We start from the raw sequence: 54,790 nt of genomic DNA on the forward strand, positions 1-54,790 counted from the left end.
GGCGAGTCGGCCCCGGGTCTGGGTGATGGCGAGGGCGGTGTCGTAGGTGCCGGTGCTCGTGGTGGCGATCGGCAGGGGGCTGTCGAGCCCCTCGAGCAGGCGCTCGACCTGGGGGGCGATGGCGAACCCGCCGTTGAGCACGATGCCGGCGAGCGACGGGAACGTCTCGGAGGCGTGCGCGAGCACGGTGGCGACGAGCACGTCCGAGCGGTCGCCCGGCACGACGACGACGGCTCCCTCGGTCAGGCGCGGCAGCACGTTCTCCATGGACATCGCGGCCACGACGACCCCGAGCGCCTCGCGGTCGAGCAGGGCGTCGTCGCCGCGCAGCAGGGTCGCGCCGGTGGCCTGCAGCACGGCGCGGATCGTCGGGGCGACGAGCACCCGGTCTTCGGGCAGCGTCCAGATCGGCACGCGACCGGTCGGCGACGCCTCGAGGGCGTGCCCGATGCCGTCCACGACCTCGTCGAGGTGGTCGGGGTCGACCCGGTTCGCGACGACGGCCAGCAGGCTCGCGTGCTCGGAGCGCAGTTCGGCGGTGGTCAGCTCGGCGACCTGGCGCATGTCGGCACCCGACCGCCGGGTCTGGCCGTCGGCGCTGCGGCCGCCGAGCACGAGCAGCACGGGCGCGCCGAGGTTGGCGGCGATGCGGGCGTTGTACGAGAGCTCGGTGGGGCTGCCGACGTCGGTGTAGTCGGAGCCGATCACGACGACCGCGTCGCACTGCCGCTCGACGGCGGCGAAGCGGCTGACGATCGTGGCGAGCGCCGCGTCGGGGTCGGCGTGGACGGCGTCGTAGCTGACGCCGACGCACTCGTCGTAGGCGAGGTCGACGCTGTCGTGCGAGAGCAGCAGCTCGAGCACGTAGTCGCGCTCGTCGGTCGACCGGGCGACGGGTCGGAACACCCCCACGCGGCCCACCTCGTGACTGAGCGTGTCGAGCACGCCCAGCGCGATCGTGGACTTGCCCGTGTGGCCTTCGGCAGAGGTGATGTAGATGCGTGTCGACACGCCCGCCAGCCTAGGGCGACCGCCTTCGAGCCGCCGGGGAAGCGCGCTGGCGGAGGCCGCGGCCCCTCTCCTAGGCTCGTGGGCATGCCGATCCGCACCGCGACCGAAGCCGACCTGCCCGGCGTCCTCGAGATCCACGCCGACGCCGTCGCGCACTCGAAGGCCATCTGGACCGACGTCACCCCGACCCTCGAGGGTCGACGCGAGTGGCTGACCAGCCATCAGGAGGCGCGGCGCAGCGCGATCGTCGCGGTGGACGGCGACGAGGTGGTCGGCTACGGCAGCTACGGGCCGTTCCACGCGAAGGACGGCTACCGGCACACCTGCGAGAACTCGGTCTACGTCCGGCCGGGGCAGCAGGGCAAGGGCCTCGGACGAGCGCTGATGACCGAGCTGATCGAGCGCGCGACGCGGGACGACCTGCACGTCATGGTGGCGCTGATCGAGGCGGGCAACGAGGCGTCGGTGCGGTTGCACGCGTCGCTCGGCTTCGAGGACGCCGGCGTGCTGCGCGAGGTCGGCACGAAGTTCGGCGAGTGGCTCGACCTCCGGTACATGACCCGCCGCCTCGCCTGAGGGCCGTCCGACCGCGTGGGGCAGGAACGATCCCGCCGCGTGCTGCCGGCGGCGGCGCGGGGGACGAAGGAGGCGCTGGTTCGGTGATCAGGGCGTCGTCACGGTCGACGAAGCTCGCGAGCGAGACGGCGAACCGATCGTGGACCTCCCGCCGAGCTGTACCCGAAGTGGACGGAGAGCGCCCCGTCGGCCTGAGTCCACTCGCCCAGTTCTCCCAGCGGCTGCGAGAGTTGCCGCGCGCCCGGCGTCACGATCCGTCGACCCCATGGTCGCTGGACACAGACCGCCGTTATGATCCCGGAACGCTCCGAGCCCTCGGGGGCCAGCAACCAGAACGTCCAGGCGCTGCCGACCATCCGCGGAAGGTAGCGGCCCTCGACGGCCCGAACGAGGACGTCGCCGAGCAACGCGTCGGCGGGGAGGCGCCATTCGAGCGTGTGGTCGTCGACGTCCTCGCTCAGTGACACCGCTTGACGACTGAGCCGGATGATCTGCACGCCCACAGCGTCCCACTCCAGGCCGCTGGTCGCATCGATCCCCGACGTCGCGCATCGGCCCGACACGAAGACGTCTGGTGCCGACGAGACGGAGGAGGCGCTGGTCGGGTGACCAGCGCCTCCTTCGTCTCGTCACGGTCCGGTCAGGCCATCGCGTCGCGGACGAGTGCGGTGTCGACGAACTGTTCGAACCGGACGATGAGGCCGCCACGGACGACGAAGGCGTGGGCGACGCGGGCGTCGAGCGTCTTGCCCGTCGTGCCGTGGGTGGCGGTGTAGCGCGCCAGGACGACGACGTTCTCTCCGTCGACGACGTAGGTGTCGTCGTGAGCGGTCCAGTCGACCCAGTCGGCGCCGAGCTTCTCCATCACGGCTGCGGTGACGCCCTCGGGGGTGCGGTACGTGCCGGCCAACGGGAACCCGGCCATCTCGGTCCACTCGACGTCGGGTGCGAGCGTCGCCCGCAAGGCATCGAGGTCGCCGGCGGCCGAGGCGAGGTACTGGCGTCGGACGACGGCGCGAGGCGAGTCGTCGAGTTCGGTCAGCCCCATGTCATCTCTCCCTTGGCGACGCGCGTGCCGAGGTGCGCTGCGACACCCAGGCCGGCTCCGGGGTACTGCACCTGCAGGGCCTTCTCGGCCTCCTCGGCGGTGTCGTGGTCGGCGACGGCCGCGTCGAAGGCGGCGAGGTAGTCGCGGGTGTGGCGGATCGCGGTGACGTCGGCGGGGAACGCCGGGTCGCGGTGGCCTGCCACGACGAGGGTCGGGTCGAGGGCCTCGAACTCGTCCAACGCGGCCGTCCACAGAGCGCGCTGCTGGACGGTCGCGGTGTCGGCGGTCCAGACGTGCAGGCCACCGAAGACGAGGATGCCGCCGAGCAGGCTGCGGCTATCGGCGTCGAAGAGGTACCAGCCGCGGTCGGCGGGGTCGACGTCGGCATGGCGGACCTCGAGGGTGGCGTCGTCGACGGCGATGTGGTCGCCCTCGAACGCGGTGAGCTCGACCTTGCGGGTCGGCAGGTTCTCGCCGAGGCTCGCCCAGGCCTCGAGCTTGCCCTCGTAGCTGTGCTCGATGTGCTCGATCACCGCGGCGGGCGCGACGAAGCGGGCGGACGGGAACGCGTCTTGCACGACCTCGGCGCCGAAGTAGAAGTCGGGGTCGCCGGCACCGATGAACACGGTGGTCAGGGTCTTGCCCGAGTCGAGGATCGCGGCCACGGCACGGTGACCGGCGGAGCGGGTGAACCCGGCGTCGACGAGGACGGCCTCGGTGTCGCCGGTGACGAGGGTGAGGGTCTTCTCGAGGGCCGTGTCGCCCGAGTCGAGGACGGTGTAGTCGAGGGTGGTCATGTGGTTCCTCTCGGTTGTGCTGATGGGTCAAGTCTTGGTCGGGCGAGGCCTACTGTCACGGTGTCTGTCGGTGTCACACTGGTGGATATGGGACAAGACGAACCGCGTGGAGTGCGTTTCTCGCTGCCGGTCCCGGGGCCGTCGATCGAGCTGACCGGACTGCGCGACATCATCCGGCGGGGTGGTCGGCGTGAGTTCCTGTCGACGCAGCGCCTCGAGTTCGAGCTGCTCTACCTGGTCGAGGCGGGCAGCACCGTCCACGAGGTCGACTTCGTCTCGCACCGGCTCGGCCCCGGTGATGCGCTCTGGGTGCGACCCGGCCAGGTGCACCGCTGGGGCGACATCTCGACCCTGTCCGGCCGGGTCGCGCTGTTCCCCTCGCACGCCATCCCACCCGAGGTGCAGGAGGCGCTGGTCGAGTCGGGCTACGCCGGCTCGACCTCGCGACTCACCGCGTGGACGGCGCCGACGCTCGAGCGCGCCGGGGTCACGGCGGCCTGGCGAGCCCTCCACGCCGGTGACGCCCCCGGCGACCATCGGGCCGTGCGGTCGCTGCTGCGCGAGGTCGCGTTGTCGGCGGTGCTTCTGCGACTGGCGACCGCGGTGTCCGACGGTGCCCGGACACCGCCGGGTGCGATCGACGATCGCGAGGGTGTCCATGCCGCCTTCGTCGCCGAGGTCGAGGCGCACCACCGCGACCTGCACCTGGTGTCGGACTACGCCCGCCGCCTGGGCTGGTCGGCGAAGACCCTCGGACGCGCCACCGCCCCGCACGGCGTCACGCCCAAGCAGGTCATCGACGCCCGTCTCGTGCTCGAGGCCAAGCGGCTGCTCGTCCACACGACCCAGTCGGTCGGCGAGGTCGGCGCGCATCTGGGCTTCGCGGACGCCTCGAACTTCTCGAGCTTCTTCCGGCTCCGCACCGGGTCGACACCCGGAGCCGTCCGAGGACGGCAGAGGGTGCCGCACGACGTGGAATCGACCGAGGGGACGTCGTGAGATGAGGTCGCGCGTGCACCAAGCCAGGAGCACGACGGGTGCCGCCGACGCCACCTCCACACCCTCGAGAAAGACACCGGCATGATCTCGCTGACCGCCGCCTCCGCCATGGCCCTCGTCGCCCTGGGCATGTGTTCCTCGTGGCGCCCTGGCTCTACACGGCACTGAAGGTCGCCGGCGCCGCCTACCTGCTCTGGCTGGCCTACGAGACGCTGCGACCCGGAGGCGCCTCCGTCTTCGACACTCGCGACCTGCCCCGCGACTCCACGGCCGAGCTCTTCCGCATGGGGCTCGTGACGAACCTGCTGAACCCGAAGGCGGCGATCATGTACCTCGCCCTCATCCCCCAGTTCGTCGACCAGAGCGCCGGTGGTGTCGTCGCCCAGGGCTTCCAGCTCGGCGCAGTCCAGATCGCCGTGAGTCTCGCCGTCAACGCACCCGCCCCGGCCACGGCCGGATAGCGATCGCCCGTCGGGCAGTCATCAGGAACCGTCGTCGAGTCCAGGTGCCGCTTCCGCACCCTCGATGACGGCAAGCAGCAGTCCATTGAGCTGTGCGCTCCGCGACGCGTCCAGCCCGAGCGAACTGAGGTCGTTCGTCGCCAGGGCCACCTTCTGCACCGCGTCGAGCACGGCCTGGCCGGCTGGCGTGATCGCGGCTGGGTTCCTCCGGCCGCGGGCGCGAACGCCCACCCGGCGGACGAGACCGCGACGCTCCATCCCGTCGAGCACGTCCGACATGCTCTGCGGGCGAACGAAGACGGCCCGAGCGATCTCCGCCGACGTGAGCTCAGCACCGTCCGCCAGGCACGACAGCACGCAGGCAGGCGTGTCGGAGCTCGATACTGATTTCATGGCATCACCGCTCATCTCTGACATCGCTCACTCCGGTCTCACCGTGGCCGACCTCGACGACGCGTTGGTGCTGTGGTGCTCCGGTCTCGGGTTCGTGCTCGAGCGCACCTTCACGCTGGACGTGGAAGTCACGGCGGCGACCACCGGCGTCCGTGGAGCCGTCATCCGCGCAGCGACGGTGACACTCGGCCCCCACCGGGTAGAGCTGCTGCAGTACGACCCGCCCCGACTGCTCGAGTCTGCCGGCTCGCCCGCACAGGTCGGCATGATGCACATCGCGCTCACGGTCTCAGACCTCGATCGTGTGCTCGAGCTCTGCGCCAGACACGGCTGGAGACCAGTCGGGACACCTCACCGGATGACCGGTGGCGTTCGAGCCGGCACACGCATCATCTACCTCGAGGGCGCCCTCGGTGGATTCCTCGAACTGATCGCGCCCCCACAGCTCCCGTAGTCCGCGTCGGCTGTCGGATTTCGTCTGGTTCTCGATGTCTCGACTACCGATCGGTCACCGACCACCGGCGGAGGCTAGCCGCTCACCCGCAGGTACGGCACACCGGCTGTCTCGATAGGTCAATCCGAAACTGATCTGAATGAACGATCCCCTATCGGACGGGTAGACCCTGCGGCGCCTCCGGAGTTGTACCTAAGCGGGCCGGCGCGCCTTGAGTTCTCGACGCAGGTTGAATGCGGAGAAAAAATAGGCGACAGCAACCAAGACGTAGAACGGGCCTACGACTGCTGCGGACAGACCCAGCGGCCCCGAGGGCGCCGAGAACATCAGTGCCAACGCATAGAACACCGCGATGACACCCATCACGAGGCTGGACACGATGCCACCAGACAACTTCCACGCCGGCCGCCGTTGCTGCACCGGCTCGCCCTCACCTCTGAACGTCCGGCCGCAGAAGACAACGAGCGCAACCGTGACGACGAGCGCAGCAGTCACAGCCCCGACCTCGCCGGCTATGAAGACAGCCCCGAAGCCGAAAAAGACGCTGAGAACCATTCCGGACACGACGACACCAGCTTTCGTCGATGCCGACGTGATGCGGATTGCCACAATCTCGTTCCTGCCCACGGTTGACTAACTATCCGGTAAGTGGACCGACCGCTGCGCGATCGACTATCGGGTGGAATCGCGAGGCGCATCAAACGCCTCATTCACTTGCCGCTGGCGTGAACGCGCTACGAGCGAGTCGGCCGCGACAGCAGCAACACCGAAAAGTGCTCCGAGGGCTCCCACGACCCATCCGTTCCATCCCAGCCCGACGCCAGCGATGCCGACGAAGAGCACCACCGGGACGATGGCTATGCGCGAGACCATGAGCAGATCCTGGCAGAAGAATGTCCTGGCAGATGAGCGATGATCGATCGGCTAGGGCACATTTTCGCGTTCCCTGATGTGTCCACGTCGGGTAAGAAGAGCCATGCGTCTTCAGCCTGTCCAGCGCAACCTGGACCTCACGACTAGCCTCCCGCCTCACGAAGTGGCCGGCCGTGTCGCTGACTTCCTTCACGAGCTGACTCACCGGCCCACGACGACCGCTCGCACGGGCATCGTGAAGGCGGGCTCTCGACTCGCCTACCGAATATTTGGCGGCGTAATGAATGCCGGCAAGAAGCAACTTCCCATGATCGTCAGCTGGTCGATCACGGAGAACGGGAGTGGCAGTGGTATCCACCTCGAGATGAAGAGCGACGAAGGCACTTACGGATTTGCCACCAGGTGGCACTATCAGGCCTACGAACAGCGTTTCACTCAGCTCGAGAGGGACCTTCAAAGCCGCTTCGCCTGACCTCACCGGCCCTGTCCGGAACCCGATCGCCTATCGAGACAACGACACTCTGCGGAAGCCGAGGCGCTCCTCCTCCATCTACGAAGATGTGCAAACACCTCCCTGCAGCATTAGGCAGCGTTGCCTCAACACCTGTAGACCAAGGAGATGCGTATAGATGACGGGCGGCCTGTCCGGGTCGATCTTGGCCCTCGCCCCCGCTTCATCTGGTGGGGACAGGACGTCGACGACGAGACACGAGATGCCATCGCAACCCAAGCCGCCCTCGTCGAGACCTTCCCCACTGAAGACGCGGCACGTCGCCATGCGGAGCAGCAGTCCTGGCCGAGCGGCCCGCCGGAGGCCCTCAGCATCGTCGACGTGCGTGGGGTCAAGGACTACCTCGATCGCAAGGTGAACAAGCTCAACGAGGCGGCGGCCCTCACCTGCATCAACTTGGCCGACGATGTCCGCTACTCACTGCACCTCCCCCGGTCGCGATCCAGGGCCGCGCAAGCCGTCTACGACAAACTGGTCGAACGACAGTTCCCGTACCTCACCGATGACAGCCGCTCGAAAGCGCTGCACAGATGGAGCTCGCAGGAACTAGGCCAGCTCCAGAAGATGCTGAGTTCTTCGCTGCGCTGCTTGGAAACAGGCCTCGCTGAGCCCTGGAAAGCCATCCCCTACCGGGCACCCTCCTGTTGATGCGCCACGGAAGTGGTGACGGCTTCCCAGAGGATCTCGCCGTCGATGAGCGTCGACGTGGGTACGAGCCCGAGCCGATCGGCTGTTCGCGCGGACGCCGTGTGGTCGGGGTGGACGTAGGCCTGCAGACGCCCGACCCCCATCGAAGTCAGCCACGACACGACGGCGGAGGCTGCCTCCCCTGCGAGACCTCGGCCCTGTTCCGACGCCGTGACCAGCCACGCCATGTCAGCGACGAGGTCAGCGCCCTCGCATGTGAGCGTCGCCTGGACGAAACCGACGGCCGGCCCGCCCCCAGCAGATCGGATGATCCAGTTCAACCACGCCGCACGTCCATCCTCGGACTGACCTCGCAACTGGCGGCGGTAGCGCTTGTCGAGCTCCTCGAGCGTCGGAGGCTCCCCGCCCGTGAACTGGTACAGGTTCTGAGGTGCCAGCGCGACCACCATCTCGCCCGCATGCTCCACGGCGAGCGGCTCCAGAGAGAGACGATCCGTTCGGAGGGCATCAGCTCTGGGCCACGACGTGCTCCGAGCTTTGCAGGTCGACCGGACACCCATCGCCTAGCGAGACACGGGGCAGGGCTCATAATCAGTGCATGAGTAGACGCTGGTCCTTCATCGTGGTGGTGAGCGCCCTAGTCACCCTCTTCGCCGGCTTGGGGGTCGTGGCCACTGGCCAGGCCTACGGTTGGCTTCTTGTTGCTACAGGTCTGGTCAATACGGTGTTGGGCGTCGTTAGCTACAAGAAAGCTGTCCGGCAAGAACCTGAACTGCAGTAGCCGATCAACCATCGGACGCTGCCGCACGTCGACCGTTTTCTCGAGCTGCGCTGACCTGACCGTCTTGATGGGTCAGTCCGAAACGCATCTCGGTGAAGCATCGTCTATCGGGCGGTTTCATCCATGTCGCCAGAGGGCGATCTGCGTTTTCTACTCAGGATGAACGTCGCGAGCCCGAGTAGACCTGACGCGGCGGCGAGCACGCCGGTGAAAATAACGGCCCCGTCGCCGTCCGCTAACGCAAAGCACAACATTGCCAAAACCAGGCTTAGAACCGACACAACGACCCCGAGCCATTTCAACCTGCCGACACTTCTCATGCGCTCAGGCTAGTTAAGGGACCTTGCCCCGGCAGACGATCCCCTATCGGGCGCTCTCGAGAACATCGGTCGTCTGCCAAGATCACGACGTGGATGCACTCGACCCAGCTGAACGCGCCGCAGTGAAGCGTGTTCGAGGCCAGCTACGGCAGCGGCTGCACCGTGACCCCGGCAACCTCCCTGCCCGCGCGGAACTCGCGAGCCTACACAGGGCTATGGGACAGCTGGACCAGGCAGGACGGTGGGGGCTTCTCGTGCCCGGCCTTGCCACCTCAGCAGAGAAACAAGCCTTCGCCGTCTGGATGGCCCGGACCCAAAAGCCGGGCGAACCAGAGCATGACCGGTTGCTCAGGCTCCTGTTCGTTCCAAAGACCTTTTCAGCCTCCCTGATCGACCCCGCCGACGCGATCCTGCAGTTTGAGGCACAGCTCCAACGCGAGATACGACGACACGGGCGAGCATCGACCACGAACCTCGCCACCTGGTTCGGCAACACCCTCGTGGGTATCATCGGCGCGATACTTATCGGCACGCTCCTAGGCAGCGCCTTGGCTGCGACTCACGCACTCGGGATCGCAACCGAATCACCCCTACTCCGCATGAGCTTCTGGCCCATGACTTGGACAGAACTGTGGGTCAAGACGACCTTCCTCACCCTCGGTCTGATCGCGATGGTGATCGTCGGTTCAATGATCACGCTGACAGTCCGGCTCCCCAGCGTGATCCGGTATCGCGCACGGCAAGCGCAGCGCCTGAAGAAAAGGAACGAGCGCCTCGACCGCGTGGCCTGATGACGATCCCCTATCGGGCGCCGTCCACAAGTCCGTTCAAGCGAAGAATCAGTTGCGCCATTCGCTATTACATCGCGACGCTCATTGAAAGGGCGCGCAATGGCGGCACCTGATGCGCTCCAGCGGGCCTCCGGCAGACAGCCCACGGTCGTAGCCTTCGCCAGTTTCAACGTCCCAAGCGCGACGCTCGGCGCAGTGGCGGTCCAGTGCGCGCCATACGCCGAGTCGAGCGTTGCTCGATAGGCTCCGAGCACCAGTACCCGTCGGGAGGACCCGGATATGCCCCGCACCAAAGGCGCGCTCAACCGCACACCGCGTGAGAAGGCGAAGGACAGCAAAAACGCCGACCAGAAGCGCAAGCTCCGCGAGCAGAAGAAGCGGCTGAAGGAACAGAACGCGAAGCTGAAGGCGCGGCTCAGGGCTCAGCGCAAGGCGAAGTAGCCACGAGCGCGGCCGCTAATGTCAGGGCATGGCGAAGCAGAACGAGGAGTACGTGCTGGGGCTGTGCGACGAGGTGCTCGGAAGCACGGGCCGTCGGCAGCATCGGTTCGAGTGGCTCGAAGGAGACCCTTCGCCTAGCACCGGGCGACGGATGACCCTGCCCGTCGATGCGTACTGGCCCGACCGTGCGCTCGTGGTGGAGTTCCACGAAAGGCAGCACACCGAGCAGGTGCGGCACTTCGACAAGCCAGACGTGATGACCGTCTCGGGTATTCACCGGGGCATGCAGCGGAAGCGTTACGACGACCGTCGACGCGAGCTGATTCCAGCGCACGGGATCAGGCTCGTAATTATTTCGATGAGCGACTTCGAGGTGCGCCGGTCGAACATTGTGCAGCGTCACGGCGAGGACCTCGCCGTGGTGCGATACGCCCTCCAGAAGGGCAGCGATTAGCGCGCCGTAAGGCTGTTCGGTAGCCGATGGTCTGCAGGTCTTACTCGGTCGAGCAAGACGGCCTAACGTCGGGCCACCAGACCTGCGAGCACTGCGTCCAAGTGGAGGTTTTGCGGACTGACTTCGCTAGCGAACGTCTTTCCGTCCGCCCCGACGAGTCCATGCTGCCAACATCTGTAGAGGGTGTGCCACCAGCGCATGACGCTGTGCAGAACGAGACGTCTGCTGGCAGTCAGCGCCTCCTCCGACAAGTTTCCCCATCCTTCCCCTTCCGCTATCGCTCGGTGCTCCGCTTCTTCCCACGGTGCCCAAGCTGGATCTACCTGGGACGCTTTCCCACGAAGTGCGTCGAGATCGCCGTAGCGGCCGGAGGTCGCGGCCCACGCGTCCAATGCGGTGACGACGTCACGCCAGAACGGGTCGTTCATCGTATCTGCGAGTAGTTCGCGTAGGTACGGAGCGGCCGACTCGGACGCGGCGGCGAGAGTCGACAGGACTCGGGTATTTAGGGCGCTGATGGCATGCCCTCCGGCTCCGGCGCCGAACTTCGGATCGACTGCGCGCCCAGCGCTCTCCTCGCTGAGTAAATAGGTGACCTTGAGTAATCGCTCGACACCTTGCGATAGCTGCGTGAACACCGCACCCGGCTGGCGCGCTTGCCAGGCAGGGTTCGCTGCTTGATTCAGTCCGAGGGCGAGATGCTCGGTGGCGGTGGATGTCTCGCTCGCCAAGTGCATGGCTCGTACGATGCGCTCGTTTGGACTATTGGCCATAAAGGAAGCGTATGACTCGCTCTCGCGGACGAAGTGCCTCACCCCTGCAATTCGCCCCGATAGCCGAGGTCACCGCACAACCGACAAGCCTCCCTGGCGCATCTCGCAACCCTACGGATACGAGACGTCTCGACGGCCGGCCACTCCCCCGCAGTATTTCAAGATGAGCACGTGACGCAGCCATGTCTCCCAAGCAGCAGCCACGACAAGCATCTCCGAGGTTGGTTGCGAGATCGACACTGGCTGCCCGCAGACCGATCGTCGAACGGCACCTTCTTGTGAGGCTCTGCGGGGCTGTCGGCGACATTGACGAGCCGTCTAGTCTCGGGTCATGAGCACCGCCGAGCCGCTGGCGCCGCCGCGACTCTCAGCCAGGGTCGACGCGGGAGCGATCATGGTCCTGATCGTCGGCTTTGCAGCGACCTTGGTGGTCATCGTCGTCGCAGTTCTCTGGCGCGACATCATGGGCGACGTCTTCCTGTGGGCTAGGCCAATTCTGGTAGGCGTGCATTTGTCGCTATGGCTCCTGGCGTCCGCACTTTCTGGGCGCCGCATGCTGCGTGGCCACCGCGCACTTGTTCCGGCGCTCTGGCTGACTGGCGCTGCCGCTGTGGCCTTCCACGCGAGCATGTTCCTGCTCACAGCCAGCCTCCCCTGCCCGTCTCTCTGTTAGGGGCCTGAGCCGAAGGGACGATCCGCGGGACGGGCCCCTCGGGCACCGACCGCTGACCGATCGCCAAGTGATACGCCGAAGCTGATAAGGCGAGTCCCTAACGTGGGTCCCAGTGCATCGACCAGAACGCGTCGATCCGTTCCCGGTCGGTCCACCAGGTGACATCGACCTCACGGGTCAGCGCGTCGATGAGGCCACCCTCTTCGCCGGGCACTCGATCGTCGGTAACCCAATCGCTCATGACGAACCGACCGGCCGCATCGAAGACCTGGTCGGGGCCGTCCCAGAACTCCAACTCGTAGAAGTCGAGGCCACCGGTCTCTGTCCTATAGCTGTGGGCGACCACGGTCGTTCCCTCAGCAGGTCCAGAACCAACTGTGCCGACGATGCCGTGCTGATCCCAGTCCACAAGCTTCGGAACCCTAGGATCGACTTCCTCGCGCGGAGGTGTGATTCGAGAGCGCTTAGGCCAGAGCCGCATGAACGAATGTTGTCACGGACAGTCGCGCCGGGTTGCCCAAGAGCACTACCAGCCAACGTCAGCCAGCGTTTCCTCGCGGTCGACCGATCACCGATGACCGATCCCCTATCGGACGATGACGCGCCACGCGCCCTTCTCGGTGCTCGCCACTGAGGAGAAGCTGACTTTCGTCACGCCCTCGCGGGACGACTCCGGGATGTCCAGCTCGAGCACGCCCTCGGCGCAACTCGCACGGGCGGGCGTCGTGTCGACCGCACCCGCAGCCGACGTCAGACCGAACAGCCCCTCGACGGATCCGTCGCCAAAACACTCGAGTTCAACTCGCCTGATCATCACGGGCTCCTCGAAGGTCGCCGAGATCTCGCTGCCGCCTGCTTCCTCGCCGCGATCGACGACCGCTGCCAAGACGGCCAGCTCGTCGCCGTCGTCCTGCACCGCTGACGGCTCCTGTTCAAGCCACAGAGCGATGTCGCCGGCCTGCTCACCGGGATCGACCTCGGAGCACCCGACGAGGCTGACAGCACAGAGGGTCACGACGAGTAGGCAGAGCGATCGAGGGCGCACGATCGAAGGATGGCATGAAGCGCACTTCGTCGCGACTCCCACTGCGAGGGCCCGGCTAGCGATCGTCTATCGGTCACGGGGTGGAGACGCTTGCTATGACTTTCCGCTACCAAGACGAACTGGCCATCCAGGCTCACCTCGGCGACGCGCATGGTCCTTGCCCCAGCCCCAAGCCCGTTCGTCGAAACAACCGCGGTCGGCTGCTACGACACTGAGGTGTCGGGTGCGTCGGCGCAGGGCTCAGCGAGCGTGGCATGTAAGAGCCCGGAGGCCTCGATCGGCCACTGATCACCGGCCAGGATGCCGAACACGAACGCAGCCGCGACGAGCGCTGCACGATTGGGTACCCGGAACTTCGCCTGCAACTTGGCGACGTGGTACGCGACCGTGGCTGGTGCAAGGTAAAGCCGCCGACCGATGGAGTCGTAGCCCTGGCCACGCGACAGTTCGACCAGGATCTGAGCCTGGGTGGGGGTCACGCAGTGCGCGCAGCGGGACTTGTGTGCCACGAGGCCCCTTCCGACCGGTCTGTCGGTCACTATACCGATCGCTAGTCCTCAGGAGAACAAGCCGTTTCGCCTTGCGACCTGAGTGCCGGCTGGTCTTTCATGAGCGTCATTGCAGCACCTGGCGAAGGAGGAATGATGGCCACGAAGACCACCTGGACGGGCGCCGTTGCCGCGGTCGTCTGCCTCGCCGGCCTGACGGCGTGCGTCGGCACGACATCGTCAACTGATCCAGTGTCGAGCGACCCGGCACCGACTAGTCCGACGTCGTCTTCTGAAAGCGGCGGCACGCTCGTCGACCCCTTGACACGGCTCGAGGACCCCGACTCGGAAGACTTCATCGCCACGACGGTCTCGCCGTCGCTGCACGAACACGGCACCGGTGGGGCCACCTTCAAGATCGCCCGGCCCGACCCGTCCTTGACGCAACTGCGTTTCTACGTCGCCTGCTCAGCCGGTGATTTCACGGTCACTCTCGGCACGTTCTACTCGGGCGACTGCACACCTGACTTCACCAGCAGCGGAAGCATCCCGCTGCCATCGGGGGAAGACCCTCTGAGCGTCCGCCTGGACGTCTCGGCGGGGACCGATTACTGGATCACCGCCATCCCGGTGCCGTGACCAGCCGACGCGAGTCGGACCAGACGACAAAAGGGTACTCATGAAGAAAAGCCTTGCCACCGTCGCCGTCACGGCCCTGCTCGTCCTGGCGGGTGGCACAAGCGCGATGGCAGCCGAGGGGCCCACCGCGGGTGCCCAGAGTGCACCGACAACGACCAATGGGACAGACTCCACCGACGGCACCGACTCTCTCTGCTCGGGAAGCCGGGTTGTCTACAAGTCATCAAGCTCGGCCGGGTCCTTCACCCAGGCGTCCGGGGCGAACAGCTCTGTCACGGGTGGCCCGGGCGTGACCCTCGCCATCAGCACCTCCACCACGTTCACTGTCTCGGGCAGCATCACCGCCACCACGGGAGTCACCGTGAGCAACGTCGTCGCCAGTGTCAAGGCTGATGTGGGCGTGACCATCGGTGCCAGCAAGAGCGGCACGACAACGAACTCGGGGTCATGGACCGTGCCGTCCAGCTACGGATCGGGACGCCTCGCGATCGGCTCGATGAAGTACAGCGGAACGACCACGAAATACATCGAGAACTCCGGCTGCACCCTCGTGAAGCAGGGCTCCTCCGCGACCTTCAACGCCCCGCAGCAGGAGTGGCACTTCCAAACATCGCGAGTGTCTTAAGGCCGAACGGATCACCACTAGACACCTCCGATCCCCGTCGACCACTCAAGTCGGCGGGGATCGGTCTCCCGAGAGTCGCCGCGACACCCGCCTCACCGAGGCCCAATCGCCACCGGGCAAAACCGCAGCTCGAACCGGTAACCGATCCCCTAGTGCGACGCCCGGCCGTGGCGAGAGACCCACATTTCGCAACCTGCCCTGGAACGAAACTGAATAGGCTATGAGCCTCGACGACATGCGTTGCCTATCGAAGAGGTAAGTGATATGCCCCAAGAAACTTCCGACCGTCTCAGCCGTTACGCGGTGGCATCCGTCGCTGTAGGCGTCCTGGCGCTGGTCTTGCTCTGGGCGTTTGGTGCGCCAACCCTTGTGACCGCATTTGGTGCCGGGCTGGGACACCTGGCATTGCAGGACATCAAGCGAACGAGATCCCGCGGCATCGCCCTGGCCTCGGTGGGCCTGACACTTGCGTACGGCCTGACGCTCAGCTCGGTCATCCGGTTCATTCCATCGGCGATCAACGGACTCAACTAGGCAGCTCCTCCTTCGCAGCGAGTTCAACAATCGCGCCCCTTCCAGGGTCCACGGCACCGACCCGACAGACACTCAACACCCCTGCGACGGATGAGCTCACGGCGGGTAGTGGCGATCGTCACCTCTACCCGACGCAGACTCTGGCAGAAGATCCAGTCCGATGATCGATCCCCTATCGGACACAGCTCGATCGCTCCGACCCAGCCCCCAGTGGTACGAGTGGGTCACTGCTAGACGCGTGAGTCGCAGCCATGCCCGCCGGCTCTTACTGGCAGTCGCGTGGCGGTTGGAAACAAACACTCCTTCTACCGAGACTGCACACCAATAACAACGATGAACACCAAGACACCGGCTACGCCCACCCACACGCACCACTTGAAAACCTGACGGCCACGTTCGGTGTTTGGCAACTATTTTCCTTCGCTAGTCCACACGCACCAGACAGTATCCGGCTTCAGCCCAGATGCTGCGGCCGGGTCGCGCCGAGCAACTGGGTGCGGTGACCGATCGTCTAGTGAGACGGGTGCCCGGTCTCAATAGCGCGGCCGGGCACGTAAGGGAGAAAGTACAGCTGACGGGGACGCAGCCGATGTACTCCGTCCCGATACGAGCCGCCGACGACAGCGCCGTCGACGTCCAGCAGGTCACACGTACGCCACGTGCTTCGAACGGTGCCGCCTCTGACCACGAACTGCGTCACGACGCGGAGCGCCTCGACCAGGCCGTCATCGCCGTCGCCGCCTAGATCCCACCAGCCGAAGTCGTCACCGCTGACGACGACCGAGTCGTCCTTGATCACCAGGACCTCGAAAGGCAGGGCTCCGTGTCGGTGCGGGGTCACGGTCACTACACGGTCGAACTCGGCCTGAACGGTGGAGACCTTGACGTCGCCAGCCTGGCCGACCATGGCGATGACCCGGGCGACGAATGCGTCGAGACTGCCAGGCTCGGGGCGCCCGGTCAGGAGATGGTCCGTGAGCAGGAACCACGCCTCAGCGAAATCGGACTCATCCCAGCCCAGCTCCCACCGCCGGGCGGGCATGCCTGAGGTCGGGGCGATGTCGATCACCAGCCCATCAGCCGCGACGACCGAGAACTGGCCTACTTGAAGCAGCGGCAGCCTTGAGCTGCCGGAACCGAGGGATCTTGACCGGACGGCGCTACCGAACTCCTCGCCGGCGCGAGTGGCGAACAACTCGAACCGCTCGATGACGTCGTCGGGGACCGGTGCCATGACTTCATCCTGCGGCATCGAGACCCAGCCCGGCCATCACGAGTCAGGCTGAGGCCTGATCGGTAAGCGATCGTCTACCGGGACACGCTCATGACTCGAGTCGTTGATGATGCAAGGCAAATTCGAGGGTGCTAGCGCGGCCGGCGGCCACGCCGGCGCTAGGGTCAGGGCATGAACGAGGCCGACCGCGAACTGCTCCGCCGGGCTGAGGCGGAGGTGGCAGCGCTGCCCCACCGTGACTCCCTCGCGAACCCGTCTGCCTGGTCGAGTCAAGGCCCCGCCGCCGATACCGAGCCGACCGGTCGGGCTCGATTGCTCGCCCCGATGACCCTCTTCGTCTGCTTCGTCACCGCCTGCGCCGAGGGTTCGTGGCTCTGGTTCTCCGCCGCAGAATGGACCTCTATCTTGTGGTTTGCCGTGCCATTCCTCCTGATCGCCTCCGTAGTGCTCGCACTCATCGCCGGAGCGCTAGGCGGCCACGCCGGCCGGTGGGCCGCCGTCTGTGGCGGCATCGCGATCGTGCCGCCCTTCTGTTTCGTGGTGTCGCTGCCCCTCGCGCTTTTCACGTAGGCCGCTGCGACTTGCGCCGCGGCAGCCCGGCGGCCTCCCGGTAGCCGATCCCCTACTGGGGTTAGGCCGTCCAGCTAGGTACGGCATAGGCGTTGATGAGGCGGACTTGAAGGCCGCGGAGGGTGCGGAGGGTTTCGCCATCGTCCAAGCCGGTGACCGTCTCCCACTCGTAGCCGGCGCCCACGACATCAGACATGAACACGATCTCTGTGGCGAGGAGAACCCGTTTCCAGTCAATCCGGCGCAATGGAGCCTGCTGCTCCAGACGAGCCTCTAGCTCCTTGGCTACAGCCAAGAAGTCGGCCTTGCTCGCGAAACCCATCGCGATGGCCATCGCGTCTTTCAGACTCGCAGGACCACCCCATTGGAAGAGCCTTTGCTTCAGCACTCGCCGCTCGTAGTCCGTCAGCTCGACATGCACTAAGTCGGAATCAGCCCGGCCTCGATACTCATTCATGATTGCTCCCCTCGTTGGATCGCACGGTAGACCGTCGACCGGGCGACGCCGAACAGCTCGGCGATCTCGCTCGTGGTGTGGGCACCGGTGCGGTGCAGTTGCACGAGGCGCTTCTCCTGCGAGGGGGTGAGCTTGGGCTTTCTACCTCGGAGCTTGCCGGCGGCCTTGGCGATCGTCATGCCCTCCCGGGTGCGGGCACGGATGAGGTCGGCCTCGAACTCGGCGACCATGCCGAGGACGTTGAACAGCAGCCGGCCGACCGGGTCGGTGGGGTCGTAGACCGCTCCCCCAAGATTGAGCGCGACACCCTTCTTGGTCAGCTCGTCCGCGATGTCGGTCGCGTCCCGCAGCGATCGAGCAAGGCGGTCGAGCTTCGTGACGACGAGTACGTCACCCGTGCGGCACGCCGCTAGGGCCTCGCGAAGGCCGGGCCGGGCTCGAGTCGTGCCCGATAGGCCGTGGTCAACATGAACGTGTTGATCGTCAACACCGAGCGCTGCAAGACCGTCACGCTGTGCTGCGAGATCCTGCCCGGAAGTTGAGACGCGGGCGTATCCGATGAGCATCTGATGACTGTAGCGTTCAGACCCCCTTTACCGGGCATTTTTGCGGGACAGGCCTACGCGAATCCGCAGGCCAGACACCACTTGGCCTCGACGGACCGAACCGGGCCCGAGTAAGTGTCCCGATGAACGACCGGCTGTCGGGCCACCTTCTGGTCTCGAGAACGTGAGAGGCATTCCCCTGACGAAGGGGCTCGTGGACATGTCTCCAGGTGGCGCCTCCGTCAGCACGGGAAGGCGCCGTGGGCTCGCTCGAACGACGTCGAGCGCCTCGCCGTCTGATCGGCCGCGGTCACGGTCGGGGTGGCCGCGCGTCGGTCGTGTTCGACGCCGGACAGCTCACCAGCGGCACTCTGCGCCGGCGAGCGCCGCCCTCATCGGCGAGCGACGCCCTCATCGGCGAGCGACGCCGTGTCGGGCCGCTGCCGAGGCTGCGGCCGTATCGACGTCGACGATCCACCGCGCCCGAAGTCACTCCTGCCGCCCGCGGCGACGCCGCACGCACCCGGAAGGCGCCAGAAGAACACAGAGCGAGAAATGGCCCTTCCCGAAGGGAAGAGCCATTTCGATGCGGAGGATAGGGGATTCGAACCCCTGAGGGCTTGCACCCAACACGCTTTCCAAGCGTGCGCCATAGGCCACTAGGCGAATCCTCCAGGGCGGGCACACGGTGAACCGGCGCCCGACCTAGACCAGCGTACCGGACTCCGCGGGGCCCGGCGGACGCCCCGTGTCGCTGCTGAGCTTGAGACTCCCTCATGGCTACCGTCGGGGGCATGACCGACGCGCACCGCCCCTCCTCGGAGCACCTCGACGCCGCCGCCCTGCCGCCGCGCGCCCGCACCGTCGTCGCCGCCCTCCGTGCCGCCGGAGCCGAGGGCGAGGTCCGCGAGTTCGACGAGTCCACGCACACCGCCGCCCAGGCCGCCGCCGCCCTCGGCTGCGAGGTGGGCGCCATCGCCAGCAGCCTGGTGTTCCGCACCGGCGACGAAGCCCTCCTCGTGCTCACCAGCGGCGCCCACCGCGTCGACACCGACCTCGTGGCGTCGACGCTCGGCCGCGGCCCGATCATGCGGGCGAACGCCGACCAGGTGAAGCGCGCCACCGGCCAGGTGATCGGCGGCGTCGCCCCGGTCGGCCACCCCAGCCCGGTGCGGACCCTCGTCGACACCGCACTGCAGGCACACGACGTGCTCTGGGCGAGCGCCGGCACGGCCAACACGGTCTTCGCCACGACGTTCGACGAACTCGTACGCGTGACCGGTGGCACCCCGGTGCGCGTGGCCACCGACGAACTCTGAGACCGACCTCCGCGGTCGTCGACGTCGGCGGCCACCCGTAGCATCGACGCATGCCGCCCCTCACGTCCGCCCGCGTCGACGCCTGGCTCTGGGCCGTCCGGCTCTACAAGACCCGCTCGGCCGCCAACGCCGCCTGCCGCGCCGGTCACGTGCGAGTCAACGGCGAGCGCGTCAAGGCCGCCCAGGCCGTCCGGCCCGGCGACGAGGTCCGGGCACGCATCGCGGGCTTCGAGCGCATCGTCGTCGTCAAGACCTGCCTCGTGAAACGCGTCGGCGCACCGGCCGCGGCCGAGGCCCTGACCGACCTGACTCCCCCACCACCGCCGCGTGAAGAGGTCGCCGCCGTGCCGGTCCGCGACCGCGGCGCCGGCCGGCCGACCAAGCGCGATCGCCGCGAGATCGAGCGCCTCCGGGACCGCGCCGAGAGCTGACACCTGCTCGACTCCCCCGATCGCGGGCTCCCCGCACTGGGGTGGACCGGTCCGGTATCTGTGCGAACGCATCGTCTACGCTGAGGGCACGGCGCTGCCCCGACAGCAGCAGCCTCGGGTCGGGGGACTCGGGGTCACGCCGAACCCTGGGGGACGACATGAGCACGACCGACGCGGCGATGCCCACCGAGCGTGGCACCGTCACCGTGCGGCCGCGGCGAGAACTCGCCCGGGGCGCCACGCTCACCGGCGTCTTCAGCCTGTCCCCCGTGCTGGTCGCGGTGCTCTGGCTGACCCTGCCGACCGGCCACCAGGGCGGCGTGCTGGCCGTCACCTGCGGCGTCGTGGTCATGGGACTGCTCATGTACTGGCGCTACCGCCTGTCGTACGCGGCCGTCACGCGCACCGAGTTCGTCAAGCGCGGCTGGCTGCCCGGCTTCGTGCGGCTGCGGCGCGACGAGATCGACTCGCTCGTGCTCGTCCGCACCTACCGTGACCACTCGACCGAGACCGCCGCGCAGCTGCTCGCCCTCGACGACGAGGGACGCCGCCTGTTCCGCATGCGGGGCACCTACTGGTCCGAGGCGTCGGTGGACGCCGTCGTCGACGCGCTCGGCATCCCGACGACCGTCCTGCCCCGCCCGCTGACCCGCCGCGAGTTCTTCGCGGCCTACCCCGACAGCCCCTACTGGTACGAGAGCCGCCCGTGGATCGGCACCACCGTCGCGGGAAGCCTGTTCGCGCTGGCGACCGGCACCCTCGTGCTGCTCTTCCAGGCCTTCGGCAGCGGCGCCTGACCCCGTCCGCCGGATGCGGGCCGGGCCGGCTCGGGGATCAGCGCCGGCGCAGCGTGCCGAAGATGCCCTTGACGACCTCGCGCACGACCGCCTTGCCGGCGCTCGATCCGAGGACCTCGCCGAGCAACCCCCCGGTCGACCCGGCCCGCGACGAGCGGGACCCCGAGGAGGCGCGGGTCGTCGCCCCACGCCCGGCACGGGCCTTCGCGGCCGCCCGCTCGGCCCGCTCGAACTCCTTCTGCTGACGTTCGTACTCGGCCTGGGCGGCCTTCCGCTCGCGTTCGGCGGCGGTGACCGCCTTCGCGTCCGCCCTCTCGCGGGCCGCGGCCTCCTTCAGCTGGGCGTCGATCGTGGCCTGACGAGCCGCGGCGTCGGTCCGCTCGCGCTGGTCGAGCGCAGCGGCCTCGAGCTTGCGGGCCAGGATCTCGCGGGCCGAGTCGCGGTCGATCGACGCCCCGTAGGCGGCGATCAGGGGTGACGCCGCGACGGCGGCCGTCATGACGTCGGCGGGGGTCGGCGACATCGAGCCGCGCGGGGCGCGGAGGCGCGTCCACGCGACCGGGCTGGGAGCCCCCTTCTCGTTCATGACCGTGACCACCGCCTCCCCGGTGGCCAGGGTGGTGAGCACCTCGGCGAGGTCGTAGTCGCTCGTCGGGTACGTCGACACCGTCGCCCGGAGGGCCTTCGCGTCGTCGGGCGTGAAGGCGCGCAGCTGGTGCTGGACACGCGAGCCGAGCTGGGCGAGCACCTCGCCGGGGACGTCCTTGGGGGTCTGCGTCACGAAGACGATGCCGACGCCCTTCGACCGGATGAGCCGCACGGTCTGCGTGATCTGGGCCAGGAACTCCTTCGACGCGTCCTTGAACAGCAGGTGCGCCTCGTCGAAGAAGAAGACGAGCTTCGGCTTGTCGAGGTCGCCCACCTCCGGCAGGTCGTTGTAGAGGTCGGCGAGCAGCCACATCAGGAAGGTCGAGAACAGCGTCGGCTGGTCGTGCACGCCTGGCACCTCGAGCAAGCTGACGATGCCCCGGCCGTCCTCGGCCGTGCGGAGGAACTCGGCCGTGTCGATCTCGGGCTCGCCGAAGAACGCATCGGCCCCGCGGTCGGCGAAGGTGATCAGCTCGCGCAGGATGACCCCGACGGTCTGCTTGCTCAGCCCGCCGAGACCCTCGAGCTCGCGCTTGCCCTCGTCGCTGGTCAACCAGGTCAGCACGGCCCGCAGGTCGGCGAGGTCGAGCAGCGGCAGACCGGCCTGCTCGGCGTAGTGGAACACCAGGCCGAGGCTGCTCTCCTGCGTGTCGTTGAGGCCGAGAACCTTGCTGAGCAGCAGCGACCCGAAACCGCTGACCGTGGCGCGGACCGGCACGCCGGTGCCCTTGCCGCCCAGGGCGAAGTACTCCGTCGGTGCGGCCTGCGGAGACCAGTCCTGGCCGATCCCCCGCGTGCGGGCGAGCAGCTTCTCGCTCGCTTCGCCCGGCGTCGCGATGCCCGAGAGGTCGCCCTTGACGTCGGCCGCGAACACCGGCACCCCGGCCGCCGAGAGCTGCTCGGCGAGCACCTGCAGGGTCTTGGTCTTGCCCGTACCGGTCGCCCCGGCCACGAGGCCGTGCCGGTTGAGCATCGCCAAGGGGATGCGCACGGGCACGTCGACCCGCGCCTCGCCGTTCACGAGGGCGCCGAGCTCGAGGGCGGGACCGTCGAAGCCGTAACCCGCTCGGATCACGTCGACCGCGACCTCGTCGAGCGGCCCACCGGGTGGGGTGGGGAGACCCTCGACCGGGGTGCCCGCGACCGGCTCGGGTTCGGTGAGCCCGGCATCGGCCGCGGCGTCGGCCACGTCCGCCTCCGCGGCGGCCTGCTCGGCGTCCGCCTGCCCGGCCCCGGCCTGCTCGGCCCCGGCCTGCTCGGCCCCGGCCTGCTCGGCCTCCGCCTGCTCGGCCCCTGCCTGCTCGGCCTCCGCCTGCTCGGCCCCGGACGCAGCCGCCTCGGTCGCGAGCCGCTCTGCCCGCGCGAGTGCCGCCTCCGCGTCCTGCTTCGCCTTCTCGGCGGCGGCGACCGCAGCCGCGGCCTCCGCCCTGGCCTGCTCGAGCGCGTCCGTCATGCGGCCAGCCTAGGCATCCTGAGCGCCGCGGTCCGGGCGAGTTCGGCGACTTTGGGCGGTGCCGCGCGCCCGTCTCGCCGGGACTCGCCCGTGATCGACCGCTCGACCGGCAGCGTCAGGCGGGACGACCCTGCCAGATCCAACCGCGACCGCGCACGCGCTCCTGCTCGTCGAGCAGCCGGTGCGCGACCGGGGCCCAGAGCACCACCGCGACCCCGGCGCCGATGAGCAGTCCGCCGATCGTGTCGGTCAGCCAGTGCGCCCCGAGGTACGTGCGGCTGAGCAGCATCAGCACCGTGTAGACGACACCGGCGACCCACACCCAGACGCGTCGCAGGATCACCCCGAGCACGACGGCCAGCGTCGCGGCGTTGGACGTGTGCCCCGATGGGAACGAGCCGTAGTCGCTCACGACGAGGATGTCCTCGGGGCGGGCCCGGCCGAAGGTGTGCTTGACGACCTGGACGACCCCGGCGCTGACCGCGCAGGCGGCGATCCAGTAGAGCGCGGCCCACGGGCGACGGCGCAACAGGAACACCGCGGTGACGCCCAGCGGCACGACGAAGACGCCGACCACCCCGGCGCCGATCGAGTTGAAGATCAACGAGGGGACGTCCCAGAACGGGCTGCGGTGCTCGACCAGTTCGCCCATGAAGCGCTCGTCGACGCCGATGACGCCCGCCCGGGCCGTGATCACGACGCCCAGCAGCAGCACGACGCCGATGGCGCCGAGCGCACTGAACACCCACCACCGTCGCTGCACACGGCGGGCCACCCGTTCTTCGGACGGGGAGGCGGGCTTCGGGGCGAGCGGGTCGGTGCGCATCCCCAGACGGTACCGGGAGGCGCGGGTCGGCGACCGACGACCGCGACGCGCGGGTCGGCGACCGACGAGCAGGAGGCGCGGGTCAGCGACCGAGCGCCGGCACCGTCCGCGGGCGCACCAGCAGCCACAGGCTCGCGATGGCCACGCACGAGGTGGCGACCATGACGCTGCCCATCGGGACGGCCGAGCCGATGCCGAGGAACCCGACCACCGGCGAGATGAGTCCCGCCAGGCCGAAGTTCAGCGCGCCGAGCAGCGAGGCCGCCGTGCCCGCCTCTTTCCCGTGGTTGGCGAGGCCGAGCACCTGGACCTGCGGGAACGAGAACCCGCAGGCCGCGATGAAGAACCACAGCGGCACGAGGATGCCCACGAGCCCGGCACCGAGCGAGTCGAGCACGACGATCGCCGCGGCCGCGAGCAGCAGCACGACGGTCGAGCAGGCGAGGATCCACTGCGGCCCGAACCGGCGCGCCAGCCGCGAGCTGATCTGGACGCCGGCGACGATCCCGAGCGAGTTGATCGCGAACAGGTAGCCGTACTGCTGGGCGTTCAACCCGTACACCTCTTGGAAGAGGAACGACGACGCCGAGAGGTACGAGAACAGGCCCGAGAAGACCATCGCCCCGATCAGGGCGACTCCGACGAAGATCCGGTCGCTGAAGAGCACCTTGTAGCGCTGCCCGAGGGTCGTGTGCCCGGCCTCGTGCCGGCGCGCGGGCGGCAGGGTCTCGACGATCAGGAAGATCGCGGCGATGATCACGAACGCGCCGTAGGCCACCAGGAACACGAAGATGCCACGCCAGCTGGTGAAGGCCAGCAGCTGCGAGCCGATCACGGGCGCGACGATGGGGGCGAGCCCGTTCACCAGGGCGAGGCGCGACAGCATGCGCACGAGCGGCAGGCCGCCGAACAGGTCGCGCACCGTCGCCATGGCGACGACGCCACCGGCGGCGGCCCCCATGCCCTGCAGCACCCGGAACACCGCGAGCAGCTCGATGGTCGGCGCGCTGGCGGCACCGATGCTGGCGAGGATGTGCACGGCGGTCGCCACGATCAACGGCGTGCGGCGTCCGACCTTGTCGCTCCACGGGCCGACCAGCAACTGCCCGACGCCGAACCCGATGGTCGTCGCCGTCAGGGTCAGCTGGATGACCCCGCTGTCGACCGAGAAGTCGCGGCTGAGCTGGGGGAAGGCCGGCAGGTAGAGGTCGATCGTGAACGGCCCGAGCGCGGTGAGCGCGCCGAGCACGACGACGTAGACGAGCCGCTGGCGGCGGGTCAGGGAGTCACCCGGGTGGACGACGGTGGTCACGAGGCAGGTCCTGTCTGAGGGGTGGTCACGGTGGGGTGGTCACGGTCGACGCCCACGAGGAGGCGCGGCCCCGACGAGAGGGACGGCTCGCGGATCGAATCGATGCGACCGCGCCGACGCGCACGACCACCACGTGGTTCGAGGGGGGTGGGAGGACGGCGCCGGTGCACGACACCCGTCGCTTCCCAGCCTATCCCGGTCGTGCATCGGGGCGACAGCCCCCGCGCCTTGCCGTCGCGGCACCCCGGCCCGGTCTAGGCTCGACCGAGCCCGGGACGCGATGGTCCCGTGCGGGCACTCGAGGAGGAACGTCCATGGTCGACGCGCGCATCGTCCAGACCACCAAGGCGCTGCACACCGCGATCGTCGAGCTCGCCTCGACCCGCGCCGTGTCGAGCATCTCCGTCGCCGACGTCACCCGGGCCGCGGGCATCAACCGCGCCACGTTCTACAGTCATGCGACCTCGCCCGGCAGCTTGCTCACCGCGGTCCTCACCCCCGAGCTCGACGCCATTCGCGACGAGGACCACGCGCTGCGCCTCGAGGGCCGGGCGGACGGCTCCGATGCGACGCGTCGCGCGATGGAGAAGGTCGTCGACCACGTCGTGCGCTACCGCGAGATCTACCGCCTCGCCCTGCCCGACCCGCTCGACGCCTCGATCCACCAAGCGCTGGCCCGCCACTTCGAGGAGTCCAGCGTGCAGCACCTCGGCACCCTGCCCGCCGGCAGCCTGCCCGAGGGGCTCGCGGTGCACATCGCCGCCGGTCACCTGGCACACGGGCTCGTGGGCGCCGTCGAGGCCTGGCTCGGCGGCAAGCGCACGAGCCGGCGCGCCCTGCTCGACACCATGAACCTCATGCTGCCCACCTGGTGGGGCTGACCCGACGCGGTCCCGGCTCCGCCGAGCCGGTCGGACGCCGAGACGCCTAGGAGGCGCGGAGCAGCCCCGGCCCCACGCGCAGCACCCCGTCGGTGAGCGGTTCGCACCGGACTCCGCCACGCCCTCGCATGGCGCGGAACGCCCCCGCGCCGAAGACGACGTCCATCCAGGCGCACGGGTTCGCCGCCCGGTTCGCCCGGAACGACACCGGGCCGTCGCCCGTGTCGAGGTCGAACTCGTGCCCCACGAGGGCATCGACGTCGACGCCGCGCACGACCACGTTGCGCCGCGTCAGGGCGGCGTCGAGCACGGTCCCCGCGGGCAGGCCGAGCTCGCGGGCGACGTGCTCGAGCTGCTCAGCCGCGAACAGCGTGACCGAGGCCAGGCGGTGCGCCGGGGCGTTGAAGTAACGATCGCCCACGATGCCGAGGTGGGCGCGCACGGTGACGGCGTCGTGCGACTCGGGCCCCGTGGTCGGGGCCGGGGCCGGGCCGTCGGCGGGTCGGCCGACGTAGCGGGACCGGGGCGACGCGAGCAGCAGCTCGACCGTGACCGGCGTCGCGGACGCGGCCCGCGCCTCCTGCGCTCGTCGGTCGGTGTCCACGGACGCACGATACCGCCCACCGACGACGACGGCCGGGCACCCCGTGCGGGGTGCCCGGCCGATGCCGGTGCTGCCGGACGGCAGCGAGGGTGCTACTTGGTGAGCGGCTCGAGCGTCGTGTCGTTGGCGTACGCCTCGGCGGCGTTCTCCTTGGTCACGATCTGCGGAGGCAGCAGGTAGGCCGGGACGACCTTGCTGCCGTTGTCGTACGACTTGTCGTCGTTCGTCTCGGCCTTGTCGCCCTTGCTGAGCGAGCTGACCATCGCGACGGCCTGCTTCACGAGGTTGCGGGTGTCCTTGTTGATGGTGGAGTACTGCTCGCCGGCCATGATCGACTTGACCGACTCGACCTCGGAGTCCTGACCGGTGACGACCGGGATGTCCTTGCCGGCCTGCTTCACCGAGGTGATGATGGCGCGGGCCAGGGTGTCGTTCGGGCTCAGGACGCCGTCGAGCTCGGTGGAGCCGTAGGTGCTGGTGAGCAGCGAGTCCATGCGGCGCTGGGCGTTCTCGGGCTTCCAGCCGTCGGTCGCCGTCTGCTTGATGTCGGTCTGACCCGAGGCGACGACGAGGGTGCCGTCGTCGATCTTCGGCTGCAGGACGCTCATCGCGCCGTCGAAGAAGACCTTCGAGTTGGCGTCGTCCGACGAGCCGGAGAACAGCTCGATGTTGTACGGGCCCTCGGCCTTCTTGGCGGCCATGCCGTCGAGCAGGGCCTGACCCTGGAGCTCGCCGACCTTGAAGTTGTCGTACGCGACGTAGTAGTCGACGTCCTCGGTGTTGAGGATCAGGCGGTCGTAGGCGATGACCACGGCGCCGGCGTCGTGGGCGGCCTTCACCTGGGTGCCGAGCTGGCCACCGTCGGCGGCACCGATGATGATGACCTTGGCGCCCTTGGTGACCATGGACTGGATCTCGTCCTGCTGGTTCGCGACGGTGCCGCTGGCGGCCGCGTACTGCACGTCGGGCTTGAAGCCGGCGTCGGTGAGGTCCTTGGTGAACAGGTCACCGGCGAGGACCCAGTTCTCGCTCGTCTTGGCGGGCAGGGCCACGCCGATGGTCGAGCCGGACTCGAAGCCCGAGGCCGCGTCGCCCGAACCCGCGTCGGTGCGGGCCGAGTTCGAGCAGCCGCTCAGGATCAGCGTCGTTGCTGCGGCGACCGCGAAGGTCGTCAGCGCGAGTTTGCGCATGCTGTGTCTACTTTCTCGTTGTGAGGGTGGTGCCGTGTGGTCGCCCGCGGTGCGGACTCCCGGTGGAGGCGCGCCCGGCCGTCGATGGACGGGCGCGCGGGTGGTGGGTCTAGTTGGGCGTGGTGGCCTTGGGACGCTGCACGTCCGAGATGTCGCCGTTCGGGGTGAGGGCGGGCTCGGTCGTGTCGGCGTCTCGGCCGACACCGCTCTGGGCGCCCGGGGGCAGGTCGGAGGCGGCGATGCCGTTCTTGTCGCGGCGCAGGCCCCGGGTGAGGAAGCCGGTGATGGACGGACGGCCCTGGCTCTTGTTGTAGACGTCGACGGCGACGGCGATCAGCAGCACGAGGCCCTTGATCATCTGCACCTTGTCGGAACCGACGCCCATGAGCTGCAGGCCGTTGTTGAGCACGGCGATGACGAAACCACCGACGATCGAACCGGTCACGGTGCCGATGCCGCCGGCGACGGCAGCGCCACCGATGAAGACCGAGGCGATGGCGTCGAGCTCCCAGTTCAGGCCGTCCTGCGGGCCGGAGGCACCGGCACGGGCGACGTAGATCATGCCGGCCAGGGCCGCGAGCACGGACATGTTCATCATGACGAAGAAGTTGATGCGCTTCGCCTTGACGCCCGAGAGCTCGGCGGCGTGCGAGTTGCCACCGACCGCGTAGATGTGGCGACCGAAGATCGTGTTCTGCGTCACGAAGCCGTAGACCAGGACGAGCACGCCGAGGATGATGCCCGAGATCGGGAAGGACGTGCCGACGCGACCCCCGGCGAACAGCGTGGCCGCGTAGGCGATGATCGCGACCAGCACGACGAGCTTGACGGCGCTGACCCAGAGGGGCGCCCGCTCGGAGCCCATCTTCTGCTGGATGCGGCGCAGGCGGAACTCGTTGTAGACCACGGCGACGATGATGACGAGGCCGAGCAACAGGGTGGCGTTGTTGTAGCCGGTGTTCGGACCGAACTCGGGCAGGTAACCGGCACCGATGACGGTGAAGCCCTCGGGCACGGGGATGGTGTCGGCGTTGCCCACGAATTGATTGGCACCGCGGAAGAGCAGCATGCCGGCCAGCGTCACGATGAAGGCGGGGACGCCGACGTAGGCGACCCAGAAGCCCTGCCAGGCGCCGATGACGACACCGACGACGAGGCCGAGCAGGATCGCGGCCCCCCAGGGCAGGCCCCAGCTGTCCATCGCCTTGGCGACGACGATGCCGCTGAAGGCGGCGACCGAACCGACCGAGAGGTCGATGTGGCCGGCCACGATGACCATGACCATGCCGATGGCGAGGATCAGGATGTACGAGTACTGGCTGACCAGGGCGATGAGGTTCGTGGGCTGCAGGGTGAGCCCGTCGGTCAGCACCTGGAAGATCAGGATGGCCACGACGAGCGTCGCGATCATGCCGAACTGGCGCGCGTTCGACGTGTTGCCGCCGAACACCTTCTTCAGGTCTTTGATGCCACTCATGCGGCTTGCTCCTTCTTCTTCGAGGTCATGGTTCGCATGAGCGTCTCGGCGTCGGCCTCGGAGGCCTCGATCTCGTTCGTGACGGTGCCCTCGAAGATCGTGTAGATGCGATCGGAGAGCCCCAGCAGCTCGGGCAGCTCGGACGAGATGACGATCACGCCTTTGCCCTGCGCCGCGAGCTGGTTGATGATGTTGTAGATCTCGAACTTGGCGCCCACGTCGATGCCTCGCGTGGGCTCGTCGAGGATGAGCAGGTCGGGGTCGGTGAACATCCACTTCGCCAGGACGACCTTCTGCTGGTTGCCGCCCGACAGCTTGGCGACGCCCTCGTCGACCGTGGGGGTCTTGACGCGCAGGCTCTTGCGGTAGTCCTCGGCGATCGAGTGCTCTTCGTACGTGTTGACCACGGACGCCTTCGAGATCTTGGTCAGCTTGGCCGCGACCGTCGAGCGCTTGATGTCGTCGAGCAGGTTGAGCCCGAGCACCTTGCGGTCTTCGGACACGTAGGCGAGGCCGTTGTCGATCGCGTCCGAGACGTTCTTGATCTCGATCTTCTTGCCGTCCTTGACGATCTCGCCCGAGACGAACTGACCGTACGAGCGACCGAAGATGCTCATCGCGAGCTCGGTGCGACCGGCGCCCATCAGGCCGGCCAGGCCGACGATCTCGCCCTTGCGGACGGTGATGTTGGAGCCCTTGCAGACGAAGCGTTCGGCGGTCTGCGGGTGGCGCACCCACCAGTCCTTCACCTCGAAGAAGACCTCGCCGATCTTCGGCGTGCGGTCGGGGAACCGGCTGGCCAGGTTGCGGCCAACCATGCCGCGGATGATGCGGTCCTCGTTGACGCCGTCCTCTTTCACGTCGAGCGTCTCGATGGTCTTGCCGTCGCGGATGATCGTGATCGAGTCGGCGATGGCCTCGATCTCGTTGAGCTTGTGGCTGATCATGATCGACGAGATGCCACGACCCTTGAGGCCGCGGATCAGGTCGAGCAGGTGCTGCGAGTCGGCCTCGTTCAGGGCGGCGGTCGGCTCGTCGAGGATCAGCAGCTTGACGTTCTTGTTCAGCGCCTTGGCGATCTCGACGAGCTGCTGCTTGCCGACGCCGAGGTTCTTGATGGCGGTGTCGGGGTCGTCCTTGAGGCCCACGCGGGCGAGCAGGTCGATCGCCTTCGTCTTGGCCGCGCGCCAGTCGATGGCCCCGAAGCGGGTCGGCTCGTTGCCGAGGAAGATGTTCTCGGTGATCGAGAGCTCGGGGATCAGCGCCAGCTCTTGGTGGATGATCACGATGCCCTGCGACTCGCTCGAGCGGATGTCGCGGAAGCGCATCTCGGCGCCCTGGTAGACGATGTCGCCCGTGTAGGTGCCGAAGGGGTAGACGCCCGACAGGACCTTCATCAGCGTCGACTTGCCGGCGCCGTTCTCGCCGCAGATGGCGTGCACCTCACCGGCGCGGACCTGCATCGACACGTCGTCGAGCGCCTTGACGCCCGGGAACTCCTTCGTGATGGAGCGCATCTCGAGGATGACGGGAGAGTCAACGCCCATGCGGGGCACCCCCGGGGATGTGGCTGCTCGCGAGCTGCTCGCTCTGCGTCACGGCACTGGGCACGTCGTCCTCGACCTTCGACCTCGTCGTCGTCCGCCGGTGATGTGCACCGACGGGCTTCCTGTGATTCGTCGCCGCCGTGCCGGGCCGTTCGTCGAGCCTGGCGAAAGGGGCCGGACCCGCCGAATGTGACCGTTCACACTGCGACTGGAGCAAAGCTAATCCCGAGAGGGGGTGCTGTCAAATGCCGATGCCGATCCGTTATCGAACCCGGCCGGACCGACGCTCGCCGCGCCTCCTGACGGCCCGTCTCGCCGTGTGGCGCGGGGCCGGTCAGAGGAACCAGGGACGCGAGGTCGACCCGCGCACCACGAGTTCCGGGGGGATCAACGTGCGGTCGACGACCGTGCCGCCCTCGAGCTCGGCGACGACCAGCTCGACGGCGCGCCGACCGATCAGGGCGAAGTCCTGACGCACGGTCGTGAGCGGCGGCCAGAGGTGCGGCGCGGTCGGTGAGTCGTCGAAGCCCACGACGCTGACCTCGCGCGGCACGTCGACGTCGGCCTCGCGGAAGGCGTGCAGCAGCCCCACCGCCATCAGGTCGTTGGCCGAGAACACGGCGGTGAAGTCGCGGCGACGCAAGAGCTCTTGCCCGGCCGTGTAGCCGAAGTCGGCGGTCAGGTCGCCGAGGATCGGCGGCTCGATCGACAGCTCGGCCTCGCCCATCTCGAAGAGGAAGCCCTGCATGCGCTCGTCGGCCTCGATCCAGTCCTGCGGACCGGCGACGTGCACGATGTGCCGGTGGCCGAGGTCGATCAGGTGCCGGGTGGCGAGACGCGCCCCCTCGAACTGGTCGACCGAGAGGCTGTGCGCCCGGGCTCGCTGCGTCGAGTCGAGCGCGACGATGGGCACGTCGAGGTCGAGCTCGTCGATCACGTCGAAGAACTTGCGTTGCGGCGCGATGACGATGATGGCCTCGACCGCCTGGTTGGTCAGCAGCTGCAGGCTGGCGCGGACGTCGTCGGACGCCGTGGTCGTGCTGGCGATGCTCAACCGGTAGCCGGCTGTCCGGGCCTCTCCCTCGATGGCGTTGACGATCGTCTGCGGCCCGAAGTGGACGTTCTGCAGGGTGAGCACGCCGATGGCCTTCGACCGGCTGGTGACCAGGGCCCGAGCGGCCTGGTTCGGCCGGTAGCCGATCTCGTCGATGACGTCGAGCACCTTCTGCCGGGTGCTCGGCCGGATGCTCGGGCTGTCGTTGAGCACGCGCGAGACGGTCTGGTACGAGACCCCTGCGAGGGCGGCCACGTCGCGGATGTTGGGAGCACGCACCTTGTCGATGTCAGGCTTCACCGTCGCTCCATCGCTTCGTGACCGGGTGATGTGACCGTACACATCGTCGTCCGGAGACCATTATGCATTCCCCGGAGGCCGCCGACGTCCCGTCCGGGGGTCACCGACGCGTCATGACGAGCGACCGTCGGCGGAGCGCCGACGCGATCGGCGGGCAGGAGGCGCGGTCACCGACCCCGGGGCACCGCACGACCGCTGAGGGCGAGCGCGAGCACCGCCACGCCCGTGCCGACCGCGAAGCAGGCCACGAAGGCGATCGGGCTGGACGCCCCGCCGAGCAGCCCGAAGGCGGCCCCGGTCAGGGCCAGCGCGACGGCCGAGCCGGTGGAGTCGGCGATCGTCAGCGCCGAGCTGTTGAACCCGCGCTCGGAGTCGGTCGACAGGGCGAGGACGAGCACCGAGAAGCGCGGGTACATGAACCCCATGCCGAACCCGGCGACGGCCCAGGTCGCGATGAGGAAGACCGGTGGCAGGTGGAACAGGGGGGTCAACGCGGCGACGACGACGCCGAGCAGCACCAGGACGATGCCGATGCGGATGCCGTCGCGCTGGGCCACCCGGTCGCCGAGCCGTCCCTGCACCCAGCTGGCGAACGCCCAGCCGAGCGCCCCGAGGGTCAGGGTGACGCCCGAGGCCGAGGCGCTGAAGTCGTATTCGGCCGAGAGCATGTACGGGATGTAGACCTCGCTGCCGAGGAACGCCGCACCGACGAGACCGCGCAGCAACACGAGGGTCGGCAGCCCGGGGGCGGCCGTCAGGGTGCCTCGCGGCAGCAACGGTCGCAGGGCGACGGCGAGCACAACGACCGCCACGACGATGACGACGACGGTGAGCCATGTCGGTAACTCGGACACCAGGTTGAGGGCCAGCACGCCGAGGGCGGCGCCGACCGACCACGCGATGCGCCCGATGCTCCAGGCGACGCGCTGCCCGCCGTCGGCCACCTCGGGCGGGGGCACCCGACGAAGGCTCGGCAGGATCATGACGAAGGCGGGCACGGCCAGCACGAACGCCCCGAGGAAGACCCAGTGCCAGCCCACCGTCTCGGCCACGACGCCGGCGACGAGCGGCCCGACGAGCCCCGGCACGACCCAGGCCGCGGCGAAGCCCGCGAAGATCGACGGGTGCAGGCCCGGCGGGTAGAGCCGGGCGACCATGACGTAGAGGCCGACGATGACCGCGCCCGAGCCGACGCCCTGCACCAGGCGGCCGAGCAGGAGCACGACCATGTCGGGCGCGGTGCCGACGACGAGCAGCCCGACGGCGAACAGCAACATCGACGCGATGACGACGACCCGGGGCCCGCTGCGGTCGGCCCAGTTGCCGGCCACCACCATGCCGACCAGCCCCGAGGCGAGGGGCGCGGCGAAGCTGAGCGAGTAGAGCGCCTCGCCGTCGAGCTCGCGGCTGATGATCGGCATGATCGTCGTGACCGCGAGCGACTCGAACGCCGCGATGCCGATCAAGGCGCACATGCCCAGCGTGGCGAGCCGGTACCGACCGCTGAGCACGCCCTCGGGGCGGGTGCTCACGGCGGCGTCGGTCATGCGACGAGCCTAGGCCGAGCCGCCGACACGGCGCGACGGCGCAGGACCGGACGGGACGAGGAGGCGCGGTGCGGGACTCCCCCGCACCGCGCCTCCTCGGGTCGTCTCGCCCGGACGCCTAGCCGTCGAGGCGCGAGAGCGCCTGCGTGACGTCGCCGAGCAGGTCGTCGACGTCCTCGATGCCGACCGACAGGCGCACGATCGAGTCGGGCACCTCGAGCTCGGTGCCGCGCACCGAGGCATGGGTCATCTCGCTCGGGTAGCCGATCAGCGACTCGACGCCGCCGAGGGACTCGGCCAGCTGGAACAGCTCGGTCGACTCGGCGAACCTCCGGGCCGCCGCGGCACCGGCGGTCAACTGCACCGAGAGCATGCCGCCGAACGCCCGCATCTGCCGGGCGGCGAGCTCGTGCCCCGGGTGCGACTCGAGCCCCGGGTAGTAGACGCGCTCGACGGCCGGGTGCCCCTCGAGTGCGTGGGCGATCGCCAGCGCGTTCGACGAGTGGCGGTCGACGCGCACGCCGAGCGTCTTGATGCCGCGCACCGTGAGCCAGGCCTCCATGGGGGCCGACACGGCACCGACGCCGAACTGGACGAAGCCGACCTTCGCGGCGAGCTCGTCGTCGCGCACGACCGCGGCCCCGCCGACGACGTCCGAGTGACCGCCGATGTACTTCGTCGTCGAGTGCACGACCGCGTCGGCTCCGAGCGCCAGGGGCTGCTGCAGGTACGGCGACGCGAAGGTGTTGTCGACGACGACGACGGCTCCGGCCGCGTGCCCGATCTCGGCGAGCGCCGCGATGTCGCTGATCTTCATCAGCGGGTTGCTGGGCGTCTCGACCCAGAGCACGGCCGTCGGTGCGGCCTCGACGGCTGCGCGAACGGCATCGAGGTCGCTCATCTCGACCGTGTCGAGCGTGACTCCCCAGGGCACCCAGACCCGGTTGACGAGGCGGTGCGTGCCGCCGTACACGTCGTTGCCCATGACGATGCGCGTTCCCGGTGCCAGGACCGAGCGCAGCAGAGCGTCCTCGGCCGACAGCCCCGAGGCGAAGCTGAACGCGGCGGTGCCGCCCTCGAGGTCGGCGAGCAGGGTCTGCAGCGAGTCGCGCGTCGGGTTCGCCGACCGGGCGTACTCGTAGCCGCCGCGGAACCCGCCGATGCCGTCCTGCACGAAGGTGGACGACTGGTAGATCGGGGGGACGACGGCACCGGTGGTGGGGTCGAACTCCTGGCCGGCGTGGATCGCCCGGGTCGAGAAACCGTGGGTCATGGGGTGTCCTTTCGAGGGGGACGGGTGGAGCAGACGGTGGGGACGAGGAGGCGCGGGCCGGGTCACCGGATCACGGTGCCGACCCGGCCGCTCAGGAGGAGAGGAAGGAGAGGACGTCCTGGCGGGTGACGACGCCGACCGGGCGGCCGTCGTCGGTGACGAGCAGGGCGTCGACCGACTCGAGCGCGGACCGGGCCGCCGAGACGGGCTCGTTCACGCCGATCAACGGCAGCGGGTCGCCGAGGTACCCCGAGACGGCGTCGCCCATGGTCGCGCCACCGCGGAAGATCGCCTCAAGCAGCGCCTTCTCTTCGATGGCGCCGACGACCTCGCCGATGACGACCGGGGGCTCGGCCGAGAGCACGGGCATCTGCGAGACGCCGTAGGTCTTCATGATGCCGATCACGTCGTGGACGGTGTCGGACGGGTGCGCGTGCACGAGGTCGGGCAGCTGCCCCGTCTTCGACGCGATCAGGTCGCGGACCGACCGCTCGTCGTGGCTGACGCCGAAGCCGTACGAGCGCATCCACGCGTCGTTGAAGATCTTGCCGAGGTAGCCGCGCCCGCTGTCGGGCAGCAGGGCGACGACGACGGCGTCGGGGCCGAGCTCGCGGGCGACGTCGAGGGCGGCCGCGACGGCGAGGCCCGACGACCCCCCGACGAGCAGGCCCTCCTCGCGGGCGAGGCGTCGGGTCAGTTCGAACGAACGGGCGTCGTCCGCGGCGATGATGCGGTCGACGACCGAGGGGTCGTAGGCGGCCGGCCAGAAGTCCTCGCCGACGCCCTCGAGCAGGTAGGGGCGTCCGGTGCCACCGCTGTAGACGCTACCCTCGGGATCGGCGCCGATGACCTGCACCGCGCCTCCGGAGACCTCTTTGAGGTAGCGGCCCGTTCCGCTGATCGTTCCGCCGGTGCCGACGCCCGCGACGAAGTGCGTGATGCGACCGTCGGTGTCGCGCCAGATCTCGGGACCCGTCGTCTCGTAGTGGCTGAGCGGGCCGTTGGGGTTGGCGTACTGGTTCGGCTTGAACGCCCCGGGGATCTCGCGCGCCAGGCGGTCCGAGACGCTGTAGTACGACTCGGGGCTGGTCGGCTCGACGGCGGTGGGCGTGACGACGATCTCGGCGCCGTAGGCCTTGAGCACGTTGCGCTTGTCGTCGCCGACCTTGTCGGGCAGGACGAAGACGCAACGGTAACCACGCTGCTGGGCGACGAGGGCCAGGCCCACGCCGGTGTTGCCGCTGGTCGGCTCGACGATGGTGCCCCCGGGCTTCAGGAGGCCCTCGCGTTCGGCCGCGTCGATGATGCGCGTCGCGATGCGGTCCTTCGACGAGCCGCCCGGGTTGACGTACTCGACCTTGACGAGCACGGTCGCCGTGATGCCCTCGGTCACCTTGTTCAGCTTGACGAGCGGCGTGTCACCGATCAGGTCGAGGACGGTCTCGGCGTACTTCACGGGTGCTCCGGTTTCTGCGCGGCGTCGTGGGGCGCGGATCGGGTGACGGGAGGGGCGGTGTCGGGTGGCGACGCCGTCGGCCGAGTCTAACGACGCACCCTGGCGTGTTACGGGGCGGGACGAGCCCCTCGACGTGCAGATCGTGCAGATCGTGCAGATCGTGCAGATCGTGCAGGATATTGAGGACCTCCCAGTAATCCGTGAGAGAACTGGTGACGCATCCCCGATCTCGACCGATCGCCCCGATCGATCCCCCGGACGACAGGACTCCCCACGTGGCAGACGACAAGCCCACCGTCAAGCAGCAGCGCGACGCCCGACGTCAGGAGAAGGTCGCCGAACTCAAACGGCAGCAGGCCCGGGCGAAGCGCAACCGCACCATCGGCATCGTCACCGCCTCGGTCGCGGGCGCGGCGGCGATCGCGCTGGTCGTCACCTTCGTCGTGACGAGCGGCCAGCCGCGACAAGACCCCCAGGCCATCGAGATCGACGGCGTGAAGACCTACTCCGACCTCACCGCGAACCACGTCGGCGGCAGCGTCGACTACGCGATGACCCCTCCCGCCGGTGGCGACCACAACCAGATCTGGTTGAACTGCGGCGTCTACACCGAACCCGTGCCGAACGAGAACGCCGTCCACGACCTCGAGCACGGGGCGATCTGGTTCACCTACGACCCCGAGCAGGTCAGCGAGAGCGAGATCGAGGCGCTGCGCGACTTCGCCCCCGACACCTACGCGGTCGTCTCGCCCTACGAGGGTCTCGACTCCCCCATGTACGTCTCGGCCTGGGGCGCCCAGCTGCCCTTCGCGAACGTGTCCGACGACGAGGCCACCGTGTCGGACTTCGTCACCAAGTACTGGAAGTCCACGAACGCGCCCGAGCCCGGGGCACCCTGCACCGGCGGCGTGGACGGCACCGGCAAGATCGCGTGACCGCCTCGGGGCGTGACGACGTCGACGTGACCGACGGGGCGGCGCCGCACCGCCCCTCCTCGGGTCGTCGGCTGCGGCTGCTGATCGCGGGGGTCCTGACCGTGGCGATCGTGCTGCTGGTGGGCGTCGCCCTCGGCCGACTCAGCTCGCCCAACCCGGTCACGCCCGGCACGGACAGCGTCGAGGCGGGGTTCTCGCGCGACATGCAGGTGCACCACGAGCAGGCCGTGCAGATGGCGATGATGGTCCGCGACCGGACCGACGACCCCGAGGTGCGCTCGATGGCCTACGACATGGCCCTGACGCAGTCGCAGCAGGCCGGCCAGATGTACGCCTGGCTCGAGCTGTGGCGGCTGCCGCAGGCACCCGCCGAGCCGACCATGACCTGGATGACCCGCCCGACCCTCGACGGCGACTACGGCAGCCACCACATGACCGACGACGGAGGCGCGAGTGGCCCGGCCACGCCGGTCGCCACCCACGAACCCGGCGGCCGCATGCCGGGGCTGGCAACCGACGAGCAGCTCGCGGCCCTGGACTCCGCCCGCGGCGTCGAGGCCGAGCGGCTCTTCCTGACGCTGATGATCGCGCATCACCAGGGCGGCATCGAGATGGCGGACGCGATCCTGGCACGCAGCGAGGTGCCGCAGGTGCGCGCCTTCGCCTCGGGCATGGTGCAGACGCAGCAGAGCGAGGTCGACGCCATGCAGGCGATGCTCGCCGAGCGCGGCTGACGGGACGCCCGGACCGCCACGACCTACGCCGAGACTTGCTGCCCGTAGAGCTCGGCGTAGACCCCGCCGAGCGCGAGCAGCTCGTCGTGCGTGCCCCGCTCGACGACGCGGCCGGCCACGACGACGAACACGACGTCGGCGTCGCGGACGGTCGAGAGGCGGTGCGCGATCGCGATCGTCGTCCGACCGCGGGTCGCCGTGTCGAGCGCTTCTTGCACCACGCGCTCGGACACCGTGTCGAGGGCGCTCGTCGCCTCGTCGAGGACCATCACCGCCGGGTCTTTCAGCAGGACGCGGGCGATGGCGATGCGTTGCTTCTCGCCGCCCGAGAGGCGATAGCCCCGCTCGCCGACGATCGTGTCGTAGCCGTCGGGGAACGACGCGATGGTCTCGTGGATGTTGGCCTGCCGGGCCGCGTCGACCAGTTGCTCGTCGGTCGCGTCGGGTCGTGCGTAGCGGAGGTTGTCGCCGATACTGGCGTGGAACAGATAGGTCTCTTGGCTGACGATGCCGATGTTGCCGACCAGCGACTCTTGGTCGAGCCGCCGGACGTCGGTGCCCGCGAAGCGGACCGCACCGCCGGACGCCTCGTAGAACCGTGGGATCAGGTACGACACGGTCGTCTTGCCGGCACCGCTCGGGCCGACGAAGGCGGCGAACTGGCCGGGCGCGATGTCGAACGAGACGCCGTCGAGGGTCTTCTGCCCGGGCTCGGCGTCGGGATACGAGAACGAGACGTCGTCGAACTCGACCCGGCCGAGCTGCGTCTCGTCGACGGTCTCGGCCGACGGGTCGTTCGTGATCGCCGGGTGGAGGTCGAGGTACTCGAAGATGCGCGCGAAGAGCGCCCCGGAGGTCTGCAGGTCGAGGGCCACCCGCAGCAGGCCCATGAGCGGGAAGGTCAACCGGGCCTGGACCGTCGTGAAGGCCACGATCGTGCCCGCGGTCACCGGCACGTCGCGGAGGATCAGCCAGGCCGCGACGAGGTAGATGAGGGCGGGGATGACCGAGAGGAAGATCTGGACGACGGCGAAGAACCACTGCCCGCTCATCTGCTGACGCACCTGCAGCCCGATCTGCGTGCGGTTCTCGGCGGCGTAGCGCTCGACCTCGGCGTGCTGCTGGTTGAAGCTCTTGGCGAGCAGGATGCCACTGACGCTCAACGCTTCTTGCGTGATGGCGGTCATGTCGCTGAGGGACTCTTGCGTCTTGGTGGCGATGCGGGCACGCACCTGGCCCACCCGACGCTGGGCCACCACGAGCAGCGGCAGCAGGATCACCGTGACGACGGTCATCTGCCAGCTGAGCACGAGCATGGACACGAAGGCCGCGATGACCGTGACGGTGTTGCCCAGGACGCTCGAGATGGTGTTGCTGAGCACGTTCGCGACGCCACCGACGTCGTTCTGCAGCCGGGACTGGATGACCCCGGTCTTGGTGCGGGTGAAGAACGCGAGCTCCATGCGCTGCAGGTGCCCGAAGAGGCGGATGCGCAACGCACCCATGACTTTGTTGCCGACCGTGGCCGTCAGGTACGTCTGCCAGACGCCGATGCCGGCCGACAGCACCCACAGCCCCACCATGGCGCCCACCAGCTCGAGCAGCACGGGCACGTCGGGGCCGCCCGGCGGGAACAGCCCCCGGTCGAACGCCTGCTTGGTGAGCAACGGCGGAGCCACGCTGATGGCGGCGCCGATCAGGACCAGCACCACGGTGACGACGAGGGCCCGCTTGTGCGGGACGAACAAGCCTCGGATGCGACCGAGCAGGTCGGGGATGCGCGGCGCCGTGGCGTTCGCCGCGCGCTGGGCGTCGGCGTCGCCGCTCGACACCCGACCGGAACCACCCGGGCGGCCCCCGCCACGGGGACCGCCTGCGGGGGCGTGCATCGAGCTCATCCGGTCAGCGTAGGCCTGACCACCGTCACGGGTGGCCCGTCGCCGGCGTTCGAGTCAGTGCCTGCAAGAAATCGCCACGGGACCGTCGAGACACGCCGCGACACGCCGTAGAACGACCGTTCGTCCCCCAGTTGTGGGCGCAATGCCCGACAGACCATACGACGGAATGATCTCTCAGTTTAGTATGGCGGTGTCGGTGCACCTGACCAGGCTCCGGCAGCCGCGCTCCCCCTACCCGACGGGAGAGCCTCCCGAAGCGGCGGAGCTAGGACCATCGTGAACACGTCGAACCCCACGGCCGTCGAACCGCCGAGTGCCGAACTGCAGCCCGCCGACCACCGGGCTGCTCTCGACGCCATCGAACAGGGCTGGACCCAGATCGCGCCCCTGCAGGGAGCACGCCTGCGCGAGGCCATCCGCTCGACGCCCGAAGAGGAGTGGCGCGGACGACCCCGCATCCTGCTCGCCCTGGCCGCGAGCCACCGCTCGGTCGGCTCCCGCTCGCGCAGTGCCGCCCTGCCCTGGTTCCGCGGCGTCGCCAAGGCGCTCGACGCCGACCCCGACCTGCCGCTCGACATCCGGGCGGGCTACCACGTCCACCTCGGCGCGTCCCTGCGCACCCTCGGCAACTTCGTCGTGGCCCACGAGCACCTCGAAGTCGCCCGGACCCTCATCGAGAACGACCTGGCCGAGTCGATCAGCGTGCGCATCTCGCTCAGCGCCTCGTTCTCGCTGCAGCTCGGCCTGATCCGCCTGCACTACGGCGAGATCGACCAGGCCCGCTTCGCCCTGAGCCTCGCCAACGGTCTCGGCGAGGACCACCTCAGCACCGCCGAGCGCGTCGAGTGCCTTTCGGCCCTCGCCTTCGTCGCGATGCTGATCGGCGACTTCGACCTCGCCGATCGCCACGTCGACCTCGCCCGCGAGCTCGCCGACGGCACCGACCTGCTGGGCAGCTCGTTCGGTGCCCTGACCCAGATCACCCGCGTGCACCTCGCCCTCGAACGCGGCGAGGCCGTGGGCGGCCACGAAGGCCTGCTCGCCGACGTCCGCCAGGCGTCGCGCGGCAGCGACTGGGAGGCGCTCGGCCTGTTCGCCGAAGCACACGTGCTGCTGGCCGAGAGCCGCCACATCGAGGTGCTCGACCTGCTGGCCCGGATCACCCGCACCATCGACGGCTTCACCGGGCACAGCGCCCTGACCGAGTCGGCCGTCGTGATGCGGGCCGAGACCATGCGCCTGCTCGGGCAGCCCCACGAGGCCCGCCGACTGGCCTCGTCGGTGACACCTTCGCACCACCACATCCGCTGTCCCGCTCGCGTGCTCGCCCTGGTGCACCTCGCCGCGGGCGAGCCCGAGGACGCCCTCGAGGCGCTCGAACAGTGTCTCGCCATCGGCGACCTGCACAGCGAGCGCACCATGGGCCAGGTGCACGCACTCCAGGCCGCCGCACACCTCGCCCTCGGCGACGGCCCGCACAGCGACATCGCCTTCGACCGGGCGTTGCTGAGCGCTGGCCACAACGGGTCGATCTGGCTCTTCGCCACCCTGCCCGAGGACGTCCTCGAACACCTCGTGCAGCGCGCCGTCGGCCGTCGGCAGCCGCCGACCATCGTCGGGGTGCTCGACCGCCTGCGCGGCACGTCGGCGGACGTCGTGCCGCAGCTCGCCGAGCCCTTGAGCGACCGTGAGCTCGTCATCGTCCGACACCTGGCCACGGGCCAAACCCTCGGCCAGATCGGCAGCCAGCTGTTCATCTCGGTCAACACGGTCAAGAGCCACGTCCGCAGCATCTACCGCAAGCTCCAGGCGTCGTCCCGCCGCGAGGCGATGACCCGCGTCAAGCAGCTCGGCCTCGACCTCGACGACTAGGCGCCGAGGCGTCAGGCGACGAGGAGGCGCGGTGCCGGCCGTACGGTAGCCTCTCGCGGTGCCCCACGAGTCCCGCGTCACGTCCCGCCCGTCCCTCGTCGCCCAGCTGAGGGCGCGCAAACCCCTCGAGGCGTACGTCGCCGAGAGCGAGGCCGCCGTCGACGGCGGACCCCGTCTGCGCCGCACCCTGGGCGTCTGGCACCTCACGGCGATCAGCATCGGTGCGACCCTCGGCACGGGCATCCTGGTCGTGCTCGGCACGGCCGTCCCGCTGGCCGGCCCCGCGGTCTGGATCTCGTTCGTGCTCGCGGGCGTCGCGGCCCTGCTGTCGGCCCTGTCGTACGCCGAGATGGCGGGCAGCGTGCCCGTGTCGGGCTCGAGCTACTCGTACGCGTACGCGACGCTCGGCGAGGGCATCGCCTGGGTCTGCGGGTGGTGCCTCGTGCTCGAGTACGCCGTCTCGGTCGCGGCCGTCGCGGTCGGTGCGGGCCAGTACGTGAACGAGGCCCTCGACGTGTTCGGGCTCGCCCTGCCGGCCGCGATCGCCGAGCCCCCGGGCGCCGGTGGCGTGCTCAACCTGCCCGCGGCGGTGCTCGTCCTGCTCGCCACCCTCGTGCTGGTGCCGGGCGCCCGCGAGAGCGCCTGGGTCAACACGCTGCTCGTCGTCGTGAAGGTGGCGCTGCTCGTGTTCTTCGTCGCCGTCGCCTTCACGGCCTTCAGCGTCGGCAACTTCGAGCCGCTGGCACCGATGGGCGCGGCCGGCGTCTCGGCCGCCGCCTCCCGGTTGTTCTTCTCGTACATCGGTTTCGACGCGGCGTCCACGGCCGGCGAAGAGGCCCGCGACGCGAAGCGCGACCTGCCGCGCGCCATCATCGCCTCGATCGTGATCATCACGGTGCTGTACATCCTCGTGGCCGTCGCCGCGATCGGCGCGCGCCCGTGGACGAGCTTCACCGACGGCGAGGCGACCCTCGTCACGATCGTCGCCGACATCACGGGGCAACCGTGGGTCGCCTTCCTCTTCGCCGTCACCGCCGTGGCCGCGATCGCGAGCGTCGTGCTCACGGTGCTCTACGGTCAGACGCGCATCTTCGTCTCGATGGCCCGGGACGGCCTCGTGCCCCGCGTCCTCGGCCGCGTCTCGGCGCGGACGCAGACCCCCGTCGCCGGCACCCTGATCGTCGGCGGAGCGGTGGCCGTGGCCGCCGCCGTGATCCCCCTCGGCGCCCTCGCCGACGCGACGAGCATCGGCACGCTCTTCGCCTTCGCCTTGGTCAACGTGTCTGTCATCTGGCTTCGGCGCAACCGGCCCGAACTCGACCGGACCTACAAGGTGCCGCTGTACCCGCTGACCCCGATCCTCGGCTGCGCCTTCTGTGTCCTGCTCATGGTGACGCTCGGGTGGGTCACCTGGGCGGCCTTCGCCGTCTGGATGGCCGTGGGCACCGCGGTGTACCTCGGTTACGGTCGCCGGCACTCGGTCCTGGCCCGCGCCTCCTGACCGCCGTCGTCGCGTGATCGGCGGGTTCGCGTCACCTGCGGCGAGTCGGTGCCGACTCGCCGAGGACGACGGGAACCCGCCGGACCCCCGAGGAGGCGCGGGTCGCGACGGACCGGCGGCGCACCTCTGCAGCACCACCGGGAACGCCGAAAGGCGCCACCCCGAGGGGTGGCGCCTTCCGAATGGTGCTGAGCAGACGTGCCGCTCAAGCGCCGAGGGCCGCGAGGGCCCGCCGACTACTTGAGGGTGATCGTCGCGCCGGCGGCCTCGAGCTGAGCCTTGGCCTTGTCGGCGGCCTCCTTCGAAGCGCCCTCGAGGACGGTGCTGGGGGCACCGTCGACGACGGCCTTGGCCTCGCCGAGACCGAGGCTCGTGAGCGCGCGGACCTCTTTGATGACCTGGATCTTCTTGTCACCGGCAGCCTCGAGCACGACGTCGAAGGCGGTCTGCTCTTCGACCTCTTCAGCAGCGGCGGCGGGGCCGGCGGCACCGGCAGCGGCCACGGGGGCAGCAGCGGTGACCTCGAAGACCTCTTCGAACTTCTTCACGAAGTCGCTGAGCTCGATGAGCGTGAGCTCCTTGAAGGCCTCGATCAGTTCGTCCTGCGTGAGCTTCGCCATGGTGTTCTCCTTATGGGTTTTCTAAAGTGTGGGTTGGTACGACAGCTTTTTAGCTGTCGGCTTCCTGCTTGGCACGCAGCGCCTCGACCGTGCGAACGGCCTGGGACAGCGGTGCCTGGAACAGGTAGGCAGCACCGAACAGCGAAGCCTTGAAGGCGCCGGCCAGTTTGCCCAGCAGCACCTCTCGGGATTCGAGATCGGCGAGCTGCTTGACCTCGTCTGCCGTGAGCGGGTTACCGTCGAAGTAACCGTTCTTCACGATCAGAGCGGGGTGTGCCTTGGCGAAGTCACGCAGGCTCTTGGCGACGGCGACAGGGTCACCGTGCACGAAGGCGATCGCAGACGGTCCGACGAGTTCGTCGTCGAACGAGCTGATTCCGGCGTTGTTGGCCGCGATCTTGCTGAGCGTGTTCTTCACCACGGCGTACGTCGCGTCTGCACTGATGGACTTGCGGAGCTCTTTCAGCTCGGCAACAGTGAGACCGCGGTACTCGGTGAGCAGAACGGCGGTCGAGTCACGGAAGTTGTCCGTGAGCTCGGCGACCGATGCTTCCTTGTTCGCCATGGCTCTCCTAAAACGTGGGTGTGCCAGCAGCCCCCGGGCACTCGACTCGGCCGCACCGAGACCGGTGCCGCACCGATGAAAAAAGCTCCGGCGCAAGCGCACGGAGCTGGATCTCTTCGAGAAGAGGAACGACTTCACACACCTGCGCTGGACGCTCTCTCTCGAGAACCTTCGGCACCCGTCTGCGATCAGACGAGTACAACCGGCGGTCTTGGGCTTCGATCAGAATAGACGCAGGAGGCGCGCTCACGCAAGTCGCGCCTCCTCGGCATCCCGGTCGGGGGCGACGACGGGCGTCGCGAGCGGCAGACGGACGGTGAAGGTGGCCCCGTCGTCCGAGCTGGCGACGTCGACGGTCCCCCCGTGGGAGTGGACGACGGCCTGCACGATCGCGAGGCCGAGGCCCGTCGAGCCGGCCTTCCGCGACCGCGAGCTGTCGGCGCGGGCGAACCGTTCGAACAGCACCGGCAGCACGGCCGGGTCGATGCCCGGCCCGTCGTCGGCGACCGAGACGACGGCCTGCCCGGACGCGTCGTCGACCGTGAGCGAGACGTGCACGTGCGTGCCGTCGGGCGTGTGTGTGCGCACGTTCGTCAACAGGTTCGCGACGATCTGGTGCAGGCGCATGGCGTCGCCCGACACGGTCACCGGCTCGTCGGGCACGTACACGTCGACGTCGTGCGTGGGGCCGGCCACGTGGGCGTCGTTGACCGTGTCGAGCACGACCCGGGTGAGGTCCACGTCGCCCGTGACGAGGTCGCGCCCCTCGTCGAGGCGGGCGAGCAGCAGGAGGTCCTCGACGAGCGAGGTCATCCGCAGCGACTCCGACTCGATGCGGCCCATGGCGTAGACCACGTCGTCGGGCAGTCCGGTGTTCATGCGGCGGGTCAGCTCGGCGTAGCCGCGGACCGACGCGAGCGGGGTCCGCAGCTCGTGCGAGGCGTCGGCGACGAACTGCCGCACCTTGTTCTCGCTCTGCTGACGGGCCTCGAGGGCCCCCGCCACGTGGCCCAGCATGCGGTTGAGCGAGGCACCGACGCGGCCCACCTCGGTGCGGGTGTCGGCGTCGGCCTCGTCGACGCGTTCGGCCAGCGCCACCTCGCCGCGGTCCAGCGGCAGCTCGGCGACCCGCAGCGCCGTGTCGGACATGCGCTCGAGCGGTCGGAGGGCGCTGCGCACGACGCCGTAGGCCACGGCGATCGCGATGGCGAGGCCGATGAGGGTCACGGCGAGGATGGTGATCACCATGACCGTGATGGTGCGGTCGACGCTGCTCGTCGGCAGACCCACGACGAGGTAGGCCGGCGTCGTGGCGACCGAGCCCGACGTCGTCGTCGTCTGGTAGCCGACCGCGAGGGACTCCACCCGGTACGAGCCCAGGGCCGATCCGAGCGAGACGGTCTCGGGAGTCGTCGAGCCGGCGACCGTCGTCACGACCGACGTGAGGTCGTCGGTCAGGCGAGGCGAGACGACCCGCCCCGACTGCTCGACCCGGTAAGCCGCCACGACCGACCCGTTGACGACGACGGCCGTGAAGGTGCCGGGCGACTGCCGCGGGCCCGACAGGTCGTCGCCGTCGGGCGTCAGGTACGGCCGGGTCGTCGAGCCCTGGGCGTTCACCATGGGCACCGAGCGACCGGTCGCCCCCTCGAGTTCGTCGTCGAGCTGACGCATCAGCGACGCCTGCAGGACGATCACGCTGACAGAGCCGATCACGATGGTCAGCAGCACGACGAGCGCGACGATGCTGAGGATCAGGCGGTTGCGCAGCGTGAGCGGACCGGCGAGACCGGGCGCCCGGCCCACGAGGCCGCGGAGGCGCGAGCCCACCCGGGCGGGCAGGGCAGCGCTCACGAGGTGGGCTTGATCACGTAACCCACGCCGCGCACGGTGTGGATCATGGGCTCTTCACCGACGTCGATCTTCTTGCGCAGGTACGAGATGTAGATCTCGACGACGCTGGACTTGCCGCCGAAGTCGTAGCTCCAGACCCGGTCGAGGATCTGCGCCTTGCTCAGCACGCGGCGCGGGTTGCGCATCAGGAAGCGCAACAGCTCGAACTCGGTCGCGGTCAACTCGATCTCGCGACCGGCACGGGTCACCTCGTAGCTCTCCTCGTCGAGCACGAGGTCGCCGACGACGATGCGCGAGTCGCCCGCCTCGCTGATGGCCGAGGCCGACCGGCGGATCAGGCCGCGCAGTCGGGCGACGACCTCTTCGAGCGAGAAGGGCTTGGTCACGTAGTCGTCGCCGCCGGCGGTGAGACCCGACACCCGGTCCTCGACGCTGTCCTTCGCGGTGAGGAACAGGATCGGGGTGTCGTCGCCGCTCGACCGCAGGCGACCGAGCACCTGGATGCCGTCGATGTCGGGCAGCATCCAGTCGAGCACGATCGCGTCGGGCTTGAACTCGCGCGCCGTCGCGAGGGCCGCCTGGCCGTCGGAGGCCGCCTTGACGTCCCAGCCCTCGTAGCGCAGGGCCATCGAGAGCAGGTCGGTGAGGCTGTTCTCGTCGTCGACGACGAGGACTCGGAGGGGCGTTCCGTCGGCACGGGTGAGGCGGGGGGCCGAGGCGGTGGCGGGGGTCGTTGTGGTCACCTCTCCAAGTATCGAGCGATTCCTATGAACGGACTGTGTCCGACCGATGAGCTGGCTGCGCATCTCTCATACGAGCCTCATAGCCGACTGATCGCGACCTCATCGAGGCCGTCCCTAGGTTCGCTCCGGCGGCAGGCCCGACGGCCCGGCACCGCCCCAGCCAAGGAGACCCCCACACCATGTTCTTCACCTACCTGCGCCGAGAACTCGGCAACAGGCGCAAGCAGACCGTCGTCATCGCCATCGGCATGGCCCTCGCGATCGCGCTCGTCATCATCGTCAACGGCGTCGCCGCCGGCGTGCGGAACGCCCAGTCGTCCGTGCTCGAGTCCGTGTACGGCGTCGGCACCGACGTCACCATCACGCAGACCGCCGAGCCGGGAACCGACGGCGGCGGCCCCGGCCAGCAGTTCTCCTTCGGCTCGGGCGACGGCAGCACGGAAGACGGCAGCACCGAGGTCTCGCAGAGCACGCTCTCGGCGGCGCGTGGCACGGCCACCTTCGACTCTTCCACGCTCGCCACGGTCGAGGGCGTCGACGGCGTCTCCGCCGCGACCGCGACCCTCAGCCTGCAGAACTCCAGCTTCTCCGGCACGCTGCCGGACTTCTCCCAGGGCGGTTCCGGAGGCGCGGGCACGGCCCCGGGTTCAGGCACCGGAACCGACACGGGCACGGCCCAGCAGGCGCCGCCCACGGGCGGGGCCGACGGCGCGGGCGGCAGCTCGTTCGACGTCGACCAGTTCGCGGTCGAGGGCATCGACGTGACCGCGGACGCGGTCGGCCCGCTCACCAGCGTGACCCTGGCGGATGGCCGCACCTTCACCGCCGACGACGCCGGGAAGGACGTCGTCGTGCTCGACCAGGCCTACGCCACGAGCGCCGACCTCACCACGGGCGACACCCTCACCATCGGCGGCACCGACTTCACCGTGATCGGTGTCGTGGCCTCCACCTCGTCCGACGCGGCCACCGCGAGCGACACGTACGTCCCGCTCGACACGGCGCAGACCGTCAGCGGCCTGACCGGCCAGATCAGCAGCGTCTACGTCACGGCGGCGAGCGCGAGCGACGTCGACTCGCTCAAGTCCGATCTCGAGGCCGCCCTGCCCGACGCGACCGTGAGCACGCAGTCCGACCTCGCGTCGAGCGTCTCGGGCTCGCTGTCGACCGCCTCGGGCCTGGTCTCGAACCTCGGCACCTGGCTCTCGGTCATCGTGTTGATCGCGGCCTTCGCCATCGCCGTCCTGTTCACCGTCTCGGGCGTCGGCCGCCGCACGCGGGAGTTCGGCACGCTCAAGGCGATCGGCTGGAGCAACGCCCGCATCACCCGTCAGGTCGCCGGCGAGTCGCTCGTCCAGGGTCTGATCGGTGGCGTCGTCGGCGTGGCCGTCGGCCTGCTCGGCATCGTGGTCGTCAACGCGATCGCTCCGACCCTCTCGGCCTCGGCCGCGACCTCGTCGGGCCCCGGGGCCGGTGGTCCCGGCGGCATGCCCGGCGGTGCCGCGACCGCGGCGGCCGGCTCGGCGGTCGAAGGAGGCGCGGCGGCGGGCACCGGCGGAGGCTTCGGTCAGCAGATGGCCCAGACCACGACCGACATCGCGCTGCACGTCCCCGTCACGCTCTCGATCATCCTGATCGCCGTCGGACTCGCCGTCCTCGGCGGCCTGTTCGCCGGGGCCGTCGGCGGCTGGCGGGCCTCGCGGCTGCGTCCCGCCGAGGCCCTGCGGAGCGTCGCGTGACGCGGGTCGAGGTCGACGCGACCGGCCCGGTCGACGGGATCCGCGCCTCCTCGTCCCCCTCCCACCAGCACTCCCCCACCGCACCGCACGCACCCGAAGGGCCCCGACCGATGTACCGCCTCACCGACGTCGTCAAGACGTACTCGCAGAAGAAGAAGACCGTGACGGCGCTGGCCGGCGTCACGCTCGAGATCCCCGCCGGCCAGATGGTCGCGATCCAGGGGCCGACCGGTGGCGGCAAGTCGACGCTGCTGCAGATGCTCGGCGCCCTCGACCGGCCGACGAGCGGCACCGTGCTGCTCGGCGAGAAGGACCTCTCGAGAGCCGGCGACCACGCCCTCGCCGCCGCCCGGGGTCGCGAGATCGGCTTCGTGTTCCAGGGGTTCAACCTGATCCCCACGCTGACGGCGGCCGAGAACGTCGAGACGGCGTTCGCCGACGGCTCGGTTCCGCGTGACGAACGGCGCCGGCGTGCGGCGGCCGCACTCGAGTCGGTCGGCCTGGCCGAGCGCGCCGACCACCTGCCGGCCGAGCTGTCGGGCGGTCAGCAGCAACGGGTCGCGATCGCGCGGGCCCTGGTGAAGGAGCCCACCGTGCTGCTGGCCGACGAGCCGACGGGCTCGCTCGACGAGGCGACCCGCGACGAGATCATGGATCTGCTCGAGGGCGTCTGGCGCGAGCGCGGGCTGACCCTCGTCATCGTCACGCACGACTCGGCCGTGGCGAAGCGGGCCGAACGTCGACTGCACCTGAAGGGCGGTCAGGTCACCGAGAGCTGACCGCCCGCCCGCCCGCCCGCCCGCCCGGACCGAGGGTCGGGGTCAGGCCAGCGGGTAGTCGGCGCAGGCGAAGCGCGTCGAGTCCGGGGCCCAGCAGGGCACGTTGATCGTGCCCTGCCCGCCGAAGAGGGCGAGCACGTCGTGCGGCGCCCGGCCCGGCACGGGCAGGCCGTCGGCGCCGAGCGGCAGGGTGCGCAGCACCACGTCACGGTTCTCGGGGTGGCCGAGCGTGCCGGGCTCGAACGACACCCAGAGCAGCGTCGAGGCGTCGGGCGACACGTGCGGGAACCAGTTGACCCGCTCGTCGTCGGTCACCTGCACGACGTCGCTGCCGTCCAGGCGGCTCCGGAAGAGCTGCGCGTGGCCGGCCACCCCGGCGGAGGCGCGTTCCGAGTTCGCCCACAACCAGGCGCCGTCGGGCGAGAACTCGGCCCCGTCGTCGGGGTGCTCGTCGTCGGTCACCGGCGTGGTCGCGCCGTCGGCGAGCGAGACCAGGGCGACGTTCGTGCGCCAGCCGGCCCGCGCCTCCTCGTCCTCCGGGTCGTCGACCGGGGCCGGAAGGGCACCGACGATCACGCTGAGCGTCGCGCCGTCAGGCGAGACCCCGTGGAGGTAGTTCTTGTGGTTGCGCCCCGCGGGATGGTCACGCGTCACGCGGCGGGCGGTGCCGCCCGGGGTCACGCCGTCCCACGGCACCTCGTACAGGTGGCCGTCGCGGGCGCTCACGACCACGGAGCCCTGGTCGGGCGCGATCACGTGGTCGTTGTTGATCTCGGGGACGTCGCCCATCGGCACCGGCTCGAGTGCGGTCTCGTCGACGCCACGCGCGTCGGCGGGCAGGCGCCAGAGCAGGCCGTCGCCGTTCACAACGAGCCAGCGGCCGTCGGGGCTCCAGTTCGGGGCCTCGACCAGCACGCGGGCGCTCTCGAGGACGACCTCGGCGTCGCCGGTCGCGGGATCGACGACCAGCAGGCGGCTCCGTTGGCCGGGCAGCAGGGTTCGGGGCATGGGATCAGTCTGCCGTCACTGGTTCGAGAAGGCGGCGTCGAAGGAGGCGCTCGGCCGCTTCCAGAGCAGCGACCGGATGTAGGCCAACGCCTCGGGGGCGCCGTGCAGCCGGTCCATGCCGGCGTCCTCCCACTCGATCGAGATCGGGCCGTCGTAACCGATGGCGTCGAGGGCGCGGAAGGCGTCCTCCCAGTTCATGTCGCCGTGCCCGGTCGAGACGAAGTCCCAGCCGCGACGCGGGTCGCCCCAGGGCAGGTGAGAGCCGAGCACGCCCGACCGCCCGGTGGGGGGCTTGATGCGGGTGTCCTTGCAGTCGACGTGGAAGATCCGGTCGGCGAAGTCGGTGATGAACGACACCGTGTCGACGCCCTGCCAGAGCATGTGCGAGGGGTCCCAGTTGAAGCCGAAGGCCGAGCGGTGCTCGATGGCCTCGAGCGCCCGGACGCTCGTCCAGTGGTCGTAAGCGATCTCGCTCGGGTGCACCTCGTGGGCGAACCGGACGCCCTCGGCGTCGAAGACGTCGAGGATGGGGTTCCAGCGGTCGGCGAAGTCCTGGTAGCCGGCATCGATCACGGCGGCGGGCACCGGCGGGAACATCGCGACGTAAGGCCAGATCTTCGAGCCGGTGAAGCCGACGACGGTGTCGACGCCCATCTTGCGGGCGACCCGGGCCGCCCGTTTCATGTCCTCCGCCGCCCGCTGCCGGACGCCCTCGGGGTCGCCGTCGCCCCAGGTGGACGGGCGCACGATCGCCTGGTGCCGGAAGTCGATCGGGTCGTCGCAGACCGCCTGCCCGGTCAGGTGGTTCGAGATCGCCCAGACCCCCAGGCCGTGCCGCTCGAGCACGTCGAGCCGCGACCGCAGGTACGCGTCGTCCTGGTCGGCGCGCTCGAGGTCGAGGTGGTCGCCCGACGCCGCGATCTCGAGGCCGTCGTAGCCCCAGCCGGCCGCGAGCGCCGCGACCTCCTCGAAGGGCAGGTCGGCCCACTGACCGGTGAACAGGGTGACGGGGCGGGAGCTCTCGGCCATGGGTTCCTTCTCGGGGCGACGGGGGTGCGGACGGACGGCGGGACGGACGACGGGACGGTGCGGACGGACGACGGGTCAGGGCACGTCGACCCAGCTGCGCGACGCGGCGGAGGCGAGGACGGCCTCGGTCACCCGCACGGCGCGCAGGCCGTCGACGAAGGTGGGCAGTCCCTCGGGGGTGCCGCCCCGGACGGCGTCGTGCGCGTCGCGGACGAACCCCGCGAACGCGTCGACGTAGCCCATCGGGTGCCCCGCCGGGACCGTCGACAGGCGGGCGGCGTCGGGCGCGAGCACGGCGGCGTCCCGCGCCACGAGCTGCGTGCCCGACCTCCGGCCGACCCAGAGAGTCTCGGGCTCCTCTTGTGAGAACTCGAGGCTCTCGGCGGTGCCCGACAGGTCGAGCAGGAGGCGGTTCTTGCGACCCGGCGCGACCTGCGACACGAAGAGGGTGCCGATCGCACCCCGTGCCGTCTCGAACACGACGGCCGCCTCGTCCTCGGTGTCGACCGACGAGCCGCCACGGTGGGCGTGCACCGTGGTGGTCGTCGAGGTCAACCGCGCCAACCGGTCGCCCAGGACGAACTCGAGGAGGTCGACCAGGTGGCTGCCGATGTCGGCGAAGGCCCTCGAGGGGCCGCCGGCCGCCGAGTCGACCCGCCAGTCGACGTCGGCGCTGTCGAGCAACCAGTCCTGCAGGTACGAGCCCCGGACGCTCAGCACGCGGCCGACCTCGCCCGCGGCGACCCGGGCCCGCGCCTCGCGCACCATCGGGTGGTAGCGGTAGACGAACGGCACGGCACCGACGAGCCGCCCGGCCCGGGCGGCCTCGACCAGGGCTTCGGCCTCGGCGCCCGAGGTCGCGAGCGGCTTCTCGCAGACGACGTGCTTGCCGGCGGCGAGCGCCGCCAGGGCGACCGGTGCGTGCGTGGCGTTGGGCGAGCAGACGTGCACCACGTCCACGTCGGGGTCGGTCACGAGGTCGTCGACGCTCTCGTGCGCCGTGTCGACGCCGAGCGACGCGGCCGCCCGGGCCGCGCTGGCCGGGCCCGACGAGGCCAGGGCGACCACCCGGGCACCGGCCGACCGCGCGGCACCGGCGTGCACGCGGGCCATGAAGCCGCCGCCCACGATGCCGACGCGGAGGGGTGCGACCGGCACCGCGCCTCCTCGGCTCGGCTCGGCCCGCCCGGCCGGGCCGACGGTGACGCCCACCGGCCCCACCGCCGTGGCCACGGCCGGTTCGGTCACTTCACGGCCCCCGACGACAGTCCGGTGATCAAGTGTTTCTGCACGAGCATGAAGCCTATGAGCACGGGCAGCGAGACGACGACCGAGGCGGCCATGAGCTGGTTCCAGTAGACGTCCTGCTGCGAGGCGTAGGCGCGGAGGCCGATCGAGAGCGTGCGGGTGTCCTTGCTCGTGAGCACCGAGGCGAAGAGCACCTCGCCCCAGGCCGTGATGAAGGCGTAGACCGCGACGGCGATGATGCCCGGCTTGGCGACCGGGATGATCACGCGGAACAGGGCACCGAGGCGACCCGTGCCGTCGATCATCGACGCCTCTTCGAGCTCTTTCGGGATCGAGGCGAAGTACCCCGTCAGCATCCAGATCGAGAACGGCAGCGAGAACGTCATGTACGTGATGATCAGGCCGAGGTAGCTGCCGGTCAGCTGCACGCCGACCGTGCGCTGGATCTGCACGAAGATCAGGAACAGCGGCAGCAGGAACAGGATGCCCGGGAACATCTGCGTCGACAGCACGACCAGGCTGAAGCTGCGCTGCCCCTTGAACCGCAGGCGGGCCAGCGAGTACGCGGCGAGCACGGCCATGGCCACCGAGAGCACCGTGGCCGAGATCGTGACGATCAGGCTGTTCTTGAAGTACGACGCCAGCGGCACCGTCTGCCAGATCTGCACGTACGGCTCGAGCGTCACCCGGCTGGGGATCCAGGTGAACAGGCCCTGCACGTCGGCGAGCGGCTTGATCGAGGTGGTCAGCACCACGTAGAGCGGCACGACCACCACGAGCGACAGGAAGGCCAGCCCGAAGAAGCGGAAGACCTTGAACCCACGGGTCTCAATCATCGTGTTGTCCCTTCGGCAGAACCATGCGGATGTAGAACGCCGACGCGATCAGCAGCACGACCAGGAGCATCACGCTCATGGCACCGCCGAGGCCGAAGTTCCAGTTGTTGAACGACTGCTGGTAGATCAACGGCGAGATGAGCGTCGCCTGCTCGGGCGACGCGGGGCCGAAGAGCACGTAGGGCACGTTGAACTGGTTGAAGATCCACAGGCTCATGATCAGCAACAGCACGGCGTTGGCCGGCTTGACCATGGGCAGGGTGATCAACGTGAACTGCTTCCAGAGGCTCGCGCCGTCGAGGCTCGCGGCCTCGTAGACGTCCCCCGGGATGTTCTGCAGCGCGGCGAGCAGCATCAGGAAGGCGAACGGCCAGAACTGCCACGCCGTCACGATGACGATGGCCCAGAACGAGTTGCCGCCGAGCAGCCAGAACGGGCGGTCCTGCAGGATGCCCAGGTCGTCGACCAGGAAGCGGTTGATGGCCCCGTCGCGCTGGTTGAACATGAAGGCCCAGGCGATGGTGCCGACGTACGACGGCAGGGCGTACGGCACCAGGAAGAGCGTGCGCAGGATGCCACGGCCCTTGAACGAGCTGGTCAGCAGCACGGCGCCCAGCATGCCCATGCTCCAGGCGATGGCCACCACGATGACGGTGAACATCAGCGTGCGCCCCAGCGCTCCGTAGAGCTGGCCGGCGATGGGCGAGGACGGGTCGAGGGCGGTGACGAAGTTCTGCAGGCCGACGAAGGGCGCGTTGACCCAGTTGGCGATGCTGAGCTGGTTGAGCGTGATGAAGGCGATCCAGATGCCGAGCACCATGGGGACGATGTGGACGAGCAGCTCGGCCAGGGCGGCCGGGGCCACCAGGAAGTAGGCGAGCGGCGAGCGGTGCTTCTTGCGCTTGGCGGGCTCGAGCGGCGCCTGCTGGTGCGGGTCGGGTGGAAGGTCCTTCTCGGCGGTGGCGGGGGGCAGGACGTTGACGGTCATGAGGGTCCTCTCGGGGCCTGGGCGGCGGGGGCGGTCGGTCGGCTGGACCGACCGCCCCCGTCACGGGCGGTGGGACGGGCTACTGACCCGAGCTCATCTGGCTGTTCGCGTCCTCGAGGGCCGACTTGACGTCGGACTCGCTGACGGAACCGCCCTGGGCTGCGGTGGCGAGGAGGTTCTTGATC

At 69.3% G+C, this 54,790-nt stretch carries 60 protein-coding genes and 1 tRNA gene (2 of these 61 only partly in view); 24 read left to right on the forward strand and 37 right to left on the reverse strand.

All coding sequences use genetic code 11. The features are described 5' to 3' along the window. Positions 1-1,011, reverse strand: partial view of a phosphate acetyltransferase gene (gene pta, locus SJY14_RS12810; RefSeq protein WP_396599056.1) — the beginning only. It extends 1,161 nt beyond the left edge of the window; the window shows 1,011 of its 2,172 coding nt (coding positions 1-1,011); its start codon is at positions 1,009-1,011; its stop codon lies beyond the left edge, outside the window. Between the two features lie 84 nt (positions 1,012-1,095). On the opposite strand from pta, the gene SJY14_RS12815 reads away from it, so the two are divergent. Continuing rightward, positions 1,096-1,587, forward strand: a complete 492-nt coding sequence (locus SJY14_RS12815; RefSeq protein ID WP_396599057.1) for a GNAT family N-acetyltransferase — start codon at positions 1,096-1,098, stop codon at positions 1,585-1,587. 98 nt (positions 1,588-1,685) lie between these two features. Here the strand turns inward: SJY14_RS12815 and SJY14_RS12820 are convergent, their stop codons facing one another. The 3 genes from SJY14_RS12820 to SJY14_RS12830 all read right to left on the reverse strand — a co-directional run bounded on the left by SJY14_RS12820 (position 1,686) and on the right by SJY14_RS12830 (position 3,432). Then, entirely contained in the window at positions 1,686-2,084 is a 399-nt protein-coding gene (locus tag SJY14_RS12820; protein WP_396599058.1) for a hypothetical protein, read from the reverse strand. 143 nt (positions 2,085-2,227) lie between these two features. Further along, positions 2,228-2,635, reverse strand: coding sequence for a nuclear transport factor 2 family protein (locus tag SJY14_RS12825; RefSeq protein WP_396599059.1), 408 nt, complete (start codon positions 2,633-2,635; stop codon positions 2,228-2,230). Further along, the gene (locus tag SJY14_RS12830) at positions 2,626-3,432 is read right to left on the reverse strand and encodes an MBL fold metallo-hydrolase (RefSeq protein WP_396599060.1); all 807 of its coding nucleotides are present in this window, start codon (positions 3,430-3,432) and stop codon (positions 2,626-2,628) included. Before SJY14_RS12830 ends, SJY14_RS12825 begins: the two co-directional genes overlap by 10 nt. An 87-nt stretch (positions 3,433-3,519) precedes the next feature. Between SJY14_RS12830 and SJY14_RS12835 the strand changes: the two genes are divergently transcribed. Both SJY14_RS12835 and SJY14_RS12840 read left to right on the forward strand, forming a co-directional pair. Continuing rightward, positions 3,520-4,431 (forward strand): helix-turn-helix domain-containing protein, encoded by a 912-nt coding sequence (locus tag SJY14_RS12835; protein ID WP_396599061.1) that lies wholly within the window; start codon positions 3,520-3,522, stop codon positions 4,429-4,431. A 140-nt stretch (positions 4,432-4,571) separates the two neighbouring features. Continuing rightward, positions 4,572-4,892 (forward strand): LysE family translocator, encoded by a 321-nt coding sequence (locus SJY14_RS12840; protein WP_396599062.1) that lies wholly within the window; start codon positions 4,572-4,574, stop codon positions 4,890-4,892. Between the two features lie 21 nt (positions 4,893-4,913). On the opposite strand, the gene SJY14_RS12845 is transcribed toward SJY14_RS12840, so the two are convergent. Further along, on the reverse strand, positions 4,914-5,285 hold the full coding sequence (locus tag SJY14_RS12845) for a MarR family winged helix-turn-helix transcriptional regulator (RefSeq protein WP_396599063.1): 372 nt from the start codon (positions 5,283-5,285) through the stop codon (positions 4,914-4,916). On the opposite strand from SJY14_RS12845, the gene SJY14_RS12850 reads away from it, so the two are divergent. Then, complete coding sequence (locus tag SJY14_RS12850) at positions 5,284-5,739, forward strand: VOC family protein (RefSeq protein ID WP_162235694.1); 456 nt, start codon at positions 5,284-5,286, stop codon at positions 5,737-5,739. The two genes, SJY14_RS12845 and SJY14_RS12850, sit on opposite strands and share 2 nt — an antisense overlap. A 192-nt stretch (positions 5,740-5,931) precedes the next feature. Here the strand turns inward: SJY14_RS12850 and SJY14_RS12855 are convergent, their stop codons facing one another. Next, on the reverse strand, positions 5,932-6,348 hold the full coding sequence (locus SJY14_RS12855; protein WP_396599064.1) for a hypothetical protein: 417 nt from the start codon (positions 6,346-6,348) through the stop codon (positions 5,932-5,934). A 427-nt stretch (positions 6,349-6,775) separates the two neighbouring features. Between SJY14_RS12855 and SJY14_RS12860 the strand changes: the two genes are divergently transcribed. Then, the gene (locus SJY14_RS12860) at positions 6,776-7,084 is read left to right on the forward strand and encodes a hypothetical protein (RefSeq protein WP_396599065.1); all 309 of its coding nucleotides are present in this window, start codon (positions 6,776-6,778) and stop codon (positions 7,082-7,084) included. A 147-nt stretch (positions 7,085-7,231) separates the two neighbouring features. Beyond that, the gene (locus SJY14_RS12865; RefSeq protein WP_396599066.1) at positions 7,232-7,771 is read left to right on the forward strand and encodes a hypothetical protein; all 540 of its coding nucleotides are present in this window, start codon (positions 7,232-7,234) and stop codon (positions 7,769-7,771) included. On the opposite strand, the gene SJY14_RS12870 is transcribed toward SJY14_RS12865, so the two are convergent. Then, a complete protein-coding gene (locus SJY14_RS12870; RefSeq protein WP_396599067.1) occupies positions 7,750-8,331 on the reverse strand; it encodes a GNAT family N-acetyltransferase in 582 nt (193 codons plus the stop codon). The two genes, SJY14_RS12865 and SJY14_RS12870, sit on opposite strands and share 22 nt — an antisense overlap. Positions 8,332-9,087: 756 nt before the next feature. Between SJY14_RS12870 and SJY14_RS12875 the strand changes: the two genes are divergently transcribed. From SJY14_RS12875 to SJY14_RS12885, 3 genes are all read left to right on the forward strand, one after another. Then, on the forward strand, positions 9,088-9,663 hold the full coding sequence (locus SJY14_RS12875; protein WP_157485609.1) for a hypothetical protein: 576 nt from the start codon (positions 9,088-9,090) through the stop codon (positions 9,661-9,663). 279 nt (positions 9,664-9,942) lie between these two features. Further along, positions 9,943-10,104: a hypothetical protein gene (locus SJY14_RS12880; protein ID WP_173210803.1), complete on the forward strand. Its 162-nt coding sequence runs from the start codon at positions 9,943-9,945 to the stop codon at positions 10,102-10,104. Between the two features lie 28 nt (positions 10,105-10,132). Then, positions 10,133-10,558, forward strand: a complete 426-nt coding sequence (locus tag SJY14_RS12885; protein ID WP_396599068.1) for a hypothetical protein — start codon at positions 10,133-10,135, stop codon at positions 10,556-10,558. Positions 10,559-10,620: 62 nt separating this feature from the next. On the opposite strand, the gene SJY14_RS12890 is transcribed toward SJY14_RS12885, so the two are convergent. Next, entirely contained in the window at positions 10,621-11,331 is a 711-nt protein-coding gene (locus SJY14_RS12890) for a hypothetical protein (RefSeq protein ID WP_396599069.1), read from the reverse strand. Between the two features lie 331 nt (positions 11,332-11,662). On the opposite strand from SJY14_RS12890, the gene SJY14_RS12895 reads away from it, so the two are divergent. Further along, positions 11,663-12,004, forward strand: a complete 342-nt coding sequence (locus SJY14_RS12895; protein WP_396599070.1) for a hypothetical protein — start codon at positions 11,663-11,665, stop codon at positions 12,002-12,004. A 97-nt stretch (positions 12,005-12,101) separates the two neighbouring features. Here SJY14_RS12895 and SJY14_RS12900 read toward each other — a convergent pair whose 3' ends face one another. From SJY14_RS12900 to SJY14_RS12910, 3 genes are all read right to left on the reverse strand, one after another. After that, complete coding sequence (locus SJY14_RS12900) at positions 12,102-12,413, reverse strand: hypothetical protein (protein WP_396599071.1); 312 nt, start codon at positions 12,411-12,413, stop codon at positions 12,102-12,104. Positions 12,414-12,590: 177 nt separating this feature from the next. Further along, positions 12,591-12,920 (reverse strand): hypothetical protein, encoded by a 330-nt coding sequence (locus SJY14_RS12905; RefSeq protein WP_396599072.1) that lies wholly within the window; start codon positions 12,918-12,920, stop codon positions 12,591-12,593. Positions 12,921-13,252: 332 nt separating this feature from the next. Beyond that, positions 13,253-13,558 (reverse strand): LuxR C-terminal-related transcriptional regulator, encoded by a 306-nt coding sequence (locus tag SJY14_RS12910; RefSeq protein ID WP_162235901.1) that lies wholly within the window; start codon positions 13,556-13,558, stop codon positions 13,253-13,255. 99 nt (positions 13,559-13,657) lie between these two features. On the opposite strand from SJY14_RS12910, the gene SJY14_RS12915 reads away from it, so the two are divergent. From SJY14_RS12915 to SJY14_RS12925, 3 genes are all read left to right on the forward strand, one after another. Further along, positions 13,658-14,176, forward strand: coding sequence for a hypothetical protein (locus tag SJY14_RS12915; protein ID WP_396599073.1), 519 nt, complete (start codon positions 13,658-13,660; stop codon positions 14,174-14,176). Between the two features lie 40 nt (positions 14,177-14,216). Next, on the forward strand, positions 14,217-14,801 hold the full coding sequence (locus SJY14_RS12920; RefSeq protein ID WP_396599074.1) for a hypothetical protein: 585 nt from the start codon (positions 14,217-14,219) through the stop codon (positions 14,799-14,801). A 303-nt stretch (positions 14,802-15,104) separates the two neighbouring features. Further along, positions 15,105-15,335: a hypothetical protein gene (locus SJY14_RS12925; protein ID WP_396599075.1), complete on the forward strand. Its 231-nt coding sequence runs from the start codon at positions 15,105-15,107 to the stop codon at positions 15,333-15,335. A gap of 511 nt (positions 15,336-15,846) precedes the next feature. Here SJY14_RS12925 and SJY14_RS12930 read toward each other — a convergent pair. Continuing rightward, positions 15,847-16,569, reverse strand: coding sequence for a hypothetical protein (locus SJY14_RS12930; RefSeq protein ID WP_396599076.1), 723 nt, complete (start codon positions 16,567-16,569; stop codon positions 15,847-15,849). A 171-nt stretch (positions 16,570-16,740) separates the two neighbouring features. On the opposite strand from SJY14_RS12930, the gene SJY14_RS12935 reads away from it, so the two are divergent. Next, on the forward strand, positions 16,741-17,139 hold the full coding sequence (locus tag SJY14_RS12935; protein WP_396599077.1) for a hypothetical protein: 399 nt from the start codon (positions 16,741-16,743) through the stop codon (positions 17,137-17,139). A gap of 61 nt (positions 17,140-17,200) precedes the next feature. Here SJY14_RS12935 and SJY14_RS12940 read toward each other — a convergent pair whose 3' ends face one another. The 3 genes from SJY14_RS12940 to SJY14_RS12950 all read right to left on the reverse strand — a co-directional run bounded on the left by SJY14_RS12940 (position 17,201) and on the right by SJY14_RS12950 (position 18,815). Beyond that, positions 17,201-17,596, reverse strand: coding sequence for a hypothetical protein (locus tag SJY14_RS12940; RefSeq protein WP_396599078.1), 396 nt, complete (start codon positions 17,594-17,596; stop codon positions 17,201-17,203). After that, positions 17,593-18,162, reverse strand: coding sequence for a recombinase family protein (locus tag SJY14_RS12945; RefSeq protein WP_396599079.1), 570 nt, complete (start codon positions 18,160-18,162; stop codon positions 17,593-17,595). Before SJY14_RS12945 ends, SJY14_RS12940 begins: the two co-directional genes overlap by 4 nt. Positions 18,163-18,730: 568 nt before the next feature. Beyond that, a tRNA-Ser gene (locus tag SJY14_RS12950) sits at positions 18,731-18,815 on the reverse strand. Positions 18,816-18,935: 120 nt separating this feature from the next. Here SJY14_RS12950 and SJY14_RS12955 point away from each other — a divergent pair. The 3 genes from SJY14_RS12955 to SJY14_RS12965 all read left to right on the forward strand — a co-directional run bounded on the left by SJY14_RS12955 (position 18,936) and on the right by SJY14_RS12965 (position 20,688). Continuing rightward, on the forward strand, positions 18,936-19,460 hold the full coding sequence (locus SJY14_RS12955) for a YbaK/EbsC family protein (protein ID WP_396599080.1): 525 nt from the start codon (positions 18,936-18,938) through the stop codon (positions 19,458-19,460). Positions 19,461-19,510: 50 nt separating this feature from the next. Next, the gene (locus SJY14_RS12960; RefSeq protein WP_043592898.1) at positions 19,511-19,891 is read left to right on the forward strand and encodes an RNA-binding S4 domain-containing protein; all 381 of its coding nucleotides are present in this window, start codon (positions 19,511-19,513) and stop codon (positions 19,889-19,891) included. A 158-nt stretch (positions 19,892-20,049) separates the two neighbouring features. Further along, positions 20,050-20,688, forward strand: coding sequence for a hypothetical protein (locus SJY14_RS12965; protein WP_396599081.1), 639 nt, complete (start codon positions 20,050-20,052; stop codon positions 20,686-20,688). A gap of 37 nt (positions 20,689-20,725) precedes the next feature. Here SJY14_RS12965 and SJY14_RS12970 read toward each other — a convergent pair whose 3' ends face one another. From SJY14_RS12970 to SJY14_RS12980, 3 genes are all read right to left on the reverse strand, one after another. After that, positions 20,726-22,789: a helicase HerA-like domain-containing protein gene (locus SJY14_RS12970; RefSeq protein ID WP_396599082.1), complete on the reverse strand. Its 2,064-nt coding sequence runs from the start codon at positions 22,787-22,789 to the stop codon at positions 20,726-20,728. Between the two features lie 115 nt (positions 22,790-22,904). Beyond that, positions 22,905-23,615, reverse strand: a complete 711-nt coding sequence (locus SJY14_RS12975; protein ID WP_071255249.1) for a phosphatase PAP2 family protein — start codon at positions 23,613-23,615, stop codon at positions 22,905-22,907. A gap of 82 nt (positions 23,616-23,697) precedes the next feature. Continuing rightward, positions 23,698-24,927: a multidrug effflux MFS transporter gene (locus tag SJY14_RS12980; protein WP_396599083.1), complete on the reverse strand. Its 1,230-nt coding sequence runs from the start codon at positions 24,925-24,927 to the stop codon at positions 23,698-23,700. 314 nt (positions 24,928-25,241) lie between these two features. Here SJY14_RS12980 and SJY14_RS12985 point away from each other — a divergent pair, with 314 nt between their 5' ends. Next, positions 25,242-25,808, forward strand: coding sequence for a TetR/AcrR family transcriptional regulator (locus tag SJY14_RS12985; RefSeq protein ID WP_071255247.1), 567 nt, complete (start codon positions 25,242-25,244; stop codon positions 25,806-25,808). 46 nt (positions 25,809-25,854) lie between these two features. On the opposite strand, the gene SJY14_RS12990 is transcribed toward SJY14_RS12985, so the two are convergent. The 8 genes from SJY14_RS12990 to SJY14_RS13025 all read right to left on the reverse strand — a co-directional run bounded on the left by SJY14_RS12990 (position 25,855) and on the right by SJY14_RS13025 (position 36,256). Continuing rightward, positions 25,855-26,412 (reverse strand): MOSC domain-containing protein, encoded by a 558-nt coding sequence (locus SJY14_RS12990; RefSeq protein WP_396599084.1) that lies wholly within the window; start codon positions 26,410-26,412, stop codon positions 25,855-25,857. A gap of 92 nt (positions 26,413-26,504) precedes the next feature. After that, positions 26,505-27,602, reverse strand: a complete 1,098-nt coding sequence (locus tag SJY14_RS12995) for a sugar-binding protein (protein WP_055971380.1) — start codon at positions 27,600-27,602, stop codon at positions 26,505-26,507. A 109-nt stretch (positions 27,603-27,711) separates the two neighbouring features. Further along, positions 27,712-29,079, reverse strand: a complete 1,368-nt coding sequence (mmsB, locus tag SJY14_RS13000) for a multiple monosaccharide ABC transporter permease (RefSeq protein WP_396599085.1) — start codon at positions 29,077-29,079, stop codon at positions 27,712-27,714. Continuing rightward, positions 29,076-30,626: a multiple monosaccharide ABC transporter ATP-binding protein gene (mmsA, locus tag SJY14_RS13005; RefSeq protein ID WP_071255242.1), complete on the reverse strand. Its 1,551-nt coding sequence runs from the start codon at positions 30,624-30,626 to the stop codon at positions 29,076-29,078. The genes mmsB and mmsA overlap by 4 nt, the downstream gene beginning before the upstream one ends. A gap of 334 nt (positions 30,627-30,960) precedes the next feature. After that, positions 30,961-31,980: a LacI family DNA-binding transcriptional regulator gene (locus tag SJY14_RS13010; RefSeq protein ID WP_235477471.1), complete on the reverse strand. Its 1,020-nt coding sequence runs from the start codon at positions 31,978-31,980 to the stop codon at positions 30,961-30,963. 167 nt (positions 31,981-32,147) lie between these two features. After that, a complete protein-coding gene (locus SJY14_RS13015) occupies positions 32,148-33,527 on the reverse strand; it encodes an MFS transporter (protein ID WP_071255241.1) in 1,380 nt (459 codons plus the stop codon). 118 nt (positions 33,528-33,645) lie between these two features. Further along, positions 33,646-34,800 carry a cystathionine gamma-synthase gene (locus SJY14_RS13020; RefSeq protein ID WP_071255240.1) on the reverse strand — a complete coding sequence of 385 codons (1,155 nt, stop codon included), beginning with the start codon at positions 34,798-34,800 and terminating at the stop codon, positions 33,646-33,648. 91 nt (positions 34,801-34,891) lie between these two features. Next, positions 34,892-36,256 (reverse strand): cystathionine beta-synthase, encoded by a 1,365-nt coding sequence (locus SJY14_RS13025; RefSeq protein ID WP_396599086.1) that lies wholly within the window; start codon positions 36,254-36,256, stop codon positions 34,892-34,894. A gap of 275 nt (positions 36,257-36,531) precedes the next feature. On the opposite strand from SJY14_RS13025, the gene SJY14_RS13030 reads away from it, so the two are divergent. Both SJY14_RS13030 and SJY14_RS13035 read left to right on the forward strand, forming a co-directional pair. Next, on the forward strand, positions 36,532-37,191 hold the full coding sequence (locus SJY14_RS13030; protein ID WP_396599087.1) for a DUF3105 domain-containing protein: 660 nt from the start codon (positions 36,532-36,534) through the stop codon (positions 37,189-37,191). Continuing rightward, positions 37,188-37,925 carry a DUF305 domain-containing protein gene (locus tag SJY14_RS13035; RefSeq protein ID WP_255364183.1) on the forward strand — a complete coding sequence of 246 codons (738 nt, stop codon included), beginning with the start codon at positions 37,188-37,190 and terminating at the stop codon, positions 37,923-37,925. Before SJY14_RS13030 ends, SJY14_RS13035 begins: the two co-directional genes overlap by 4 nt. A gap of 23 nt (positions 37,926-37,948) precedes the next feature. Here SJY14_RS13035 and SJY14_RS13040 read toward each other — a convergent pair whose 3' ends face one another. Next, positions 37,949-39,823 carry an ABC transporter ATP-binding protein gene (locus SJY14_RS13040; protein WP_055971355.1) on the reverse strand — a complete coding sequence of 625 codons (1,875 nt, stop codon included), beginning with the start codon at positions 39,821-39,823 and terminating at the stop codon, positions 37,949-37,951. A gap of 276 nt (positions 39,824-40,099) precedes the next feature. Here SJY14_RS13040 and SJY14_RS13045 point away from each other — a divergent pair, with 276 nt between their 5' ends. After that, a complete protein-coding gene (locus SJY14_RS13045) occupies positions 40,100-41,695 on the forward strand; it encodes a LuxR C-terminal-related transcriptional regulator (protein WP_071255236.1) in 1,596 nt (531 codons plus the stop codon). A gap of 58 nt (positions 41,696-41,753) precedes the next feature. Beyond that, the gene (locus tag SJY14_RS13050) at positions 41,754-43,196 is read left to right on the forward strand and encodes an APC family permease (RefSeq protein ID WP_071255233.1); all 1,443 of its coding nucleotides are present in this window, start codon (positions 41,754-41,756) and stop codon (positions 43,194-43,196) included. A gap of 236 nt (positions 43,197-43,432) precedes the next feature. Here SJY14_RS13050 and rplL read toward each other — a convergent pair whose 3' ends face one another. From rplL to SJY14_RS13070, 4 genes are all read right to left on the reverse strand, one after another. Beyond that, positions 43,433-43,816: a 50S ribosomal protein L7/L12 gene (gene rplL / locus SJY14_RS13055; protein WP_043592924.1), complete on the reverse strand. Its 384-nt coding sequence runs from the start codon at positions 43,814-43,816 to the stop codon at positions 43,433-43,435. Positions 43,817-43,865: 49 nt separating this feature from the next. After that, positions 43,866-44,381: a 50S ribosomal protein L10 gene (gene rplJ / locus SJY14_RS13060; RefSeq protein WP_043592926.1), complete on the reverse strand. Its 516-nt coding sequence runs from the start codon at positions 44,379-44,381 to the stop codon at positions 43,866-43,868. Between the two features lie 246 nt (positions 44,382-44,627). Further along, positions 44,628-46,235 (reverse strand): ATP-binding protein, encoded by a 1,608-nt coding sequence (locus SJY14_RS13065; RefSeq protein ID WP_396599088.1) that lies wholly within the window; start codon positions 46,233-46,235, stop codon positions 44,628-44,630. Continuing rightward, positions 46,232-46,990 carry a response regulator transcription factor gene (locus SJY14_RS13070; protein ID WP_056046521.1) on the reverse strand — a complete coding sequence of 253 codons (759 nt, stop codon included), beginning with the start codon at positions 46,988-46,990 and terminating at the stop codon, positions 46,232-46,234. The genes SJY14_RS13065 and SJY14_RS13070 overlap by 4 nt, the downstream gene beginning before the upstream one ends. Before the next feature lie 167 nt (positions 46,991-47,157). Here SJY14_RS13070 and SJY14_RS13075 point away from each other — a divergent pair, with 167 nt between their 5' ends. Both SJY14_RS13075 and SJY14_RS13080 read left to right on the forward strand, forming a co-directional pair. Beyond that, positions 47,158-48,717, forward strand: a complete 1,560-nt coding sequence (locus SJY14_RS13075) for an ABC transporter permease (RefSeq protein WP_396599089.1) — start codon at positions 47,158-47,160, stop codon at positions 48,715-48,717. 110 nt (positions 48,718-48,827) lie between these two features. After that, the gene (locus SJY14_RS13080) at positions 48,828-49,496 is read left to right on the forward strand and encodes an ABC transporter ATP-binding protein (protein ID WP_071255354.1); all 669 of its coding nucleotides are present in this window, start codon (positions 48,828-48,830) and stop codon (positions 49,494-49,496) included. Positions 49,497-49,538: 42 nt separating this feature from the next. Here the strand turns inward: SJY14_RS13080 and SJY14_RS13085 are convergent, their stop codons facing one another. The 6 genes from SJY14_RS13085 to SJY14_RS13110 form a co-directional block, all read right to left on the reverse strand. After that, positions 49,539-50,504, reverse strand: a complete 966-nt coding sequence (locus SJY14_RS13085) for a biopolymer transporter Tol (protein ID WP_396599090.1) — start codon at positions 50,502-50,504, stop codon at positions 49,539-49,541. A 15-nt stretch (positions 50,505-50,519) separates the two neighbouring features. Further along, positions 50,520-51,533, reverse strand: a complete 1,014-nt coding sequence (locus SJY14_RS13090; protein WP_071255229.1) for a sugar phosphate isomerase/epimerase — start codon at positions 51,531-51,533, stop codon at positions 50,520-50,522. Positions 51,534-51,608: 75 nt separating this feature from the next. After that, positions 51,609-52,781, reverse strand: coding sequence for a Gfo/Idh/MocA family protein (locus SJY14_RS13095; RefSeq protein ID WP_396599091.1), 1,173 nt, complete (start codon positions 52,779-52,781; stop codon positions 51,609-51,611). Beyond that, positions 52,778-53,617 (reverse strand): carbohydrate ABC transporter permease, encoded by an 840-nt coding sequence (locus SJY14_RS13100; protein WP_043592933.1) that lies wholly within the window; start codon positions 53,615-53,617, stop codon positions 52,778-52,780. Before SJY14_RS13100 ends, SJY14_RS13095 begins: the two co-directional genes overlap by 4 nt. Then, positions 53,610-54,605 carry a carbohydrate ABC transporter permease gene (locus SJY14_RS13105; protein ID WP_082452235.1) on the reverse strand — a complete coding sequence of 332 codons (996 nt, stop codon included), beginning with the start codon at positions 54,603-54,605 and terminating at the stop codon, positions 53,610-53,612. The genes SJY14_RS13100 and SJY14_RS13105 overlap by 8 nt, the downstream gene beginning before the upstream one ends. Before the next feature lie 79 nt (positions 54,606-54,684). After that, positions 54,685-54,790: the end of a sugar ABC transporter substrate-binding protein gene (locus tag SJY14_RS13110; RefSeq protein WP_255364182.1), read on the reverse strand. It continues 1,259 nt past the right edge of the window; 106 of the gene's 1,365 nt are visible here — the last part of the coding sequence; its start codon lies beyond the right edge, outside the window — the gene reads right to left on this strand; it ends in the stop codon at positions 54,685-54,687.

The organism is Frigoribacterium sp. R86507 (genome assembly GCF_044597695.1).
Lineage (GTDB): Bacteria > Actinomycetota > Actinomycetes > Actinomycetales > Microbacteriaceae > Frigoribacterium.

Bases quoted from the DNA above. Each gene is read 5' to 3' on its own strand.
- SJY14_RS12815 (WP_396599057.1), top strand. From the start codon at position 1,096: ATGCCGATCCGCACCGCGACCGAAGCCGACCTGCCCGGCGTCCTCGAG.
- SJY14_RS12825 (WP_396599059.1), bottom strand. From the start codon at position 2,635: ATGGGGCTGACCGAACTCGACGACTCGCCTCGCGCCGTCGTCCGACGC.
- SJY14_RS12830 (WP_396599060.1), bottom strand. From the start codon at position 3,432: ATGACCACCCTCGACTACACCGTCCTCGACTCGGGCGACACGGCCCTC.
- SJY14_RS12835 (WP_396599061.1), top strand. From the start codon at position 3,520: ATGGGACAAGACGAACCGCGTGGAGTGCGTTTCTCGCTGCCGGTCCCG.
- SJY14_RS12850 (WP_162235694.1), top strand. From the start codon at position 5,284: ATGGCATCACCGCTCATCTCTGACATCGCTCACTCCGGTCTCACCGTG.
- SJY14_RS12845 (WP_396599063.1), bottom strand. From the start codon at position 5,285: ATGAAATCAGTATCGAGCTCCGACACGCCTGCCTGCGTGCTGTCGTGC.
- SJY14_RS12865 (WP_396599066.1), top strand. From the start codon at position 7,232: ATGCGTATAGATGACGGGCGGCCTGTCCGGGTCGATCTTGGCCCTCGC.
- SJY14_RS12870 (WP_396599067.1), bottom strand. From the start codon at position 8,331: ATGGGTGTCCGGTCGACCTGCAAAGCTCGGAGCACGTCGTGGCCCAGA.
- SJY14_RS12875 (WP_157485609.1), top strand. From the start codon at position 9,088: ATGGGACAGCTGGACCAGGCAGGACGGTGGGGGCTTCTCGTGCCCGGC.
- SJY14_RS12880 (WP_173210803.1), top strand. From the start codon at position 9,943: ATGCCCCGCACCAAAGGCGCGCTCAACCGCACACCGCGTGAGAAGGCG.
- SJY14_RS12885 (WP_396599068.1), top strand. From the start codon at position 10,133: ATGGCGAAGCAGAACGAGGAGTACGTGCTGGGGCTGTGCGACGAGGTG.
- SJY14_RS12890 (WP_396599069.1), bottom strand. From the start codon at position 11,331: ATGGCCAATAGTCCAAACGAGCGCATCGTACGAGCCATGCACTTGGCG.
- SJY14_RS12895 (WP_396599070.1), top strand. From the start codon at position 11,663: ATGAGCACCGCCGAGCCGCTGGCGCCGCCGCGACTCTCAGCCAGGGTC.
- SJY14_RS12915 (WP_396599073.1), top strand. From the start codon at position 13,658: ATGAGCGTCATTGCAGCACCTGGCGAAGGAGGAATGATGGCCACGAAG.
- SJY14_RS12920 (WP_396599074.1), top strand. From the start codon at position 14,217: ATGAAGAAAAGCCTTGCCACCGTCGCCGTCACGGCCCTGCTCGTCCTG.
- SJY14_RS12930 (WP_396599076.1), bottom strand. From the start codon at position 16,569: ATGGCACCGGTCCCCGACGACGTCATCGAGCGGTTCGAGTTGTTCGCC.
- SJY14_RS12935 (WP_396599077.1), top strand. From the start codon at position 16,741: ATGAACGAGGCCGACCGCGAACTGCTCCGCCGGGCTGAGGCGGAGGTG.
- SJY14_RS12940 (WP_396599078.1), bottom strand. From the start codon at position 17,596: ATGAATGAGTATCGAGGCCGGGCTGATTCCGACTTAGTGCATGTCGAG.
- SJY14_RS12945 (WP_396599079.1), bottom strand. From the start codon at position 18,162: ATGCTCATCGGATACGCCCGCGTCTCAACTTCCGGGCAGGATCTCGCA.
- SJY14_RS12955 (WP_396599080.1), top strand. From the start codon at position 18,936: ATGACCGACGCGCACCGCCCCTCCTCGGAGCACCTCGACGCCGCCGCC.
- SJY14_RS12960 (WP_043592898.1), top strand. From the start codon at position 19,511: ATGCCGCCCCTCACGTCCGCCCGCGTCGACGCCTGGCTCTGGGCCGTC.
- SJY14_RS12965 (WP_396599081.1), top strand. From the start codon at position 20,050: ATGAGCACGACCGACGCGGCGATGCCCACCGAGCGTGGCACCGTCACC.
- SJY14_RS12970 (WP_396599082.1), bottom strand. From the start codon at position 22,789: ATGACGGACGCGCTCGAGCAGGCCAGGGCGGAGGCCGCGGCTGCGGTC.
- SJY14_RS12975 (WP_071255249.1), bottom strand. From the start codon at position 23,615: ATGCGCACCGACCCGCTCGCCCCGAAGCCCGCCTCCCCGTCCGAAGAA.
- SJY14_RS12985 (WP_071255247.1), top strand. From the start codon at position 25,242: ATGGTCGACGCGCGCATCGTCCAGACCACCAAGGCGCTGCACACCGCG.
- SJY14_RS12995 (WP_055971380.1), bottom strand. From the start codon at position 27,602: ATGCGCAAACTCGCGCTGACGACCTTCGCGGTCGCCGCAGCAACGACG.
- mmsB (WP_396599085.1), bottom strand. From the start codon at position 29,079: ATGAGTGGCATCAAAGACCTGAAGAAGGTGTTCGGCGGCAACACGTCG.
- mmsA (WP_071255242.1), bottom strand. From the start codon at position 30,626: ATGGGCGTTGACTCTCCCGTCATCCTCGAGATGCGCTCCATCACGAAG.
- SJY14_RS13015 (WP_071255241.1), bottom strand. From the start codon at position 33,527: ATGACCGACGCCGCCGTGAGCACCCGCCCCGAGGGCGTGCTCAGCGGT.
- SJY14_RS13020 (WP_071255240.1), bottom strand. From the start codon at position 34,800: ATGACCCACGGTTTCTCGACCCGGGCGATCCACGCCGGCCAGGAGTTC.
- SJY14_RS13040 (WP_055971355.1), bottom strand. From the start codon at position 39,823: ATGAGCTCGATGCACGCCCCCGCAGGCGGTCCCCGTGGCGGGGGCCGC.
- rplL (WP_043592924.1), bottom strand. From the start codon at position 43,816: ATGGCGAAGCTCACGCAGGACGAACTGATCGAGGCCTTCAAGGAGCTC.
- rplJ (WP_043592926.1), bottom strand. From the start codon at position 44,381: ATGGCGAACAAGGAAGCATCGGTCGCCGAGCTCACGGACAACTTCCGT.
- SJY14_RS13075 (WP_396599089.1), top strand. From the start codon at position 47,158: ATGTTCTTCACCTACCTGCGCCGAGAACTCGGCAACAGGCGCAAGCAG.
- SJY14_RS13080 (WP_071255354.1), top strand. From the start codon at position 48,828: ATGTACCGCCTCACCGACGTCGTCAAGACGTACTCGCAGAAGAAGAAG.
- SJY14_RS13085 (WP_396599090.1), bottom strand. From the start codon at position 50,504: ATGCCCCGAACCCTGCTGCCCGGCCAACGGAGCCGCCTGCTGGTCGTC.
- SJY14_RS13090 (WP_071255229.1), bottom strand. From the start codon at position 51,533: ATGGCCGAGAGCTCCCGCCCCGTCACCCTGTTCACCGGTCAGTGGGCC.
- SJY14_RS13100 (WP_043592933.1), bottom strand. From the start codon at position 53,617: ATGATTGAGACCCGTGGGTTCAAGGTCTTCCGCTTCTTCGGGCTGGCC.
- SJY14_RS13105 (WP_082452235.1), bottom strand. From the start codon at position 54,605: ATGACCGTCAACGTCCTGCCCCCCGCCACCGCCGAGAAGGACCTTCCA.